A 54,112-nucleotide genomic window follows, 5' to 3' on the forward strand; every position below is an offset into this window, starting at 1 on the left:
GGCGTACACGGTGGTCAGAAGTGCCGCGATCGATCTCCACCGCAAGGACAAGCGCCGCGTGGTGGGGAAGAAGAAGCACCCCCTGACCGAAGTGCCGTGGGACGACGACAAGGGCAACCGGATACCCGACGCGTGCGAAACCGCGGAAGAAGCCGTCTTCCGCGACATGGCGCGCGAACTGTGGGCTGCGGTGGCCACGTTGGACTCCACCCAGCAGGACCTGATTCATCTGATGTATGTCGACCAGATGTCGCTGAACGCCGCACGCCATGTACTGGGGCTTGCGGGGACGACGGCCGGCAGATATCACCAAGCCGCGCTGACTCGCCTGCGCGAGATCATCGGCGACAACGCATGAAAAGGAGGCACCAGGATGCACGACGCTGAAGGGCGTCTGCGCCTGGCCGCCGAATCCCTCAACAGGGAAGCCCTCCGGTTCGACGCCGAAGCCTTCACCCAACGGGTGCTGGACAGGCTCGGTATCGAGCCCTCGCGTGAGGGCTGCGCTGGGGATTCCTCGCTCCGGGCCGGCCGCCCGCCACAGGCCGGCCCGGAACGAGGCGGAAGGCGCAGAGACGGTGACCGCCCCGGTCACGACGAGTTCTTCGACCTGGAGCTAGAGGAACTCGTGCACGACACCACTCTTCATACGCAGCCGCGGACATTGCGCAGGATCGCCGAACTCACGGAGTATCTCGGGCACGGGGCCGAGGCACGTGAGTGGTGGATCCGTGCCGCTGAGGGGGGAGATCCGCTGGCGAAGCTGACCGTTGCGGAGTGGAGGGGACCATCAGGTGGGCCCGGGAGAAGGCAAGCTCGCGGAGGATGAGACGGCGTACGGAACGCCCTCTCCGTCCACATGGTGACCGACGAGGAAAGGAGGCCGGTAAAAGGTATCGCGAGCCGTCCGGGACCACGTTCCCGGCAGCACACCGCGTGCCGGACAACGCTCCGCCGGGGTCGTATCCGGCGAGAAGTCCGTTCCCGTGGCTGAATGGTGCTCGGGGGAGCTCCGATCAGTAACGGGACCACCGGGGGGCATCACCGGAGGGATATGGGTGATGGCCTCCGCGGCCGACGGACAGGAATTGTCCGGGCACGCGTAAGGAGGGCGGTCTTCACCGACAACAGGTCGGTGAAGACCGCCTTTCCCTTTCTCACGCCTACTGACCAGGCACTGGTGAACGCCGGGATGTGCGACGTCTTCCCCAGTAGCACCCGCACATCACCGGCCGACCACCCCAGGGAGGGGACGTGCACAGCCCGCACGGCTTCCAGTTGCTCAACGAGACGGCCCCGAGCGCCGTCCTCACCGGTCACCACCTCGCCGCCCAGGGGGGCGGGGCCACCCCGGTCCTGCTGGGCCTCCTCAGCGCCCTGGTCACCATCGGCGTCGCCGTGACCGGCTGGAAACTGGCCCACCACTGGCGCCGCGTCGACAACCATCGCGCCGATCTGACGGAACTGGCGAAAACCCTGCGCCGCATCCGCGTACACGTCCAGCTCCTCGCCGACCAGGACGCGCTGCTGACGGAGGCGGACTGTCCACGGCTGCGCACGCTGATGTACGAGCTGGCCGGCGCCGACGCCGCGTCCACCTCGACCCCCGAAACGACCCAGGTCGTCACCGAAGTCGTCACCGGGCTGCACGCCCTGCTGAACACCGCGGTACCGACCGCGACAGGCGCCGGTCCCGCCACCCTGACCCAGGCACGAGCACAGGGACGCGCCGTACAGGTCGCCCTCGCCGCCATCACCCGGGCCCAGGGCTCCATCCACCGCTTGCGGGACCGCTGACGGCCGGCACGGAGCGTTCCCTCCAGGCGGGCCGTGGCGGCCGAACAACGCAAAATGCTGGTCGGGAAAATCCCGACCAGCATTCGGTGGTGTCCGAGGGGGGACTTGAACCCCCACGCCCGATAAAGGGCACTAGCACCTCAAGCTAGCGCGTCTGCCATTCCGCCACCCGGACAAGGTGTCTGCCGCTCGCTGGGCTGTTCCCCGCGGCGACATGGATAACTCTACCAGGGGTTCGAGGTGCCCTTCACCCGCATATCCCGTGGTCAGACGGCCGGGGCGGGCCGTCGCCGGGGACGCTCGGGCGACACACACGGAGCGTCCCCAGGAGTGCACCGAGGGTAGGGATAGCGTGCGGGGCGTGAGCTTCGTACCGGAACCGCGCAGACCCCGCATGTTGTCGCCGCTGCGGGAGCATCTGCGGGACACCTTCTGGTTCGCCCCGACCGCGGGGCTGGTGTGCGTGTTCGTGCTCTGGCTGGCGGCGGCCGCGGCCGATGCCGCGATCGTCGACCACCTGCGGGAGCAGCAGGCGTACGACGAGATCGCCGATCTCGCCGCGATCGCCGACGACGCCAAGACGATCGTGGTCACGGTCAGCTCCGCCATGATGACCTTCATCGGCGTCGTCTTCAGCATTTCTCTGGTGGCCCTGCAGATGGCCAGCGGTCAGCTCACCCCCCGAGTGGTACGGATCTTCGTAAGGAGCCGGATCAGCAAGCTGACGCTGTCGGTGTTCCTGTCGACGTTCCTGTTCTCGCTGCTGGTCCTGACCTCGTACGAGAGCGAGACCCGACCGGAGAGGATCACGTCCGTACCGCTGGTGCAGTCGGTGGTCACGCTGCTGCTGGTGGGGCTGAGCCTGCTGCTGTTCATCGCGTACGTGACCACCACGCTGCGTCTGATGCAGGTCGGGCCGGTGGTGGAGCAGATCACCCGGGAGGCGTTGCGGGTGCTGGCGCGGCAGCCGGCCGGAGGGCGGGAGGTGGCGGTGCTGCCGCCCGAGACCGGGCGGGTGGTGCACCGGGCACGGGCCGGGGTGCTGCGCGATGTGGACGTGGCGCGGCTGGTGCGCTGGGCGCGGCGGCACGACGTGGTGCTCCGGCTGATCCCACGCATCGGGGACCATGTGGTGCCGGGCACACCGGTGCTGGCCGTGCACGGCGGGCGGACGACGCCGGTCCCGGGTGTCCTGCGGTCGGCGGTGTCGGTGGGGGTGGAGCGGACATTCCACCAGGACGTGTCGTTCGGGCTGCGGCAGCTGGTGGACATCGCGCTGAGGGCGATGTCGTCGGCGGTGAACGATCCGACGACGGCGGTGCAGTGCCTGGACCGGATCGTGCAGTTCCTGGCGGACGTCGCGCCGCGCCCCCTCGGTACCGTGCGGCACCGCGACCGGCGGGGCGTGGTCCGGCTGGTGCAGGACGTACCGGGGTGGAGCGACCTGGTCGATCTCGCTTTCGCCGAGCTGAGACTGTGCGCGGCGGGCAGCCCGCAGGTCACCCGGCGCATGCTGGCCGGCATCGACGATCTGCTGCTGCTCGCGCCCGGGGAACGCCGGGAGCCTCTGCTGCGCCACCGCTCGCTCCTCCAGCAGGCCGTGGAGGGTACGGTGGCGCAGCCCGCCGACCGGGTGTTCGCGCTGGGCCCCGACCGGCAGGGCATCGGGTAGTGGCCCGGCCGGCGGTCCGGCGGCTCCGTCGGTCCCTGTCGCGGTCCGGCCGGTCGCCCTCGCGTCTGGCGGTCCCTCCTGGGCAGTCCTTCTCGCGTCTAGCAGTCCTTCTCGCGCAGTGAGTGGAGGTGCGCGCTCGACTTGCGGGCGAAGGTGAAGGACTCGACCGGGTTGTCGTGTTCGGCCTGCCAGTGATGGTCGCGCCGGCCGCCGTGGGTGCGGGTGACCGCCGAGATGAAGCGTTGGTAGTCGATGTCTCCGTCCCCGACGTCCACCATCCGGTAGCCGTCGCGGGCGGAGTCGTCGCGTTCACCGTCCTTGACGTGGAAGAGCGGGTAGCGGTCGGGCTGCTTCAGCACGTAGGCGAGCGGGTCGAAGGGCGCGGGCGTGCCGTCGGCGCGCCTGCCGAACCGGAACTGGCCGGCGTACGCCCAGTAGATGTCCATTTCCAGGTAGACGAGGTCGGGGTCGGTCTCGGCGAGGAGGACGTCGTAGAGGCGGACGTCGGGCCGGTCGGTGGCGAAGGAGAACTCCTCGGCGTGGTTGTGCTGGTAGAACTTCATGCCGCGCTTCTTCGCCTCGGCGCCGTAGTGGTTGAACTCCTCGGCGCAGCGCTTCCACCCGTCGACGGTGGCGCCGTAGCGCCATGGGCCGGAGGCGGTGCCGATGTGCTTGAGGCCGAGGGCCTGGGCGTCGTCGAGGACCTTCGTGAGGTTCTGGGCGAAGGTGTAGGCGCCGGGGTCGGAGGAGTAGTAGCCGACGTGGCTGCCGATGGCGCGCAGGCCGTGGTCGCGGGTGAGCCGCCTGAGCCGGTCGAGGGTGAGGGGGCCGGCGGAGCCCTGGCTGTAGCCGGCGTACTCGACCTCGTCGTAGCCGAAGCGGCGGAGCTCCTCGAAGACCTTGGCGAAGCCGAGGGTGGAGACCTTGTCGCGCAGGGAGTACAGCTGGATGCCGAGGCGGCCGGGTGGCAGGACGGGCCGTCCGTGGCCGCCGCCGCTCGTGGCGGTCTCGGTGGCCGACGCGGTGGTCGCGCCGCCGAGCAGGGCGGTGGCCGTGGCGCCGGCGGCGACGCCGAGCATGTTGCGTCTGCTGAGCCTGTGCGCGAGTTCGGGGTCGGTCGTCCTGGTCGTGCGCGGCATGTGGATAACTCCTCGTTGTCGGTGGTGTCTGCTTCACTGGAGATCGCTGGAGATCGCCGGCGATCGCTGAAGATCAGTGGAGCCCGGCGAGCCGGAGCAGCAGCGATTTCACCTCGGTGGCCGCGACGCGGTCCCGGAGTGCGCGGGGGGTGGAGCACACGATGAGCGGACCTTCGTCATCGCTCGTGGGGAGGCGGCCATGGCTGCCACGAATAGGTGAGGGATCGAGGGGCACGACCGCCAGGCGGTAGCGCATGCCCAGTTTCTTGCGGGCGATGGCCGTGGCCGCCTTGAGGCGTACATAGGGGTCGAGGGGGTCCAGGAACAGCTCGACGGGGTCGTAGCCGGGCTTGCGGTGGATCTCGACGAGCTGGGCGAAGTCGGGCGCGTGTGCGTCGTCGAGCCAGTAGTAGTACGTGAACCAGGCGTCGGGTTCGGCGAGGGCGACGAGCTCGCCCGAGCGGGGGTGGTCCAGTCCGTGGGCCTTTTTGCCCTCGTCGTCGAGGAGCGTCTCGATGCCGGGCAGGTCGGCGAGGGCGGCGCGGGCGGCAGCCATGTTCTCGGGGTTCTCGGGGTGCCGCACGTAGACGTGGGCGATCTGGTGGTCGGCGACGGCGAAGGCCCGGGAGGCCATGGGGTCGAGGTATTCCATGCCGTCCTGGGTGTGGACCTCGAGCAGCCCGGCGCGGCGCAGGGCGCGGTTGATGTCGACGTGCCGGTTCACCCGGGTGATGCCGTATTCGGACAGGGCGACGACGGTTCGGCCTTCGGCCGTCGCGTCGTCGAGGAGAGGGGCCATGGCGGCGTCCAGGTCGGTGGCGGCCCGGTGGGAGCGCGGGTCGTCGGGGCCGTATCGCTGGAGGTCGTAGTCGAGGTGCGGGAGGTAGCACAGGGCGAGGTCGGGGGTGCGGGTGCGGATGATGTGGCGGGTGGCGTCGATGATCCACCGGCTGGAGACGATGTCGGCCCCGGGGCCCCAGAAGTGGAAGAGGGGGAAGGTGCCGAACTTCTCGGTGAGTTCGTCGTGGAGGGCCGGCGGACGGGTGTAGCAGTCGGGTTCCTTGCGGCCGTCGGCGTAGTAGACGGGGCGGGGCGTGACGGTGATGTCGGTGTCGGCGCCCATGGCGTACCACCAGCAGATATTGGCGACGGTGTAGCCGGGGTGGGCGCGGCGGGCCGCGTCCCACAGTCTGTCGCCGGAGACGAGGCCGTTGTGCTGGCGCCACAGCAGGACGTCGCCGAGTTCGCGGAAGTACCAGCCGTTGCCGACGATGCCGTGTTCGGCGGGGAGGGTGCCGGTGAGGAAGGTGGACTGGGCGGCGCAGGTGACGGCGGGCAGGACGGTGCCGAGTGGGGCGTGGGAGCCGTTCCGGGCGAGCCTCTTGAGGTGGGGCATGTGGTCGAGGAGCTGGGGGGTGAGGCCGACGACGTCCAGGACCAGGAGGGGGGTGGGCCGGTTCATGGGAGTTCCTTCAGACCGAGGTCGGTGAGGAGGTCGCGGGCGAGGGTGAGTTCGGCGGCGATGCCGTCGGCGAGCCGGCCTCTGGTGCGGGGGTTCCGGCCGGGTGGGAGGGCCTGCCAGGTGTAGGTCTCGACTTCGAGGTGGCGGGTGTGCGGGGCGGGGCCGCCGACGAGCCGCGCCAGGGTCTCGCGGAGCACGGGCAGGGTGGAGGTGAGGGGCGCGGGGGGAGGGCTGTGCAGCGGGACGTGGAAGTGGGCGCGCCACGGGCCGCCGTCGGGGAGCGTCTCGCCGTCGAGGGCCTCGGGGAGGTCGTCGGTGCCGCGCAGGCCCGCGGCGGTGCTGGTGCGGGTCTGGTGGAGGAAACGCGGTTCGGCGAAGGCGGCGAGTGCCTCCCGGACTTCGGGGAGGTGGGGGTGTTCGGCGTGGAGAGCGGCGGAGAGCTGGGCCTTGGGGATGGGGATACGGGCCGCGACGAGGCCGTCGAGAGCGGTGTGCGGATCTTCGAAGGAGGTGGCGAGATGACAGGTGTCGACGCAGATGCCGATGCGGGGGCTCGATACGGCGGTGAGCGGGCCGATCGCGTCGGTGGTGGTCTCGATCACGCAGCCGGGCTCGGGTTCGAGCGCGACGCGGACGGACTTGCCGGTGAGCTCCTCCAGGGCGTCCAGGCGCTGGGCGAGGGTGGTCAGCGCGGTGCGGGCGGTGTCGGCCGCGGCGGTGTCGAAGGAGGTGCGCCAGGCGAGGGGCAGGGTGGAGACGGACCCTTCGGTGACGTCGTCGGGCAGGAGCGCGGCGAGGAGGCGGGCCAGGTCGGTGGTGTGGGCCAGGCGCTCGGGGCGGGTCCAGTCCGGCTGGTACACGCGGTACTTGACCTCGTCGGCGCCGAAGCCTTCGTAGGGGAAGCCGTTGAGGGTGACGACTTCCAGTCCGCGTCGGTCGAGTTCGGCGCGCAGTGCGCGCAGGGCGGACGGGTCGGCGGTCAGGGCGTGTGCGGCGGCTTTGGCGAGCCAGAGGCCGATGCCGAGGCGGTCGCGGCCGAGGCGTCTGCGGACCGGTTCGCAGTGGTCGCGGAGCTGGGCGAGGACTCCGTCGAGTGTTTCGGCGGGGTGGACGTTGGTGCAGTAGGCGAGGTGGATGGTGGAGCCGTCCGGGTGGCGGAAGCGCATGGCCGGGCTCCTCTCATTCCCCGCCGCGGAGGACGGAGTTGCCCTCGTGGAGGGGGTCCGGGGAGGGGAGGTCGAGGTGAAGGCGTCCGCTGAGGCCGTAGAAGGCGACGGGGTTGCGCCACAGGACCCGGTCGACGTCGTCGTCGGTGAACCCGGCGGCGAGCATGGCGTCGCCGACCTTGCGGGTCTTGAGGGGGTCGCTCTTGCCCCAGTCGGCGGCGGAGTTCACCAGGACGCGCTCGATGCCGTAGGTCTTCAGGATGGCGACCATGCGGTCTTCGTCCATCTTGGTGTCGGGGTAGATGGAGAAGCCGAGCCAGGCGCCGCTGTCCGTGGCTTCCTTCACGGTCGTCTCATTGAGGTGGTCGAGCAGGACCCGCTCCGGGGGGAGGTGGGATTCGCGGATGACGTCGATGGTGCGGCGCAGTCCGGCGAGCTTGTCCCGGTGCGGGGTGTGGACGAGTGCGGGGAGGCCGTGGTCGGCGGCGAGCTGGAGCTGGGCGGCGAGGGCGGTGTCCTCGGCGGGGGTCATGGAGTCGTAGCCGATCTCGCCGACGGCGACGACGGAGTCCTTGACGAGATAGCGGGGCAGAGCGTCGAGGACGGGGGTGCAGCGGGGGTCGTTGGCCTCCTTGGGGTTGAGCGCCAGGGTGCAGTGGTGGGCGATGCCGTACTGGGCGGCGCGGAAGGGTTCCCAGCCGAGCAGCGCGTCGAAGTAGTCGTAGAAGCTGGCGGGCGAGGTGCGGGGCTGACCGAGCCAGAAGGAGGGTTCGACGAGGGCGCGGACCCCGGCGTCGTACATCGCCCGGTAGTCGTCCGTGGTGCGGGAGGTCATGTGGATGTGCGGGTCGAAGATGCGCATCAGGACTCCTCCGGAGGGACGGTCAGGGCGAGGACGCGGTGGACATCGGCGGGGACGGCGCGGCCGGCGGCGGTGCGTTCGGCGGCGTGGTCGGCGAGCATCCGGGCCAGTTCGGTGTCACCGTGGGCCCGCCGGGGCAGCTCGGCGACGGCGTCGACGGGGACGCCCGTGAACAGGCACTTGAGGACGGCGTGACGCCAGGAGTGAGGGTCGAGGTGGGCGGCGGCGTAGGGGCCGACGGCGGCTGCGACCAGCCGGGTGTCGTTGGTGCGCAGGGCGTCCTCGACGAGGGGCAGGGCCTCCGGGCCCGGGACGAGCGAGGGGAGGGCGAGCAGGACGGCGCGGCGCTCGGCGGCGGTGCCGTGCCGGTAGAGGCGGGTGAGGGTGTCGGTGCCGGCGCGGGCCGCGTGGAGGAGGAGGGTGCGTACCGAGTCGGCGTGTTCGGGTGCGCAGTGGCGGCCGGCGGAGGCGAACCGCAGTTCCCAGGAGGCCGACACGTAGGGGCTCGTCGGCTCGGGCGGTGCGGCGGCGGCCTGCGCGGCCTCGGCGAGGGCTTCGTCCAGCCAGGCGCGGGCGGCGTCGCCGAGCCGGTCGTCCAGTTCCTTGCGGGTCGTGGTCATGGCGCCGGTGCACCCTTCGTGCCGGTCGAATCGTGGAGGAATTCGATGGACTTGCGGGCGAGTTCGGGGCCCGCGTGGGAGTGGCGGGGCAGTTCGACGACCGTGAGGCCCTGATAGCCGGTGGCGGCGAGGGCGTCGAGGACGGGCGGGAAGTCGATCTCTCCGTCGCCGAACGGGAGGTGTTCGTGGACGCCGCGTCGCATGTCCTCGATCTGGACGTGCCGCAGCCAGGGTGCGGCGTCGCGTACGCAGTCGGCCGGGGGCACGGGCTCCAGGCACTGGCAGTGGCCGATGTCGAGGGTGAGGCCGAGGAGGTCGGTCCCGGGGTCCCCGAGGGTGCGGCGGAGGTGGTGGAAGTCGGCGAGGGTGGCGAGGAGGTGACCGGGTTCCGGTTCGACGGCGAGCGGGATGCCGCTGGTGGCCGCAGCGTCCAGGACGGGGGTGAGGGACTCTTCGAGCCGCGTCCAGGCGGTGGTGGTGTCGGTGGGCGGGATGTCGTCGGGGGCGATGCCGCTGAAGCAGTGCACGGCGTGCGCGCCGAGGTCCGCGGCGACCTGGACGGCACGGACGAGGAGGCGGCTGCGGGCGGCTCGGCCGTCGGGGTCGGGGTCGAGGAGGGAGGGGCCGTGTTTGCGGCGGAGGTCGAGCACATAGCGGGCGCCGGTCTCGACGGTGACGCCCAGGCCCAGGTCGCCCAGTCGGCGGGCCACCCTCGCGGTGCGGGCGGCGAGGTCGGGGGCGAGGGGGTCGAGGTGCATATGGTCGAGGGTCAGGCCGACGCCGTCGTAGCCGAGGTCGGCGAGGAGGACGAGGACGTCGTCGAGCCGGAGGTCGGTGAGGCCGTTGGTGCCGTAGCCGAAACGGAGGGTGGTGGGAGCGGTCATGTGGGGCTCACCTTCCGGGCAAGTGCGCGGGCGAGCGGCACGAGACCCATGAGGGAGAGCCCGGCGCCGACGGCCCCGCTCCGCGCGGCGAGCGTGGCCTGGAGGGGGATCATGGCGCGGATGCCACCGCCGACTGCGCGCTGGGTGAGGGGCGGTGAGGGGTTGAGCGCCGCGTGGAGGAGGGGTACGGCGGCGGTGCGGAGGTAGGTGGCGGCGAGGGCGGCCGTGGTGACGCTCCGCGCCTCTCCCCCACTCGCCACCGCGCCCGGGCCCCGGGACCTGGTGGACGCCGGTGTCGGGTCCGTGGCCCGCGACCCCGCGCGGCCGGTGTGGGGCGCCTTGTGGGCGCGTGCCGCGAGGGCGCTCAGGGCGGCGGTGGCCACGAGGGCGGCCAGCGGAGTCGCCGTCGAACCACCGCGCGCCTCATGCCGGGAGACGGCGGTCACCGCGTAGGTGTGCGCCCCGAGCAGCGCGGCGGACGCCAGGGCCGCCGACGGGCGGACGGCGGGCGCCGACCGGGCGTCGCGGGCCGCCGACAAGCGGCGGGCGGGCGCCGACCGGGCGTTGCGGGGGCCTGACGGACGGGGCGCGGCGGACGCCAGGGCTGCCGACGGGTGGGGGGCGGGGGGCTTGGGCCGCACCGGGCTGCGTGTCGCGCGGGGCGCGGTGCCGGCCGGGGGCGTCGACGGGGCGGTGCTCGGCAGGGACACCGGGGGCGTGGCGGGTGTTGGCCGCGGGAGGCGCGAGGTGGCCGGGGAGGCATGGCGGGGGTGGTCGGTGGACGGGGTGGTGCGCCCTCGGCGCGCTCTTCCGGCCGGGGCCGGGCCGACGGCTGTGGCAGTGGCAGTGGCAGTGGCAGTGGCGCCGAGGAGGAGGTCCAGGGCGCGTGCCGTGGCCATGGCGGCGGGGGCCGCGCGGGTGTGCTTCAGGCGGAGGTCGTACGCCCAGACCGTCGTCGCCAGGGCGGTCGCCACCGTCAGCGGCGTGCGGCCCGCACGGGCGGCGAGTGCGAGGCCCGTGGCCGTGAGGAGCATCGAGGCGGCCAGGGCGGCGGGCGGCGTGACGCGGCCCGAGGGGATGGGGCGGTGCGGGCGGTCGACGGCGTCCTCGTGGCGGTCGGCCCAGTCGTTGAGCGCCATGCCCGCTTCGTACAGGCAGAGGGAGGAGCCGATGGCCAGTACCGTGCGCCGGTTGGGGCGCGCGCCCACGGCCGCGGCGCCCGCGAGGGCGTCACCCGGCACGGAGAACAGGGCGGAGACGCGCAGGAGTTCCGCCCAGGCCCGGAGGCGGGCCCGACGCGGGCGCCCGCCGACCGGCCGCCCGGCCCCATCGGCGTCCGACGGGTCCCCACCCGAGGGGTCCCCGCCCGACAGGTCCGCGCCCGACGGGTCCGCCGTGCCGCCCCGGCGCGTCATCGGGCGTCCCGGAGCCGGGCCGCGAAGGAGAGGAGCGCGGCGTACTGCTCGGAGAGGGCCGCCGGTCCGCCGTCGGGGTCCTTGAAGTAGAAGCCGAGCTCGGGAAGGGCCCCCGAGAGGCCGGCCTCGTGGGCGCGGGCGACGAGACGGGCCAGGTCCAGGACCAGGGGGGCGGCGAGGGCAGAGTCGCAGCCCTGCCAGATGGTCTGGAGAACCATCCGGGAGCCGAGGAAGCCGTCGAAGGCGATGTGGTCCCAGGCGGTCTTCCAGTCTCCGAGGGCCGGGACGTCGTCGATGTGGACGTCGCCTTGCGGCACCGTGCCCAGGGTGTCGGCGAGGACGCGTTCCTTGCCGGCGTTCTTCGCGGCGGCCGCGGCGGGGTCGGCCAGCGCCGCCCCGTCTCCGCCGCCCAGGAGATTGGTGCCGGACCATGCGCGTACGGCCAGGGCGCGTTGCACGAACATCGGGGCGAGTACGGAGCGGAGCAGTGTCTGGCCCGTCTTGCCGTCGCGGCCCGCGTGCGGGAGGCCGGAGGTGGCGACGGCGTCGGCGAGGGCCGGGGTGCGCAGCCCGGTGGAGGGGGTGAAGTTGACGTACGGGCAGCCGGCTCGCAGCGCGGCGGCCGCGTAGAAGGAGCTGGGTGCCGAACGGGGGTCGTCCGGGCCGGGCGCGGGTTCCGTGGAGGCGACGTTGATCACGACGGTACGGGCGAGACCGTGGCGGCGTGTGAAGTCGGTGATGTCGGAGGTGAAGGACGTGATGAGCTCGTCGTCGCTTCGCGTGTCCCCGGCCAGGGGCCCTCCGGGGCGGATCTCGGCGTCGGCCGCGGCGAGTTCACCGTGGACGGCCGTGGCCAGGCCGTGCGGGAGGACGCCCGCCGAGGTGAGCTCCTCCGCGCGTTTGGGCAGCGGGCACGCCACCGTGTCGTGACCGCCGAAGACGAGTGAGGAGAGGGCGGGGAGACCGGATCCGGCGAACGGCGGGGTTTCGGTGACCATGCCCGTCGGCGGGTGCAGCCCGGCGGCTACGGCCGCGCACCCCGTCATGGCGGTCGTGGCGACGGAGCCGCGCGCCCCGACGAACCAGACTCCGACGGCTCCGACGTCTCCGACACGACGTTCGTCGAACATGGCCAGCCTCCCTGGGTGTGGTGCGTTGGAGACGGCGGGCGAGGGGTACGGCGCCTCCCCGCCCGCCGCCGGCTTGTGGCGGGAGCGGCCCTACGAGGGCAGCTCCTTGAGCTGGATGTCACGGAAGGACACCTGGTCGTCGGCACCGTGGTTCTGGATGCCGATGTGGCCGTCCTTCAGGCTGCGGACCGGGTCGGTGTTGGTGAAGTCGTTGATCTTCACTCCGTTGAGGAAGACCTGGAGCCGCTCCCCCTGGACCTTGATCTCGTAACTGTTCCACTGGCCGGGGGGCCGCAGGACCTGGTCACGGGCTTTGACGTTCGCCGACTTGAAGCCGTAGACGGCCCCGGTGGTGCGATCGGCGGCGTCGGTGGCGTCGATCTGGATCTCGTAGCCCTTGTTCACGGCCGACCAGGGGTCGTCGGACGCCGGGAACCCGACGAAGACCCCGGAGTTGTCGTCGCCCGCCATCTTCCAGTCCAGCTTCAGCGAGTACGACGAGAGCTCCTTGGCCTGGTACCAGAGCATCCCCATGCCGCCCTCGGTGCGCAGCTCACCGTCCACGACGGTGAACTTCCCCGGTCCGGCCTGCTTCCAGCCCTCCAGGGTGTGGCCGTTGAAGAGGGAGCGGTAGCCCGTCCGGGGCTCGCAGTCGGCGCGGACCTGTCCGGTGGCATAGCGGAGGCCGCCCAGCAGGTGCTGCCGGAAGGCCGGCTCGGCGTAGGACGCGGCGGTGTGACCGCCTCCGGTGTAGAACGCGCGCCCGCCCTGGTACGCCTGGCACCAGGCGATCGGGTGGTCGCCCTTCATGGTGCCGCCCTGATAGGTGGTTTCGTCGAGGGTGGCGAGGACGCGGGCCTGGCCGCGCGGGTTGGTGCGGTAGTTGTACCACTCGTCGGTGCGTTCCCAGGACGGGCCGAGGTGGGCGGTGGCCGGGTGCTGGTGGTCCTCGACGCGCACGGTGGCGGGCTGGATGTGCGGGTGGGAGGCGAAGTGGGCACCGACGAGGCCGCCGTAGAACTCCCAGTCGTACTCGGTGTCGGCGGCCGCGTGGACACCGACGTAGCCGCCGCCCGTGGCGACGTAGTTCTCGAACGCCTTCTGCTGCTCGGCGTCGAGCACGTCACCGGTGGTCGACAGGAACACCACCGCGTCGTACCGGGCGAGGTTGTTGGTGGTGAACTGGGCCGCGGTCTCGGTCGCGTCGACCGTGATGTTGCTCGACGCCCCCAGTTCCTTCAGGGCGGCGATGCCGGCCGGAATGGAGTCGTGCCGGAAGCCGGCGGTCCTGGAGAAGACCAGGACCCGCTTCGCGGTCCGGTCGACGGGCGTGTTCGACAGCTCGAAGTCGTCGAGGTCGTACAGGGCGCCCGTGCCGCCCTTGAAGACCAGGAAGAGCTGTGTGGTCCGCTTGGGTACGGCCCGCAGCGGGACGTCCACGTCCTGGAAGGTTTCCCACCCGCCGGTCACGGGCACCGGGGCGGAGCCCAGCAGCGGGCCGGTCGCGGAGCCGGTGCGGACCTCCAGGAAGCCGCCCACGCCGCCCGACGAGATCCGGGCGGTCAGCTTGGTGGACCCGGTCAGGTGGTAGGGCGTGAAGGAGATCCAGTCGCCGTTGTCGATGTCACCGACGGTCTTGCCGCCATGCGCGGTGGCCTTGTCGTACGTACGGGTCCCGGTCTGTGCCGAGAAGTGTTCGGCCTGCCGGTGCCGGGGCTGGAGCTGGGCCTGGTCGTGGCTGGTCAGCGCGGCCTGTCCACCGCCTCCGCCGTCGGTGTACTCGGCGTCGAAGACCCCGAAGATGTTGGCGTTCGGATCGTGGCCGCCGTCCGCCGACGTCTTGATGGTGCCCGAGCAGCCGTTCGCCGAGGTCACCGGGTGGCCGTGGCTGTCATGGCCGAGGATGTAGGTGACCTTGACCTTGGCGCAGTCGATGGTGCCGTCCTCCGGGTCGGTGACGGTCACCTTGAACGGGATCTCGTCGCCGAAGCTGAACAGGGCGCCGTCCTTCGGCAGGTCGAGCGTCACCTTGGGCGCGGTGTTGCCGACGACCACGTGCACGCCGGCGGATCCGGTGCGGCCCGAGGTGTCGCGTGCGGTGACGGTCGCGGTGTAGGTGCCGTTCTTGCGGTAGGTGTGCGTCGGGTTCGCGGCCGTCGACGTCCCCGTGCCGTCACCGAAGTCCCAGCTGTAGGTCAGGGTGTCACCGTCGGCGTCCGTGGTGCCCGCCGACGAGAAGGCGACCCGCAGCGGGGCCGTGCCGGACGTCCTGTTCGCCGACGCCTCGGCGACCGGTGAGCGGCCTCCGGTGGCGTTCTCGATCCGGTAGAGGCCGGAGTTCTCGTCGCCGCCGAACCAGGCGGTGCCGTAGTCGAGGACGTACAGCGCCCCGTCCGGGCCGAACGCCATGTCCATCACCTGTGTGCCGGTCCACGGCACCGGGTTGACGGCCCGCACCGCCCCGTCCGGACCGTGTTCGATGCGTTTGATCCAGCGGCGCCCGAACTCGCCGGCGAAGAAGTCGCCGTCGTACGCCTCCGGGAACTTCACCGGGGAGGGGTTCGAGGCGTCGTACCGGTACGCCGGCCCGCCCATCGGCGACTCCGATCCCGAGCCGAACTCGGGCACGGATCCGCCGTCGTACGGGATCCACGCGGGCTCGGCCGGCGGGAGTTCGGTGAGGCCGGTGTTGTGGGGGGAGTCGTTCCTGGGCGCGGCGCAGTCGAAGGAGGCGCCGGAGGTCTTGGTGGCGAAGTCGTAGTCGACGTAAGGGTCGTTGTCGCCGGTGCAGAAGGGCCAGCCGAAGTTGCCCGGCTCGGTCACGCGGGCGAATTCGACCTGTCCGGCCGGGCCGCGCTGGGGGTCGGCGGCGCCCGCGTCGGGCCCGTAGTCGCCGACGTAGAGCACGCCGGTCTTCTTGTCGACGCTGAAGCGGAACGGGTTGCGGAACCCCATCGCGTAGATCTCGGGCCGTGTCTTGGCCGTGCCGGGGGCGAAGAGGTTGCCGGCGGGGACCGTGTAGGAGCCGTCGTCGGCGACCTTGATGCGGAGGATCTTGCCGCGCAGGTCGTTGGTGTTGCCGGAGGTCCGGCGGGCGTCGTAGGCGGGGTTGCGCGTCGGCCTGTCGTCGATCGGGGTGAAGCCGTCGGAGGCGAAGGGGTTGGAGTCGTCGCCCGTCGACAGGTACAGGTTGCCCTGTGCGTCGAAGTCGATGTCACCGCCGACGTGGCAGCAGATGCCGCGCGTCGCGGGGATGTCGATGACCTTCTTCTCGCTGGTGTTGTCGAGGGTCCCGTCCGGCTTGAGCGTGAAGCGGGAGAGCCGGTTGACGCCGTCGTACCGGGCGAAGTCCGCGGCCGTGCCGTCGTTGGGGGCGTCGCCGGCCGGGGTGTCGAGCGGGGGCGCGTAGTACAGGAAGAGGGCGCGGTTCTGTGCGAAGCCGGGGTCGAGGGCGACGCCCTGGAGGCCCTCCTCGTCGTGGGAGTAGACCGGGACGGTGCCGATGACCTTGGTGTTGCCCGCGGCGTCGGTACGCCGTAGTTCACCGTTCCGTGAGGTGTGCAGCACGCTGCGGTCGGGCATCACGGCGAGCGACATCGGTTCGCCGACCTCCTCGCCGCCCTTGGCGAGGGTGACCTGCTGGAACTGCTCATCGGCCGCCGCGGGTACGGGCGCCTCGGCCGCCGTGCCCGGTGGGGCTCCGAGGGCGAACGACGTCATGGCGAGGACGCCGCCGGTGAGGAGGGCGAGCGCGTTGCGTGCTCCGAGCCGTTTTCTGTGCACGAGTGTCCTCCGGAGAAAGGCCGGGGTGCGGGCTGTTGCCTCGATGGGGCGGCCCGGCGGGAAGTGGTGTCCCTGCTGAAGCCGCACCGGGATGTCCGGGGACCGGCGTGCGCCGTCACGCTGGTCGTGGGTCGGGAGTGGGTCCAAGCCTGCTGCGATGTCCTGTACACCTCACAGGGCCGTACACGGGAGGGACGTTAGCCGGGTTGGTCCGGCACCGAAAGCCCTTGTGCGGAAGAGGAGTTGTACTTTTTCCCCGCGCTGGACAAAGCCTTGGCCGGGCAGCCCGGCGCGCCCGGTGGCGGAAACCGCCACCGGGCCGTTGACCTGCCGTTCTCTCCTACTCCGAGCCGCCGAACGCCGCGTCGAAGGAGGCCGTGGGCGGCTCGAAGTCGTACCGCTTCAGCGTGGCAAGCGCTTCCGGTGCGCCGGTCAGCCGGTCCATGCCCGCGTCCTCCCACTCCACGGACACCGGCCCGTCGTACCCGATCGAGCGCAGCATTCGGAAGACGTCCTCCCACGGCACGTCACCGTGCCCGGCCGACACGAAGTCCCAGCCGCGCCGCGGATCGCCCCACGGCAGGTGCGAGCCGAGCCGGCCGTTGCGCCCGTCGAGCCGGCGCCGCGCCTCCTTGCAGTCGACGTGGTAGATCCGGTCCCGGAAGTCGTACAGGAAGCCCACCGGGTCCAGGTCCTGCCACACGAAGTGACTCGGGTCGAAGTTCAGCCCGAAGGCCGGGCGCCGGTCCACCGCCTCCAGGGCCCGCTGTGTGGTCCAGTAGTCGTAGGCGATCTCACTGGGGTGGACCTCGTGGGCGAACCGCACGCCTTCCGCGTCGAACACGTCCAGGATCGGGTTCCAGCGCTCGGCGAAGTCCTCGTATCCGCGCTCGATCATGCGCTCTGGCACCGGCGGGAACATCGCCACCAGGTGCCAGATGGACGACCCGGTGAACCCGATGACCGTGCGTACGCCGAAGGCGGCGGCCGCCCGCGCCGTGTCGGCGAGCTCCCTCGCGGCCCGCCGCCGTACGCCCTCATGGTCGCCGTCGCCCCAGATCCGCGCCGGCACGATGGCCTGGTGCCGCTCGTCGATGGGATGGTCGCAGACCGCCTGGCCGACCAGGTGGTTGGAGATCGCCCAGCACTTCAGGCCGTACTTGTCGAGCAGCGCCCGCCTCCCGTCCAGGTACGAGGGGTCGGCCAGCGCCTTGTCGACCTCGAAGTGGTCGCCCCAGCAGGCGAGTTCGAGGCCGTCGTAACCGAAGTCGCGGGCGAGGCGGCAGACCTCCTCCAGCGGCAGATCGGCCCACTGGCCGGTGAAGAGGGTGAAGGGACGTGGCACGCGGACCTCCTACAGCGACACGGGGGTGTAGACGGCGTTCTTCTCGGCGCTCTCCTCCACGGCCGCCAGTACGCGCTGCACCTGCAGCCCGTCCGCGAAGGACGGCGCCGGCTCGGCGCCCGAGGCGATGGCGTGGACCAGGTCACGCGCCTGGTGGGCGAAGGTGTGCTCGTAGCCGAGGGCGTGGCCGGGCGGCCACCACGCCTCCAGGTACGGGTGGTCGGGCTCGGTGACGAGGATCCGCCGGAAGCCGGCCGATTCGGCCGGGTCACTCCCGTCGTAGAACGAGAGCTCGTTCAGCCGTTCCAGGTCGAAGGCGAGTGAGCCGCGCTGCCCGTTGAGCTCCAGCCGCAGCGCGTTCTTGCGGCCCGCCGCCATCCGCGTCGCCTCGAAGGACACGAGTGTCCCCGACGTCAGCCGCCCCGTGAACACCGCCGCGTCGTCCACCGTCACCGTTCCGCGCTCGGCGCCCCCCGACGCCGAGAGCCCGGCCGACGCCCCGGCAAGCAGCGGCCGCTCGCGCACGAAGGTCTCGGTGAGCGCCGACACCCCCACGAGCGGCTCCCCCGCCAGGTACTGCGCGAGGTCCACGATGTGGGCGCCCAGGTCGCCGAGCGCGCCGGATCCGGCGTGCTTGCGTTCCAGCCGCCAGGTCAGCGGGAAGTCCGGGTCGACGAGCCAGTCCTGGAGGTACGTCACCCGTACGTGGCGCAGCGCGCCCAGCCGCCCGTCGGCGACGAGCTCCCGCGCGTACGCCATGGCGGGCACGCGCCGGTAGTTGAATCCGACCATGGCGGCCTGCCCCCGCGCCCGGCCCCGTTCGGCGGCCGCGGCCATGGCCTCCGCCTCGGCGACCGTGTTCGCGAGGGGCTTCTCGCACAGGACGTGCTTCCCGGCCTCCAGGGCGGCGATGGCGATCTCGGCGTGGCTGTCGCCCGGGGTGCAGATGTCCACCACGTCCACGTCGTCGCGTGCGACGAGGTCACGCCAGTCGGTCTCCGCGTCCGCCCAGCCGTGTCTGTCCGCGGCCGCCCGCACGGCGGCGGCGTCGCGTCCGCAGACGGCGGCGAGCACCGGCCGCAGCGGCAGGTCGAAGACACGGCCCACGGTGCGCCAGCCCTGTGAGTGGGCGGCGCCCATGAACGCGTACCCGACCATGCCGATCCCGATTGTCCGTCCCTGCTGCGCCTGCGCCATACGGGTTCCTCCTCGTCGGTTGCTCGGTAGGGGCGGGCAGAGCCGGTCAGCTGAAGCCCGTCGGCAGGTACTCGTCGACGTTCTCCTTGCTCACCACGGCCGAGTACAGGGTGATCGACGCCGGGATCTCCAGCTCCGACATGCCGCTGACGCCCTTCTTCTGGCCCAGCGCGCGGGCCAGGTCGATGGCGGAGGCGGCCATGGTCGGCGGGTAGAGCACGGTGGCCTTGAGGACGCCGTTGCCGGCCTTGATGGCGTCCATCGCCGACTTGGCGCCCGCCCCGCCGACCATCAGGAAGTCGTCCCGTCCCGCCTGCTGGATGGCGCGCAGGGCGCCCACGCCCTGGTCGTCGTCGTGGTTCCACAGGGCGTCGAACTGCTGCTGGGCCTGGAGAAGCTGGGCCATCTTGGCCTGGCCGGACTCGACGGTGAATTCGGCGGCCTGGCGGGCCACCTTCTTGATGTTGGGGTAGTTCTTCAGGGCGTCGTCGAATCCCTGGGTGCGTTGTTTGGTCAGCTCCAGGTTGTCCATGCCCGCCAGTTCGACGACCTTGGCGTTCGGCTTGTCCTTGAGCTGCTCGCCGATGTAGCGGCCGGCGTTGAGCCCCATGCCGTAGTTGTCACCGCCGATCCAGCAGCGGTACGCCTGCGGCGAGGCGAAGATCCGGTCGAGGTTGATCACCGGGATGCCGGCCCTCATGGCCTGGAGCCCGACCTGGGTGAGGGCCTTGCCGTCGGCCGGGAGGACCACCAGGACGTCGACCTTCTTGTTGATCAGGGTTTGGATCTGGCCGATCTGGGCGGCGGTGTCGTTGGATCCCTCGGTGATCTCCAGGGTCACCTCGGAGTACTTCTCCGCCCGCCGCTTGGCGTTCTCGTTGATGGCGTTGAGCCAGCCGTGGTCGGCCTGCGGTCCGGCGAAGCCGATGGTCACGGGGGTGCCGGGCTTGTCGTCGGCGGCGGGGACGTTGTTGGTGGCGGGGGCCGCGTTCTTGGGTTCGTTGCTGGTGCAGGCGGTCAGCAGGGCGCCGGCGGAGGCGGCGGCGGTGAGGGACAGCAGCCCTCTGCGGCTGGTTCGTGGCATGGCGGTGAAACCCTTCCGGTAGGGCGGTTCTGCGGGATGGCGGAGGTGTTCAGGCCTCGCCGGAGCCGCGGGCCGTGCGGCGCTGGACCAGGACTGCGGCGACGATGATCGCGCCCTTGGCGATCTGCTGGACATCGCTCTGGAGGTTGTTGAGGGCGAAGATGTTGGTGATCGTGGTGAACACCAGGACGCCCAGTACCGATCCGACGATGGTGCCGCGACCGCCGCTCAGCAGTGTGCCGCCGATGATCGCCGCGGCGATCGCGTCGAGTTCGTACAGGTTGCCGTTGGTGTTCTGGCCGGAACCCGCCAGGACGATCAGCAGGAAGGCCGCGATCCCGCAGCACAGTCCGGACAGCAGGTAGAGGTAGAGGCGCTGGCGGCGTACGTCGATCCCGGCGAGCCGGGCCGCCTCCGCGTTGCCGCCGACGGCGACGGTGCGCCGGCCGAAGGTGGTGCGGTTCAGCAGCAGCCAGCCGATGACGGTGACGGCGGCGAAGACGAGGACGAGCGGCGGTATGCCGAGGACGTAGGAGTCGGGCACGCCGAGGTCGAGGACGGACGGAACGGTGACGATCTGGGTCTTGCCGTCGGTGATCTGCAGGGCCAGGCCCCGCGCCGAGGCGAGCATGGCCAGTGTCGCGATGAAGGGGACCACCCCTCCGTACGCGATGAGCACTCCGTTCACGAATCCGCAGCCCAGTCCGACCACCACGGCCGTGAACAAGATGCCCACGAAGCCGTACTCCTGGGTGGCGACCGTGGTCGCCCACACGGACGCCAGGGCGACGATCGCGCCGACCGACAGGTCGATGCCGCCGCTGGTGATGACGAACGTCATCCCGACGGTGACGACCCCGATGACGGACGCCTGGGTGAGCACCAGTTGCAGGTTGGAGGTGTCGAGGAACTGGTCGGGCTTGGTGATGCCGCCGACCGCGATCAGTACGGCGAGCACACCGAGCAGGGAGAGGTTGCGGACGTCGGCCCGCAGCCCCAGGGGCGGACGGCCACCGGCCTTGCCGACGGGTGGTTCGGCGGTCGTGACCGGAGCGGGCTGCGTCATGACGTCGGGCTCCCTTCCATCACCAGGTCGAGTACGCGGTGTTCGTCGAGTTCTTGGGCGGGTGCCGTGTGCACGACATGGCCCTCCCGCAGCACCAGCACGCGGTCGGCGAGGCCCAGCACCTCGGGGACCTCGCTGGAGACGAGGAGCACGGCGAGCCCGTCGTCGGCGAGCCGCCGGATCACGGCGTACAGCTCGGCACGGGCGCCGACGTCGACGCCACGGGTCGGCTCGTCGAGGAGGAGGACTCGGCAGCCGCGCAGCAGCCAGCGTGCGAGGACGGCTTTCTGCTGGTTCCCGCCGGAGAGGGTGCGGACGCGGGCGTCGGGGTTGTCGGGGCGCAGCGACAGTTCGCGGGTGGCGTCGCGGGCAGCCGCGCGCTCGGCCGTGCGGTCGATCCAGCCGGCCCGGGAGAAGCGGGACAGGGACGACACGGAGACGTTGCGGGTGACGGATTCGAGCATCAGCAGGCCCTGCGCCTTGCGTTCCTCGGGGGCGAGCCCGAGCCCGGCGCGGACGGCGGCGCGGACGCTGCCGGGGCGCAGGGGGCGGCCGTCGACGAGGACGCGTCCGGCGGTGGGGCGGCGGGCGCCGTAGATCGTCTCCAGGATCTCGGAGCGTCCGGAGCCGACGAGCCCGGCGAGGCCGACGATCTCGCCGGGCCGCAGTTCCAGGTCGACCGGCGCGAACTCTCCCTGTCTCGCGAGTCCTTCGGCCTTCAGTACGGGGGGCCTGGAGGCGGTGACCGGCCGCTCGGGGCGCTCGGGGAAGACGTACTCGACATTCCGTCCGGTCATCATGGCAACGATGTCGCGCGTCGGTGTGTCCTGGGCGGACAGCCCCCCGGCCACGGCCCGTCCGTCCTTCAGTACGGTCACACGGTCGCCGATGCGGCGGATCTCCTCCAGGCGGTGGGAGATGTACACGACGGCCACCCCGTCGGCGGTGAGGTCGCCGACGATCCGGAACAGGTTGGCGGTCTCGTCGGGGTCGAGGGCGGCGGACGGCTCGTCCATCACGATGAGGCGTACGTCGTGGGAGAGCGCGCGGGCCATGGAGACGATCTGCTGCTGGGCGGCGGACAGGTCGCCGACCGGCCGGGCCGGGTCGATCTCCGGGTGGCCGAGGCGGCGCAGCAGGGCGGCGGTGTCGGCCCGGGCACTGCGGCCGCGTACGACGAAGCCGGCGGTGGTGGGTTCGTGGCCGAGGAAGACGTTCTCGGCCACGGACAGGCCCTCCACCAGGTCCAGTTCCTGGTAGATGGTGGCGATCCCGAGGCGCATGGCGGCGATGGGCGACTTCAGCGTGACCTGTGCCCCGCGCCAGGTGATCGTGCCGTCGTCGGGCTGGTGGGCGCCAGCGAGGACCTTGATGAGGGTGGACTTTCCGGCGCCGTTCTGGCCGAGGAGGCAGTGGACTTCGCCGGACCGGACCTCCAGGTCCACGCCGTCGAGGGCGCGGACGCCGGGGAACGACTTGGTGATGCCGGACATGGTGAGCAGCGGTGGATCGGGTGTTGCCATGACGAATCCCCTCGGCGGGCGCGGTGCGTGCGGTGCGTGCCGTGCGGTGCATGGTGCGTGTGGATGTGCGTGGGTGGGGCGGGCGGGCGGGTGCGTGCCGTGCGTGTGGGTGTGCGGGGCGGGGCGGGCGGGTGCGTGCCGTGCGTGTGGGTGTGCGGGGCGGGGCGAGCGGGTGCGTGCCGTGCGGGTGCAGTGCCGGTGGGCGGGCGCGGCGGGTTGCCGGGTGCGCGTGGTGTGCGGGTGTGCGGGGTGGTGCTGGTCCCGGCCGGCGGGGGGTCAGGCCGGGGAGAACAGGTGGTCGCTGATGAGCCGGGCGGCGCCGATGACTCCGGCGGTCGCGCCCAACTCCCCCAGGACGATGGGGAGGTTGCCGGTGGCCAGGGGCAGGGACGTGCGGTAGACCTGGGTGCGGACGGCCGCGAGCAGGTTGTGGCCGAGGCCGGTCACGCCGCCGCCGATCACGACCAGGCCGGGGTTGAAGAAGCTGACGAGGCCCGCGATGACCTGGCCGACGTGGTTGCCGCCCTCGCGGATCAGGGCGAGCGAGGTGGCGTCACCGGCGGCCGCGCCGGCGGCGACGTCCACGGCGGTGAGCCTCCCGGCCGCGTCCAGGCGCCGGGCGAGCTCGTCGGACTGGCCCGCGCGCGCCGCGTCCTCGGCGTCCCGGGCGAGCGCGGCGCCGCTGAAGTGGGCCTCCAGGCAGCCCCGGTTGCCGCACGCGCAGGCGCGGCCCTCGGGAACGACCTGGATGTGGCCGATGTCGCCGGCGCTGCCGGTCGTACCGCGGTAGACCTCGCCGCCGACGACGATGCCGCAGCCGATGCCGGTACCGATCTTGACGCAGAGGTAGTCGCGCGCGGAGCGGGCGACGCCCGCGTGCTGCTCCCCCATCGCCATCAGGTTCACGTCGTTGTCGACCATGACCGGGCAGCCGAGCTCCTGGCTGAGCGCCTCGCGGACGGGGAAGCCGTCCCAGCCGGGCATGATCGGCGGTGCGACCGGTACGCCCTCGGGGAAGCGAACCGGACCCGGTACGCCTATCCCGGCACCGTCGAAGCCCTCGGCGAGGCCGGACGCCCTGAGCTTGGCCGCCATGGCGAGCACCTGCTCGAACACGGCGACGGGGCCCTCGCGTACGTCCATGGGTTGGTTGAGGTGGCCCAGCACCTCCAGTTCGGCGTTGGTGACGGCCACGTCGATCGAGGTGGCGCCGATGTCGACGCCGAGGAAGCGCAGGCCGGGAGCGAGCCGGATGTTGTGCGACCGCCGCCCGCCCCGGGAGGCGGCGAGCCCGTCGGCCACCACGAGTCCGGTCTCCAGGAGCCGGTCCACCTCGACGGCCAGCTTGGAGCGGGAGAGGTCGACCTGATCGCCGAGCTGCGCCCGGGAGTTGGGCCCGCCGTCGCGCAGCAGCCGCAGCAACCGGGCCTGGTGCGCGTTGGCGGGTCGAGCCGTCATACGTCTCACGCGCCCCTCCCCGCCGTCGGTGTCCGGCCTTGGTGTGCTGCTTTCGAGGGGAACGTAGCAGCGCTTTGCCGCGGGGGGAAGAAGTTGCGCGGCAATCCGTGCCAACTTTCTCCACAGCCAGGACAAAGCCGGTGACGGTGTCCCAACTGGCCTGGGTGGTACGGGCGGTAGGGGCGGTACGGTGCCGGGGAACGGAAGAGAGGGGAGGTACGGGTGAGCCGGCTGATGCGGGCGTTCGGCATCGGGGTACTGGTCCTGGGCGGCGCCGGATACGGAGCGACCGCGTACATCAACAGCACCACCCACGCGGCCACGCCACCCGGCCCCTATGCGTCCGAGCCCCCGCCGGCGGACTGCGCCCGGCCGGGGAGGCACCCCGTCGACTGCCCGCCCCGGGGCGACGGCTGCCCCCCGTCCTCAGACCGCGACGCGCGAGCGGAGGGCCGGGGGCACCCGACGTGGCCGCCCGTTCCCGCGGCGGGCCCGACGGGGCTGTCGTCCGCGCACTCCGGCGACTTCCGGGCGGAGGTCCGTTTGTGCGCCGTGTACGTCCCGGACGACCGGGAGGGGGACTGAGCGGGGAGCCCGGGCGTCAGGGGACGCGGACGACCTGACCGGCGTACGAGAGGTTCCCGCCGAAGCCGAAGAGCAGCGCGGGGGCACCGGAGGCGACCTCGCCCCGCTCGACCAGCTTGCTGAGCGCCATCGGGATGGAGGCGGCCGAGGTGTTGCCGGACTCGGTGACATCGCGGGCGATCACCGCGTTGACCGCCCCGATCTTCTGCGCGACCGGCTCGATGATGCGCAGGTTCGCCTGGTGCAGCACGACCGCCGCCAGGTCCTCGGGCGCGATGCCCGCGCGCTCGCACACCTTGCGGGCGATGGGCGGCAACTGCGTGGTGGCCCACCGGTAGACGGTCTGGCCCTCCTGGGCGAAACGCGGTGGGGTGCCCTCGATGCGGACGGCGTGGCCCATCTCCGGGACGGAGCCCCACAGGACCGGTCCGATACCGGCGTCCGGGGCGGCTTCGACGACCGCCGCGCCGGCGCCGTCGCCGACCAGGACGCAGGTGGTCCGGTCGGTCCAGTCGGTGATCCCGGTCATCTTGTCGGCGCCGATGACCAGGGCGCGGCTCGCCGACCCCGCCCGTACGGCGTGGTCGGCGGTGGCCAGCGCGTGGGTGAAGCCGGCGCACACGACGTTGAGGTCCATGGTGGCGGGCGCCCCCATGCCCAGCCGGGCGGCGACCCGGGCGGCGGTGTTGGGGGACCGGTCGATCGCCGTGGAGGTGGCGACGAGGACCAGGTCCACGTCGGCCGGGGTGAGCCCGGCGGCGGCGAGCGCCTTGGCTCCCGCGTGGGCGGCCATCTCGTCGACGGGCTCGTCGGGGCCGGCGACGTGCCGGGTCCTGATGCCGACCCGGCTGGTGATCCACTCGTCGCTGGTGTCGACCAGTGCGGTCAGGTCGGCGTTGGTGAGGACCTTGGCGGGCTGGTAGTGCCCGAGCGCGGCGATACGAGTGCCCGTCATGCTCGGGACCCCCTTGGCTGGCGATGTACAGGAGCTCCCCAGTCTCGTCAGCAACTGACGAGTAACCGGTCGGGTGACCCGACAGGATTCACGCCCGCCTCTTGGAGAGTCCGTAACATCACCGGTTCCGGACGGGCTTCTGCGCACCTTCCTGCGCCCTCTCCCCCGCTTGTCGCGTCGACCACAGGGGTGCCCCGCGACGCCGGGTCCGCACGTACAGGACAATGAGAGCGCCGAGGTCACCTCGCCGCACCACACCCCGGTGACCACGGCGACCTCTGCATCGACCTTCAGAAGCGGGACTGATCAGCATGGGACGGGTCACCGAGCGCCGCCGCGTCATCCGCATCCGGGACGGAGCCGTCTCGACCCGTCCCGACACCCTGGTCGCCGAGGAGCCGCTCGAGATCCGGCTCAACGGCAGGCCGCTCGCCATCACCATGCGCACACCGGGTGACGACTTCGCGCTGGCGGCCGGCTTCCTCGTCAGCGAGGGCGTGCTGGGCGCGGCGGCCGACGTGCGGAACATCGTGTACTGCGCCGGCGCCAAGGACGACGGGACGAACACGTACAACGTGGTGGACGTACAGCTGGCGCCCGGCGTGGCCGTGCCGGACATCACGCTGGAGCGGAACGTCTACACGACGTCGTCGTGCGGCCTGTGCGGCAAGGCCAGCCTGGACGCCGTACGCACCACCGCCCGCTTCCCGATCGCCGACAGCCCACCGGTCCGGGTCGATCCGGAGCTGCTCGCCGCCCTTCCCGATCGGCTGCGGGCGGCGCAGCGGGTCTTCGACCGGACCGGTGGGCTGCACGCGGCCGCGCTGTTCTCGGAGGGCGGTGAGCTGCTCGACGTGCGGGAGGACGTGGGCCGGCACAACGCGGTGGACAAACTGGTCGGCCGGGCGCTGCGGGAGGACCTGCTGCCGCTGGACCGGGCGATCCTGCTGGTGTCGGGACGGGCGTCGTTCGAGCTGGCGCAGAAGGCGGTGATGGCGGGCATCCCGGTGCTGGCGGCGGTGTCGGCGCCGTCGTCGCTGGCCGTGGACCTGGCCGCCGAGACGGGCCTGACCCTGGTCGGCTTCCTGCGCGGCCGGAACATGAACGTGTACGCGGGTGAGGACCGGATCGCCCTCACGGCGGCCTCCCGGGGCTGACGCCCGGCTCCGTCCGGTGTACGGGCCGGGTCGGCCGGGGGTGGGGCACGCCCCGCGCCGGCCGGTTCCGCGCCCTACTTCTTGTTCGGCGGGTCGATCATCTGCAGCGTGAGCGTGGCCGGGGGTTCCGCGACCCCGGGCCCGCCCGCGTCGACCCACGCGAGGATGTCGTCCAGGCAGTCGTCGTCGAGCGCCCAGCCGATCCAGGCGGCACGGGCGCCCCGCCGCCGGGCCTCGGTGGAGGGCTGGACGACCACGACGTTGGCCTGCCCGCACGGCCCGAGGCAGTCGCTGGTACGGACGGCGAGCCGGCCGCCGGAGGCCGCCGCCGCCTCACGCAACCGGGCCAATTGACCGGCGTGGTCGGTGCCGGGGTGCTTGCGGGCGTCGCCGCAGCAGCAGCCTCGGCAGACGACGAGGGAACAGGGGCGTTGGGCGCCGGGGCGTATCCAGGTGCGGCCGGTCAGGGGTGCGGGCATGGGCGCCACGTTATCGCCGGTGTCGATCATCACCGGTGCCTGGGGGGACGATGCGCCGGGGGCGAGGTGGCCCTGGCCCCGTGACGGGAGCCGTCAGCGGCGTGCGGCCCGAGCCGGTCGCGGTTCCCCCGCGGGCGGCAGCTTCCGCACCGGGTCGTCCGCACGGCGCCTGGCGATGACCGCGCAGACCATCAGCTGCATCTGGTGGAACAGCATCAGCGGGAGCACCGCGAGCGAGGCGTGCGCGCCGAACAGCACGCTCGCCATCGGCAGGCCCGCGGCAAGGCTCTTCTTGGACCCGGCGAACTGGATCGCGATGCGGTCCTCCCGCCCGAAGCCGAGCCGCCCCGCCCCGTACCAGGTGAGCGCCAGCATCACGGTGAGCAGCACCGCCTCGACCCCCAGCAGCGCCGCCAGCCGCACGGGGGTGACCTGGTGCCAGACGCCCTGGACCATGCCCTCGCCGAACGCGGTGTAGACGACGAGCAGGATCGAGCCCCGGTCGACGTACCCGAGCGTCTTCTTGTGCCGGGTGAGGAAGCCGGCCACCCAGCGGCGCAGTAGCTGCCCCGCCACGAACGGCACCAGCAACTGCGCGACGATCTTCACCAGCGAGTCTGCCGAGAAGCCGCCGCCGCCTCCCAGCAGCAGGGCGGCCAGCAGCGGTGTGAGGACGATCCCGGCCAGCGACGAGAAGGAGCCGGCGCAGATCGCGGCGGGCACATTGCCCCGGGCCATCGACGTGAAGGCGATCGACGACTGGATGGTGGACGGCACCAGGCACAGGAACAGCAGCCCGCCGTACAGGGCGGGCGTCAGCACGACCGGGACGAGCCCCTTCGCGGCGAGGCCCAGCAGCGGGAACACCACGAACGTGGCCGCCAGCACGGTCACGTGCAGCCGCCAGTGCCTCAGCCCGTCCAGCGCCTCGCGGGTGGACAGCCGCGCCCCGTACAGGAAGAACAGCAGGGCGATCGCTCCGGTGGAGAGCCCGCCGACCGCCTCGGCGGCCGTGCCGGACGCCGGGAGCAGCGCCGCGAGGGCCACCGTCGCGAGCAGCGCCAGGATGTAGGGGTCGATCGGCGGGCGCGGGGCCAGGGTTCGGCGGCGGCTCATGTGCTCCACGTGCTCTCAGGTTCAGGTCGTGCCCTCTCCATCGTGCCCGCGGACGGGCCGATCGGGAATTCCGTACACCGCTCTGACTGTCATCACGTATCGCGATGACCGCGCTAGCCTTGGAACGGTGTACGAGCCGACCCAGCTGCGCACCTTCCTGGCCGTCGCGCAGACCCTGAGCTTCACCCAGGCCGCCCGCCGCCTCGGGCTGCGCCAGTCGACGGTCAGCCAGCACGTGCGGCGGCTGGAGGAGGCGGTGGGGCGTGCGCTGTTCACCCGGGACACCCACAGCGTGGAGCTCACCGAGGACGGCGAGGCGATGCTCGGCTTCGCGCGGACGATCCTGGCCGCGCACGAGCGGGCGGCGGCGTTCTTCACCGGTACGCGGCTGCGCGGGCGGCTGCGTTTCGGGGTGTCGGAGGACTTCGTGCTCACCCGGCTGCCCGAGGTCCTGGAGTCGTTCCGCCGCGAGCACCCCGAGGTCGACCTGGAGCTGACGGTCGGTCTGTCCGGCACCCTTCACGAGAAACTGGCGGCCGGGCGGCTGGACCTGGTGCTCGCCAAGCGGCGCGGCGGCGACGTCCAGGGCCGGCTGGTATGGCACTCCACCCTGACCTGGATCGGCGCGCCCCGGCTACGGCTGGACCCGGACCGTCCGGTGCCGCTGATCGTCTTCCCGCCGCCGGGCATCACCCGGGCGCGGGCCCTGGAGGCTCTGGAGGCACACGGCCGCCCGTGGCGGATCGTCTGCACGAGTACGAGCCTGAGCGGCCTGATCGCGGCCGCCCGTGCCGGTCTGGGCGTCATGGCCCACACCCGTGGCCTGATCCCCCCGGGCCTCACACCGGTCCCGGCGCGCGCGGGCCTGCCCGAGCTGGGTGACGTGGACTTCGTCCTCCTCCACGGCCGCCCGAAGGGCCCCGCCCAGGAGGCGGCGGACGCCCTGGCTGCGGCCATCCTCGCGGGCGGGGACCGGCTGCACGCCACGGCGGTCAGTCGGTGACGATGCCGCCGGCGAGCTCGATCGCGCGGAGGACGTGCGGTTCGAGGCCGCAGGTGCGGGAGAAGCGGGCGCCGGTGATGTTCTCGTTGACGCTGGTGATCGCGAGCACCTCGCCGGTCGCCGCGTCCCGGCAGGACAGCGGGGCGTGAGTGCGGCGTACAGATTCCGTGGAGATTCCGGCACCCGCTACTGACCGCCGGGTAAGTAGCGTGCGCGTGCCCACCCCCGTGGCCGGGCACTTAGCTTCTGACCTGTGGCGATGCCGTACGGACAGGGTTGACGAAGGCCCTCCCGCGCGGGTCCGGGGTGGGGTACCGTCACCCTCCGCCGTGCGGAGCATCCCCCAAGGAGCAGGCCATTGCGCGAGTTCACTGTCCCCCCCGTGGCGACGGCTCCCCCGGTCGGCGGACTCGCCGATTCCGTATTCGAGCACGCCGTGGACGATCCGGACCGCGTCGTGCTCGGGCGCAAGGACGCGGACGGGCAGTGGGCCGACGTGACGGCGGAGCGGTTCCGGGACGAGGTGCTGGCGCTCGCCAAGGGGCTGCTCGCGGACGGCGTACGGTTCGGGGACCGGGTCGCCATCATGGCGCGCACACGCTACGAGTGGACGCTGTTCGACTTCGCGCTGTGGACGGTCGGTGCCCAGTCCGTGCCCGTCTACCCCACTTCCTCCGCCGATCAGGTCCACTGGATGCTGCACGACGCCGAGGTGACGGCGTGTGTGGTGGAGCACGAGGACCACGCCATGACCATCGGCTCGGTGGTCGACCGGCTGCCCCGGCTGAAACGGCTGTGGCAGCTGGACGCCGGGGCGGTCACCGAACTGATGGAGGCGGGTACGCGCATCGACGAGGAGGTCGTGCAGCGGCACCGGCGGGCGGTGACGCCCGAGTCGATCGCCACGGTGATCTACACGTCGGGGACGACGGGCCGTCCCAAGGGATGCGTGCTGACCCACGCGAACTTCATGTTCGAAGCGGACACCCTGGTCAGCCGCTGGGAGCAGGTCTTCCACTCCAAGCCGGGCGACGAGGCGTCGACGCTGCTCTTCCTGCCGCTGGCGCACGTCTTCGGGCGGATGGTGGAGGTCGCGGCGATCCGCAAGCGGGTCAAGCTCGGTCACCAGCCGCAGCTCGCGGCCGGCCCGCTGCTGGCCGATCTGGCCTCGTTCCGGCCGACGTTCGTGCTGGCCGTCCCGTACATCTTCGAGAAGGTGTTCCAGGCGGCGCGGCGGCGGGCGGAGGCGGAGGGGAGGGCCGGGCCCTTCGACAAGGCCGTCGAGGTGGCGGTGCGGTACGCGGAGGCGCTGGAGACGAAGGCGTTCGGGCTGGGCCCCGGCCCGTCGGCGGCGCTGCGGGTGCAGCACCAGTTCTTCGACAAGCTGGTCTACGGGAAGGTGCGCGAGGCGCTGGGCGGGCGCGTTCGGCACGCGATGTCGGGAGGGTCGGGGATGGCCCGGCGGCTCGGGCTGTTCTTCGAGGGCGCGGGCGTCACCGTGTACGAGGGGTACGGGCTGACGGAGTCGGCGGCGGCGGCCACCGCCAATCCGCCGGAGCGGACCAGGTACGGCACGGTCGGCCCGCCGATCCCGGGGACGACCGTGCACATCGCGGAGGACGGCGAGGTGTGGCTGCGCGGGCCGCACGTCTTCGCCGGCTACCTGGGGGACCACGCCGCCACCGCGGCCGTGCTCCGCGACGGCTGGCTGGCGACCGGCGACCTCGGAGCGCTCGACGAGGACGGCTACCTGACGATCACGGGGCGGAAGAAGGAGATCCTGGTGACGTCGGGCGGCAAGAGCGTGCCGCCGGCCGGCCTGGAGGAGCGGGTACGGTCCCATCCGCTGGTCGCGCAGTGCATCGTGGTCGGCAACGACCGCCCGTACATCGCCGCGCTGGTGACCCTCGACCAGGAGGCGGTCGAGCACTGGCTGGCCATGCAGAACAGGCCGCCCCTGCCGCCCGCCGAGCTGGTGCGGGACCCGGCGCTGGAGACGGAGATACGGAGAGCGGTGGTGGCGGCGAACACCCTGGTGTCGCAGGCGGAGTCGATCCGTACGTTCCGGATACTGGCCCACCCGTTCACGGAGGAACACGGGCTGCTGACGCCGTCGCTGAAGCTGAAGCGGAAGGCGATCGAGGCGGCGTACGCGGCGGAGGTCGAGGCCCTGTACCGGTGACGACGGTCATCGGCGCGCCGGACGGTCCGGGCGGGGGAACACGTCTCAGGATGTGATCGTTGAGCCTGGAGTACCGACCGACCGACGTAAGGATCGACCGCTCGTGAGCATGGTCCCCTCCCTCGCCCTCAACAACGGTGTCTCCATGCCGCAGCTCGGCTTCGGCGTCTGGCAGGTGCCGGACGCCGAGGCGGCGAAGACGGTGGGCACGGCCCTGGAGGCCGGATACCGCAGTATCGACACCGCAGCGATCTACGGGAACGAGCAGGGCACCGGCGAGGCCATCGCCGCCTCCGGGATCCCCCGTGACGAGCTCTTCGTCACCACCAAGCTGTGGAACAGCGCGTCCGTGGCGTGGACGCGCGACGCCGTTCTGCGCGAGTTCGACGCCTCCCTCGACAGGCTCGGCCTGGAGTACGCCGACCTGTACCTGATCCACTGGCCCCGGCCGATGCGGGACGACTTCCTCACCATCTACCGGACGTTCGAGGAGATCGCGGAGTCGGGGCGCGCGAAGGCGATCGGCGTGTCCAACTTCCTGCCCGAGCACCTGAAGCGTCTGCTCGACGAGACGGCCGTGGTCCCGGCGGTGAACCAGATCGAGCTGCACCCGCGGCTCCAGCAGGCGGAGTCCCGGACGTTCCACGCCCAGGCCGGCATCGCCACCGAGGCGTGGTCGCCGCTGGGGCAGGGCAGGGGCCTGCTGGACGTGCCCACGATCGTCGCGATCGCCCGCAAGCACGGCCGCACCCCGGCCCAGGTGGTGCTGCGCTGGCACCTCCAGCTCGGCAACGTGGTGATCCCGAAGTCCGCGACGCCGTCACGGATCCGCGAGAACATCGACGCGTTCGGCTTCGAGCTGGACGCCGACGACATGGCTGCCTTCGCGGCCCTCGACGAGGGCCGGCGCCTGGGCCCGGACCCGGCGACCTACGACGAGAGCTGACGCCTGCGGCGGGACGCGAGGCCGCGCCGCGCGGAGAGCGGCGTGGCCGTCGTCGTGGGACGGCCGCGCCGTTCCTGGGGGTCAGGTGGTGAGCAGCCGGTTGAAGAAGGACCGGTACTGGCGGAGTGCCTTGCGGAGGTCCTCGGTGTCCACCTCCTCACCGCGGTTCCACTGACCCTCCAGGTCCTTCTTGTGGTCGGCGAACGTCGAGGCGAGCTGCCGCATGACGTCCGCGACGAGGGCGTCGGCCTTGTGCACGGCCTCGCGCGGGTCGTCGACGAACTGGGTCTGGATGTCCTGCCAGCGGTTCCGGAAGCCTTCCTCGTCCTCTTCGGCCAGGAGCTGCGGTGACTCGTCCGGGGCCGGGACGGCGACTTCCGGGGCCGGTTCGGGAGCCGGTTCGGCCGGCTCCGCTCCGGGGGTGCTCGCGACGGTGCTCTCGACGGGGAAGGCGGGGGCTTCGGGCCGCTCGCCGGTCGCTCCGCCCGTGCTGCCCGGCTGGGCGATGTCCTCGGTGGACAGGCCGCTCTCGCCGGGTACGGGTATGTCCTCGCGTTGCATGGTCTCCTCCTCCACCGTGGTCCGGTTCCCCGTGTCCGGGGGCCCGGCCGGACGGGTCAGGCCGAGGCGCGGTGGGACTGGCCGCCGTCGGACAGCAGCTCGTCGAAGAGGGCGCGGTAGTGCACCATCGCTCCGCGGAGCTGCTCGGTCGTGGCCTGGTGTTTCATGCTGAGCCTGTTGACCTCGTGGGCGGCGCGGTAGTGCTCGACGGTGCGGCCGTGTTCGACCGAGAGGTCCTTCAGCCGCTGGTCGAGGTCCTCGGTCGGGTAGCCGCGCTCCCGCATCAGTGAGGTCACCAGGAGGTCGGCGTCCTGCACGGCGTCCTCCGGGCGGTCCACGAACTCTCCCTGGACGTCGGTCCAGTTCCGGGTGTAGCGGTCCCGGACCTCGCCCGGCAGTGGCCGGATGTCCAAAGTGTCGTGACGTTTCTCGCGGGCGCTGAGGTCGCGCTCGGCCGCGCGCCGGCTTCCGGTGTCCTGGACGGTCCTCTCGTACTCCGGTCCGAACCGCTCACGCAGGCGCCGGCTGCGGAGGCCGAGGAAGGCGACCACGGCCAGGGCGGCAAGGATCACCGCGACGGGAATGACGATCGCCAGGAGGGTTCCAGTCGACATGGCCCGACCCCCTCATTCGAGTCCGATATGCCCCATTCAGGGTATCGCTCGCCCGACTGCCGGGAAACGCCGGGACCCGGAGGTGAGAGGAGGGTGAAATGATTGTCATTCGCTGCTGCGGCTAGGGTGTGGCCCCATGAACCGAGCCGCATCCGCGCGGGAGCGTCCCCCCGGCGCGATACCGCCGTCCGTCGCCCTCACCGGAGCCGTATCGCTTCTGCTCGTCGTCGGCCTGGCGCTGCCCGTGCTGGACCACCCCGGCTTCCGGGCATGGCAGACCGTCTGCGTGGCGCTCACCGTGCAGGCGCTGCCCTTCCTGCTGTTCGGCACCGTCGTCTCCGGAGCGGTCAACGCCTTCGTACCGGCACGGGTGTTCAGCAAGGCGCTCCCGCGCAACCCGGCGCTCGCCGTGCCCGTCGCCGGTGCCGCCGGTGTGGTGCTGCCCGGCTGCGAGTGCGCTTCCGTGCCGGTCGCGGGGAGCCTGATCCGGCGCGGGGTCACCCCCGCCGCGGCGTTCGCGTTCCTGCTCTCCGCCCCCGCGGTCAACCCCGTCGTGCTGGTCTCGACCGCGGTCGCCTTCCCCGGACAGCCGGGCATGGTCGCCGCCCGGCTCGTCGCCTCGCTTGCGACGGCGGCCACCATGGGCTGGCTGTGGCTGAAGTGGGGCCGGGCGGAGTGGCTGAAGATGCCTGCGCGGCACACCGGCCACCGGGCCGGACACAGCCGCTGGGAGGAGTTCCGGCTCGGGTTCCAGCACGACTTCCTGCACGCGGGCGGCTTCCTGGTGGTCGGCGCGATGGCGGCGGCCACCTTCAACGTCCTCGTCCCGCGCTCGGTGCTGGACGTCTTCGCCGACTCCCCCTGGCTGTCGGTGCTGTTCCTCGCCGCGCTCGCCGTCGTGCTCGCCGTCTGCTCCGAGGCCGACGCCTTCGTCGCCGCCTCGCTCACCGGCTTCTCCCCCACCGCGCGGCTGACGTTCATGGTGGTGGGCCCGATGGTCGACGTGAAGCTGATCGCCCTTCAGGCCGGTACGTTCGGCCGGGCCTTCGCCGTGCGCTTCTCGGCGGCGACCGCGGTGGTCGCCGTGACATGCGCCTGCCTGACCGGGTGGTGGCTGCTGTGAGACGGCACGTCCAGGCGGCCCTGCTGCTGCTCCTCGGCTCCGCCGTGCTGCACATCTCCCTGCTGAGCCAGGTCTACCTGCGGTACGTGAAGGAGGGCTTGCGGCCCTTCCTCGTCGCGTCCGCCGTGCTCCTGCTCGCGCTGGGGCTGATCGGCGCCGTACGGGACGGGCTGCCGTTCGCACCCCGGCGCGGCACGGACGGGGAGGCGGACGAGAAGGCGGACGACGGCCACGGACACGACGGCGGGCCGCGCGTCGCCTGGGTGCTGTTCCTGCCCGTCCTCGCCCTTCTGCTGTACGCCCCTCCCGCACTCGGCTCCTACACGGCGGCGCGGGAGACCGACAACACGGTCGCCGAGGTGTCGGAGTTCGACGCGCTGCCGGACACCGACCCGGCCCCGCTCGCCCTGTCCGGGTTCATCGCGCGGGTCCAGCAGGACCGCGACCGGAGCCTCGCCGGGCGCACGGTCCTGATGACCGGGTTCGTCACGCCCGCGCGGGACCGGTCCGGCACCTGGTACCTCACCCGGCTGGTCGTGAGCTGCTGCGCCGCCGACTCCAGGTCGCTGCGCGTCCGTGTGTACGGCAGGCCCGCGCCCCCCGCCGACACCTGGGTGACCGTGACGGGCACCTGGCACCCAGGCGGTGGCGGTGCGCTGGGGACGGCGACGGCCGCGGTGGCGCTCGACGCCCGGACGGTGGAGCGGGTGCCCGAGCCGGTCAACCCGTACCAGGACACCACGCCCCTGCTGCCCTGACGGCCCCGGCGGCTCAGCCGCGGCGGGCCGTGTACACCGTGCGGGCGGTCAGCATGAACAGGTCCGGGCGGTGGTGCAGGCCCCGCGGCTCGGCCGGGTCCAGCAGCCGGTCCAGCGTGGCCCGGTCCTCGGCCGCGAGACGCTCGCCGAGTGCCTCGCGGTGCCGGGCGAACCCGGCCACGATCTGCCGGCGCACGGCGTCGGTGACGGGCGCCGGCACGTCATGGAGGAAGGAGCGCGTCCCGCTCGGCACCAGGCCCGCGTCGGAGAGCAGGGACCGCCAGTCGTCGGTGTCCTCCTTAGCGCCGGGCAGCTCCGCCCGCATCTCGGTGAACCACTCGGCGTGCACGGCGTCCATCCGGGTCTCCAGCCCCGGGCGCCCGATGCCGATGTCCCGGGGCAGACGCCGGGTCGGCAGCCCGCCCTCCACCACGGCCAGCAGACCGCCCGGGCGCAGCAGGCCCGCCAGGTCGGCCACGGCCGCACGCTGATCGCCCAGGTGGTGGAGGAAGTCGGCCGCCCAGATGAGGTCGGCTCCGCCGAGCGCGGCGATCCCGTCCGGCAGTTCGGCGTGGCGCGTGGTGACCCGGTCCCCGAGGTGCGCGGCACGGGCACGCTCGCGGGCGCGTTCCAGGAGCTCGGGCGTGGCGTCGACGGCGACGACCTCCGCGTACGGGAACGCCTCGGCGAGCAGGCACGACAGCACCCCCGGGCCGCTGCCGACGTCAAGGATCCGGCGCACTCCGGCCGTGGGCACCAGTTCGCCGAGCCAGGCCGCGGCCTGCCGGTACAGCGGGCTCTGGAGTTCCGCGCCGTTCTCCAGCAGCGGCAGCATCTCGGTCCAGTCCATCTGGGTGTGGTCGTGGTGACCGTGGTGGTGTTGGCTCATGCCGCCAGGGTGGCGGTGGAGGTGCTGTCAGGGCGAGCTTTGTTGCTGCTTCGGCAAAGTCCCCCGGTCCCGCGTGCGGTGTTCCCGGGGGCTTGTGCCCCGTACCCGTTTGAAGGCCGCGCTCAGGGCGAACGAGCCGCTGTAGCCGACCTGCCTGGCCACCGCTTCGACGGTGGCGTCCGTCCCGCGCAGCAGGTCGGCGGCGAGGGCGAGCCGCCAGCCCGTCAGGTACGTCATCGGCGGCTCCCCCACCAGTTCGGTGAAGCGGCGCGCCAGCCCGGCCCGTGACACACCGGTCTCGGCGGCGAGCGAGGCGACCGTCCAGGGGCGGGCCGGGTCGTTGTGCATCAGCCGCAGCACCGAGCCGACCACCGGATCGCCCATCGCCCGGTACCAGCCCGGTGCCGCTGCCTCGGGGCGGGAGAACCAGGACCGGAGTACGGCGATCAGCAGCAGGTCGAGGATCCGGTCGAGGACGACGCTCTGGCCGGGCTCGTCCCGGGCGATCTCCTCCTCCATGAGCGGCAGGACGGGGCAGTTCCACTGTCCGGCGGCCAGGTGCAGCACCGGCGGCAGGGCGTCCAGGAGGCGGCGGCCGACCTCGCCTTCCATGCTGTACGTGCCGATCAGCAGGGTGTTCCGGCCGTCGGGCGCGTTGCCCCAGGTGCGTACGCCCAGGCGCATGGCCTGCTCCAGCGGCTCGCCCCGGAGGGTGTGGCAGGTGCCGCCCGGGCCGATGCGGGCGAGCGGGGTGGTGCCGGGAGCGTCGGCGACGGTGTAGGGGTCGGGGCCCCGGGCGATCGCGACGTCGCCGGGACGCAGGCACATGGGCTCGCCCCGGCCGCTGTCCGGGACGATCCACGCCTCGCCCTCGCTGACGCACATCAGGCACAGGGGCGCGCGGTCCTCGATGCGTACGGACCACGGCGGGTCCATGACCATCCTGAGGAGGAAGGCCCCACGTGCCCGTGGCCCGTCGAGCAGTCCGGCGAGTGCGTCCATGGGGTGAGCGTAGACGCGGACACGGGCTGGACGTACGCGTATGCGATTGAGGCTTTCACGCATGGGAAGTCCAGGCGCGGCCCGGGAACCTTGAGGCATGACAAAGGACTTGAGCGAGGTACTGGTGACGGCGGCGACCGGCAAGACCGGCCGCCGGGTGGTGGAGCGGCTCGTGGCACGCGGGCTGCGGGTGCGGGCGGGTTCCCGTACGGGGGCGGCCGGCGCGACGCTCTTCGACTGGGCGGAGCCGGGGACGTGGGCGGACGCGCTGCGCGGTGTGGACGCCGCGTACGTGGCGTACTACCCGGACCTGGCGGCGCCCGGCGCGGTGGAGGCTATGGGTGACTTCGGGCGGCTCGCGGCAGAGGCGGGCGTGCGGCGGACGGTGCTGCTGTCGGGGCGCGGGGAACCGGAGGCCGTCCGCGCGGAGGACGCGCTGCGCAAGGGGTGGGGCGGTGAACTCACGGTGGTACGAGCGTCGTTCTTCGCGCAGAACTTCAGCGAGGGCGCCCTGGCCGAGGGCGTGGCGGCCGGGGTGGTCGCCTTCCCGGCGGGTGGGACGGCCGAGCCGTTCATCGACGCCGACGACCTCGCGGACGTGATCGTCGCGACGCTGACGGAGGAGGGGCACATGGGGCGGGTGCACGAGGTGACGGGTCCCGCGCCGCTGACCTTCACGGAGGTGGCGGCCGAGATTTCCCGCGCGGCGGGGCGCGAGGTGCGCTATGTGCCGGTGACGGAGGAGGAGTACGCGGGGATGCTGAGGGAGTACGGGTTGCCGGCCCCGGAAGCGGCCTGGGTGGCGGGGTTGTTCGCGACCCTGCTGGACGGGCACAACGCGTCGGCGACGGACGGGGTCGAGCGATTGCTGGGGCGTGCGCCGCGGGACTTCGCCGGGTTCGCCCGGGAGGCGTTCGCCGGCTAGGGCGTGCCGGCCGGTGTCGCGCCGGTCGCCGTGGGCCCCTCCGGGGGGCGGGCCGTGGGACGGCGCGCCCCGCGGAGGGGGGAGGGGGGTCACCCCGCCGGCAGGGAAAGGTTCCAGAAGGCGGCGTAGCGGCGGCCGCGGCGCAGCAGTTCGTCGTGGCGGCCCTCCTCGACGACGCGCCCGGCGTCGAGGAAGACGATGCGGTCGGCGTGCTGGACGGTTCGCATCCGGTGGGCCACCATCACGACGGTGCGGCCCGCCATCAGGCGTTCGATGCCGGCGTGGACGGCGGCCTCGTTGACGGGGTCCAGTGCGGAGGTGACCTCGTCCAGCAGCACGATCGGCGCGTCCTTCAGCAGTGCCCGGGCGATCGAGACGCGCTGGCGCTCGCCGCCCGACAGGCGTGCGCCGCCCTCGCCGACGTGGGTCGCCCAGCCGTCGGGCAGGCGCTCGACCACCTCGTCCAGTCGCGCCGCGGCCGCGGCCGCCCGTACCTCGGCCGCGGTGGCGTCGGGGCGGCCCAGGCGTACGTTGTCCTCGATGGTGCCGTCGAAGAGGTAGACGTCCTGGAAGACGATGGCGAACTGCGCCATCAGTGTCGCCGTGCCGATCGCGCGTACGTCGGCGCCGCCGACGCGCACCGCGCCCGCGTCCACGTCGTGGAACCGTGCGAGCAGGTGCAGCAGGGTGCTCTTGCCCGCGCCCGACGGCCCCACCACCGCCAGCCTCTGCCCCTGGGGAACGGACAGCGACAGGCCGTCGAAGACCGTGCGCCCGCCGTGCCGGAAGGTGACCGAAGCGAACTCCACTCCGTGGCCGCCCGGTTCGACCGGATCAGGGGCCTGTGGCAGCGGCTCCGTACGCAGCACCGCGTCGATCCTGCCCAGTTCACCGCGCGCGGCGCGCAGTTTGCCACCGAGGTCGGCCAGCGACAGCAGCGGGTCCGCGCAGCGGGCGGCCAGCACCAGGATCGTCAGCAGCTCCGCGGCCCCGACGCGCCCGCCGAGCGCGAGGTACGCCCCCAGGACCAGCATGGCGGTGAACACCGCCTGCACCGTCAGCGTCAGCCCCAGCGCGCCGGGCAGCGCGGACAGCGTGGAGCGGCGGGAGGCACGCTGGACCTGCCGCAGGGCGTCGTCCAGCAGCCGGAAGCGTTCGGTGGTCCGGCCGCCGGCGCGCAGCACCGGCTGAGCCCGGAGGTATTCGACGACCCTGGCGGTGGCCTCGCGGTCGCGTGCGGCGCGCTCCGCGTCCTCGGTGGCCGTCGAACGTCCGGTCAGGATCTGGATCGCCATCACGACGGGCGCGGCGGCCAGCGCGGCCAGGCCGAGCTGCCAGTCGAGGGCGAGGATCACGGCGACGATCGTCAGCGGTGTCACGGCGGCGGAGACGAACGGTGCCAGCAGGTGCGCGATCACGCTCATCGCCCGCAGGACGCCCTGACCGGCCAGGACGGACACCTCTCCCACCCGGGCGGCGCCGTACCAGCCGAGCGGCAGCCGGGCCAGGTGGTCGCCGAGGCGGTGGTACACACCGCGCAGCAGCGCGGTCCCGACACGGAACCCCGACAGGTCGCTGAGGTAGCGCAGCACCGCGTAGGCCAGCACGGCGGCCCCGAACGCGCCCAGCCAGGGCCGGGCGTCGCCGGGCGCGCCCCCGAGCAGCGCCCGCAGCACGGGAACCAGCAGGGCGTAGGACAGGCCCTCGACGACCGCGGTCGTCGTCATCAGGGCGAGGGTGCGGCGCATCGGGGTCGCGTACTGGTGGCCCAGCACACGCAGCAGCATGCGGATCATCGTGGGTCGTCTCCTTGCCGTGTGCCGTCGGCCGGACGGGGGCCCGCCGCGTTCCGGGACCGCCACAGCGCGGCGAACCGTCCGTCCGCGTCCAGCAGTTCGGAGGGGCGGCCCCGCTCGACGATCACTCCGTCCTCCAGGACCGCGACGGTGTCGGCGCCGGTGACGGTTTCCAGGCGGTGGGCGATGACCAGGACCGTCCGGTCGGCCCGCCGCGTCTCCAGGGCGCGGCGCACCGCCCGCTCGGTGTGCGGGTCGGCGAAGGAGGTCGCCTCGTCGAGCACCAGGACGGGGGTGTCGGCCAGCAGCGCGCGGGCGAGCGCGATCCGTTGGGCCTCACCGCCGGACAGCCGGGCGTCCTCGCCGATCACCGTGTCGTATCCGCGCGGGAGTTCGAGGACGCGGTCGTGGATGTTCGCCAGCCGGGCGGCGCGCATCACCTCCTCCGGGCCGGCGTCCGGGACCGCCAGCGCGATGTTGTCCGCGACCGAGGCGCGCAGCAGGCGGACGTCCTGGAAGACGAAGGAGACCCGCCGGTACAGCTCCCGGCTGCCCAGCTCGCGCAGGTCGACGCCGCCGAGGCGGACGGAGCCGCTCGTCGGGTCGACGAACCGCGGCAGCAGCCGGACCAGCGTGGACTTGCCGCTTCCCGACGGTCCGACCAGTGCGGTGACCGTGCCCGGCTCCAGTACCAGGTCGATGCCGCGCAGTACGTCGCGGCCGGGTTCGTAGCCGAAGCGGACGCCGCGCAGCTCCACCCGGTGGCCGTGCGGCGCGACCGGGTGCGCCGGCTCCGGCAGCGGCGGCACGGCGAGCACGTCGCGGATCCGGCCGGCCGCGCGGCGTGCGGCCTGCAGCTCGTCGAAGCCGTGCCCGAGCGCCGCCACCGGGGCGGTGAGTCCCAGTCCCAGCAGCAGGAACGGCAGGAGATCGGCCGGGGCCATTCCGCCGCCGGTGATCAGCGCCGTGCCGCCGGTCAGTACGACCAGCAGCACGAACGGGGGTGACAGCGCCAGCTGCATCCCCGCGGCGATCGGGGAGATTCCGTGGACCCAGCGGCGGAAGGTGGCGACGAAGTCGTCGGCCGCGGTGCGGAATTCGCGGTGGGCGCGCTCGCCCCCGCCGAAGGCCTTGACCACGGCGATGCCCTGGACGAACTCGACGACGGAACTCGCGATGCGGGTCATCGCCGTGTCGAAGTCGGCCTGCTCGCGCAGCCGGGCGGGCGTCATCATCAGCGGGACCAGCGCCACCGCCGCGCCCACCGGGATCAGGGTGATCAGTGTCAGGCGCCAGTCGACGGTGAAGAGGTAGGCCAGTGACACGAGCGGCACGACGAAGGCGGAGGCCAGCTCGCCGGGGGTGTGCGCGATGAATGGATGCACGGCGCCGACGTCGTCGCCCACCAGCTTGGCCAGTTCGCCACTGCGGCGGCGGGAGAGCCAGCCGAGCGGCACCCGCCCCAGCCGCGCGGCCAGCCGCCGCCGGAGAGCCAACTGCACCCGCCCGTCGAGCAGGTGACCGATCCCGGCCGCGGCGGCGGTGAACAGCAGCCGGACGAACAGCCCGGCCGCGCCCGCGAGCACGATGAACCGGACGTGGCCGGGGTCGGCCGGGCCGGGCGCGAGAAGCGTACGGCCCAGTTCGACGACCGCCAGCAGCGGCGCCAGGCCCGCCATCGAGCCGAGTGTCTGCAGAACGATCACGGCGGCGAAGCCCCCCGCGTACGGACGCAGCAGCCCGGCCGTGCCGCGCCCTTCCGAGGAGACTTCCGGCGCGGGCCCGGCGTCGTCGGGCGGCCGGGGGGTCGGTGTCCTCGTCCCGTCGAGTTCTCTGGTGGTCATCGCCCTCTCGTTCTCGTCGGTCCCCCGCTCACACCGGGGGATTCTTACGATGTAAGGCTGGAGCTCGACGCTATACTTACGCCGTAAGAATGGTCAACCGGTCATGGGGCGGCCGGCACGGAAGGAGAGGCACCATGGGGGCCAACAGGGCCCGCGGGCAGCGCGCGGGGCTCACGCGGCAGGCCGTCCTGGAGGCGGCCGTCCGGCTCGTCGACCGGGAGGGGCTCAAGGCCCTCTCGATGCGCCGGCTCGGTGCCGAACTGGGCGTGGAGGCGATGACCCTCTACCACCATGTCCCCAGCAAGACCGCCCTGCTGGACGGGATGATCGAGCAGGTCGTCGCCGAGGCCGTACCCCCCGCGTTCGGCGCCGCCACCTGGCGGGAGGACCTGCGCGCCTACGCCCACGCCCTCATGGCGGCGCTCGGCTCCCATCCGCACGCCGTGCCGCTGCTGCTGTCCCGGCCCGCCCTGACGCCCCGCAACCTGCGGACGCTGGAGGCGGTGGTGGGAATGCTGTACGAGGCGGGCTTCCCCCTGCCCAGGACGCTGGACGTCCTCTACTCCCTGACCAGTTTCGTCGTCGGTCACGCCGCCGCGCTGGCGGGCAATGTCGACGGCGGGGCCGACGGCCTGGCCACGCTGGACGCGGACGCCTACCCGCTGCTGGTCCGCGCCGCCCGGGAGGCGGGCGAGGACGCGGCCGAGGCACGCTTCGACTTCGCGCTCGACGCCCTGCTGTCCGGCTTCGCCAGGGAACTCGCGGACACCTGACGGCTCATGTACCGCCGTCGGCGTACCGGTCCGCCAGCGTGCGGACCGTCTCGGCCAGGCGGGTACGCAGCTCGGGCGGGGCGAGCACCTCCACGTCCGCGCCCAGCGCCAGGAACTGGTCATGGGCGCGGTCCGGCGACTCGACGGGCAGCCGGGCGCGCGTCCAGCCGCCGGGTTCGGGGGCGCCGGTGGCGGCGGCCCGGGCGGCGGCGCCCGTGAGCCGGGCGACACCGCGCGGCGAGAGGCGGACGAGGGCCTCGCCCTGGTGCAGGCGGGCGTGGAAGTCCCGCTGGTACGCCTGCCAGTACGCGGCCAGGTCGAAGTCCTCCGGCACGTCGAACTCGTCCCCGGTGACCGTGAGCCGGAGGATCTGGTCGACCCGGTACGTACGTGGCCCCGACCCGCCGGGGCGCGCCGCCACGACGTACCAGCGGCCCGCCTTGAGAACCAGCCCGTACGGCTCCAGACGGCGGTCGACGTCGGTCGGCTCGGTCCAGCGGCGGTAGCGGACGGCGAGGACCCTGCCGCGCCACACCGCGTCGGCGACGGCGGGCAGGAACGGTACGTCGTCGTCCGGCGCGTACCAGCCGGGCGCGTCCAGGTGGAACCGGCGGCTCATCCGGTCGGCCTGCGCCCGCAGTTCGGGCGACAGGGCGGCACGCAGCTTCAGCCTGGCGGCCGCGAGCGCCGGGCCGAGCCCGAGGTCGGCGGCCGGGCCGGGGAGCGCGGTCAGGAACAGGGCCTCGGCCTCACCCACGGACAGGCCGGTCAGACGGGTCCGGTAGCCGGCGAGCAGCTCGTAGCCACCACGGTGTCCGGCGTCCCCGTACAGCGGGACGCCCGCCGTGTGCAGGGCCTCGACGTCCCGGTAGACGGTGCGGACCGACACCTCCAGTTCGGCGGCGAGCTGGGCGGCGGTCATCCGGCCCCGGGTCTGGAGCAGGAGCAGTATCGACAGGAGCCGGCTGGACTTCACCGACGCAGGGTGCCAGCGAAGCGCTCGTACGGTCCAGCCACGGCCCGCCCGCCGTGCGGTGGGGCCGGGGCACGCGCGCGTGAACGGCTTCGGCTCCCTCGACGGACGCCGGGGCGCCACCGCCACGCGCGCGTGGGCCGTCAGTTCGCGCCGTGGGAGGGCGCGATCTCCTCGACGCGGGCGGCGAGGGAGAAGTCCTTCTCCGTGATCGCACCACCCGCGTCATGGGTGTTCACCGTGAGGCCGACCGTGTTGTAGCCGAGGGTGAGGTCGGAGTGGTGGTTCAGCTCCTCCTGGATCTGGGCGACGTGCACGACCATCGCGGTCGCGGCGAAGTGCGTGCCGAGGCGGTAGGTGCGGGCGATGCGGTCGCCCTCCTGGGACCAGCCGGGAAGTTCGCGCAGCCGGTCCTCGATCTCCTTCTGCGACAACGGCTCAGTGGGCATGTCCCGTGCTCCCCTTCGGGTCGGTGCGGACGATGACGACGTGACCGTGACGATACGGTCCGACGGCCCGGGTCGGCGGTCAACACGTGGGTTACCGTCTGCGGTATGACAACTGTCGCGTCCGGTACCGGAGTAGGGCCCCTGCTGCGCGGCTGGCGCGAGCGGCGACGGCTGAGCCAGCTGGAGCTGGCGCTGCGCGCCGACTCGTCGGCCCGGCACATCTCGTTCGTCGAGACGGGCCGGTCCCGCCCCAGCGAGGAGATGATCCTGCGCCTGGCCGAGCACCTGGAGGTGCCGGTACGGGAACGCAACGCCCTGCTGCTGGCCGCGGGTTACGCCCCTCGGTACGCCGAGACGTCGCTGGGCGACCCGTCGCTGGACACACTGCGGGCGGGCATCGAGCAACTGCTGACCGGGTACGACCCGTATCCGGCGCTCGTCGTCGACGGCTCGTACACGGTGGTGGCGGCGAACCGGGGCATCACCACACTGCTGGACGGACTGCCCGAGCACCTGCTGACGCCGCCGCTGAACGCCATGCGGATCACCCTGCACCCGGAGGGCCTGGCCCCGAGGATCCGCAACCTGCCGGAGTGGCGCGGGCACCTGCTGGCACAGATGGAGCGCCAGATCGCGCTGGCACGCTCGGAGCCGCTGCGGCGGCTGTACGAGGAGGTCGCCGCCTACCCGCTGCCCGAGTCGGCGAGCGCGGACCCGGAGGACCGGCGGGACCCGGATCCTCACCCGTACTTCGCGCTGCCGCTGCGGATCGAGCACGACGGGCACGTGTTGTCCTTCGTGTCGTCGATCTCGACGTTCAACACCCCCATGGACGTGACGGTCGCCGAGCTGGCCATCGAGACGCTCCTCCCGGCCGACCCGGCGACGGTCAAGTACCTCCGGTCCCTCTAGCGGCCCACCGCCCGCAGGGCGGACCACTGCAGGGCGGCGAAGCCGGCGACGGTGGTGGCCTGTGCCGGGATCCACAGGGTCCCGGCCGTGCTGGGCGACAGCCAGGCGACGAGCGCGACGACACTGAGCACCGCCCAGATCACATTGGCGTCGACGACCAGCCTGACGGCCGTGGCCGGCGGCTCCGCCCGGGAGGCGAGGTGGCCCACACCGGCGGCGAACGCGGTCAGGAACAGGCCCAGTTCGAGCAGGAGCGTGGCGTCGACCCCGAGCAGCCGCCCGAGGGGCCCGGAGGCGAGTACGTACGCCAGCCCGTTGGCACCGGTCACAACGGCGTCCAGGGCGAGGAAGCGGCGCAGCATGGTCTGCGGCTCGGTGGTGCGGGCGATGCCTGCGAGCAGGGCCTGGGACATGGCGATCAGCCTCCGTCGAAGTCGTAGGGTCCCGGAGCCCGGCCGGAGTGCGAGACCGCCCGGGATCCGGTACCGCAACCATGCCGGGGCGGGCCGGTGACGGTCGATTACCGCAGGGGTAATGCGGGAGTCGGCGGGGGGCCACTGAGGGCTGTCTGCCGTGCAAGGCGGGGGCGGTTGTTGTCCGTGTCCGTCCACCGTGGGCCGGCAGGTGCTGCCCCGGGTGGCTCCCCGTTTGGCTCCCCAGCCGGGGGCGTACAGGCTCTCGCGCACAGCTCCGGAGGGCTTGTGCTGCACACGCTCTGACAGGTACGCGGCTTAGACGATTCCTGCCTTTAGGCTATGGCGGCGGTACGGTCGGCGGCATCCTGTGCAGACGGGGTCAGCCGACAACCCTCCAGACGAACATCAAGCCACGACCACGCACACGCCGAAGAGGCACAATCCATACAGGGCGATGACAAGGTGCAGAATCACCCACAGTCTATGAAGGCGAATCCGATGCAGCCGAGGAAAACGACGGTAATGATCGGCTCTCGCGCGTACCAGCCCTTCATCGGAGCCCAGCACACCTAGCTCCATCAGGTCCTTGGTCAAGGCCCGCGCCTGAGAGAGGTGGTAGGAAGCCCGTTCGAAGTACTTGGAGACTGCCACCGCCCCGTATCCTCCGATAATCGCCACGAAAAGACACAGAGGCATGACGTACGTCGAGAACTTCTGCTGGACAATGAGAGCACTCAAGGCAGCCGTGATGACGAGCAGGAGGTTGGTCAGCGCCGAGCGCTGTGTCTCACACTGTCGTAGCTGCTCCCGGTGTTCCTTCCAGTAGGCGCGTATCGCCTCTTCTGAGACATCAGCCATGAAGAAACCCCCGCATCGCAGGCACTCACCGGTCATCCGGTTCGTTTCAACGAACCCCTCAGCAGTGGAGACACCATAGCGTGAGAATCTTCATCAGCAGCGTCCGCAAGGGACTGGAAGAGGAGCGCGATGCGCTGCCTGGTCTCATCCGTGCGCTGGGGCACACCCCGGTCCTGTTCGAGGACTTCACCGCGCAGACCACGCCCAGCCGACAGGCGTGTCTCTCAGCTCTCGACTCTGCGGATGTCTGCGTCTTCCTGCTCGGACCTTCCTACGGTCACGTGTTCCCCGAGACAGGGCAGTCGGCAACACACGACGAGTGGGTCGCGGCCAAAACAGCGGGCAAGCCACGCTTGGTCTATCGCAAGCTGGGCGTCACATTCGAGGACACTCAGCAGGATTTCGCCCGGACTGTCGAGGCCTACGCCACCGGGGTGTTCCGTGACTCCTTCCAAGACACCGCCGAGCTGATGACCAAAGTGGTGCGCAAGGTGAAGGAACTGGAGTCAGGCCTGTCCCCACTGTCCTTCGCGCCCCTGGCGCAGCCCGCTCCGCTACGTTGGAGCCTCGACGAGACTTCCGTCGAAGGCGGCGTCAACCTCCCTCTACTGGAACTACATGTTTTTCCGGTGGGGTTCACCGGCTACTCGGCTAGGGAACTGGAGGAGGTCGGCACCTCGCTGGCAGACCGGATCCGTCGGACCAGGGAAGTCAGAAACGATGTTGCCCTGCTGTCGTCCAGTTCCCACGAGCATGCAATCGTTAGCATCCCCGTCAGCCAGCCCCCTTCGTGGGATGCGCCTCGGCCTGGGGAACTGGTGGAAGTCCGTTTGCACAAATCGGGGCAGGTCTCCTTGCGGGCCACACTCCCCCGAGACAGCATGGGCTCCATCCTCGATCACGATGCGCTGCCTCAGCAAGTCACCTCCTTGTTGAGGTTCAGCGGCGCACTGGATTTGATCCAGCATGAACGGATCGTCGTGGCGATCGGCGTGTCAGACCCCACACTGACCCAAGTCGACAGATTCAATCCGAATCACTCACGTACGCGTGCCGAACTCGGCGCCTATATGCGCACGTTCACACTGCGAACTGAGCCGGATGAGTCCACCAGCCTGGCCGCGCTGGACGCGGGTGCCGAGGAAGTCGCTGGCATCCTGTCGCGAGCCCTGATCAAACAACACCCCTCAGCCTCCTAAAAATTCATCTCATTTAGTTCGGGAAGCTTTGCTCCAGCCACTGGCGAACAGCAGCAACGGTTGTACGGCCGTCCTGGCGCAGCGCTTCGATGATGTCCCGACCACCGACGAGCACGATCGGATGACCATCCTCATGGACCTCTTCTTGGACCTGCTTGTGGAAGTAGGACGTGGTCACCAGGACGCCGAAGTTGCGGTGCCTGATCCGGGAAATCAGGCGCGAGACTTCTCGGACGCCCACGGAGCTGCCTGACCCGTAGCACTTTGCTTCGAGGGCGAAGTCGATCGCAATGCGGCTGGAGGCCGGGCCGAGACCATACGTCCCCACAGCATCACGTCCCCCATCACGGCTGGGGCGCGTGACGTCTACCGGCCCGGTGTTCCGCGCGATCAGTCGCCAGATAGCCACCGCACAGCTCTCGAAATCATGCTCCCGGCCCCGAAAGTACTCCCTGATCTCTTCCAGCATGGCCGTTCCCGCGGCGTCGGCCGGGAGCTGATCCGCCTTGGATCGAATGACCGTAGTCACCGGAGCCAGCAGCGGGCGGTACACGCGGCCTTCCACCCAAGCTCGCCACGCTTCAGGACACTCACCGTCCAGCGGATCACCACCAGCAAGGAGGTGCTGGATCCACGCGCGCGGGACTCTGTCGTGGTCGAGGACGGTGAAGTGGGACCGGTAGTTCTGGAACCGGAGCCCTGCTGTCGCGCGCCAGATAGCAGCGAGTTCGTCGTCCGACGTGAGGGTGGGACCACCCGGTGCCAAAAGCCCGCGGAAGCGCACGGCCCGTCCTGAGGATCCTGCCTTCTCGAACAGCAAGAACGGAGGAACCTTCGCCCGGTCACGGGCGGTGCCGTGGGATGCGGCGAAGACGTCCCGTAGCAGGACGTTGCCAGCTCGCGGGGTGTCGTGGAGACCCTGACCCGGCTTCTTGTTGTCGCCGTAGTACGTGAAGGTGCCCGTTTCAATGTCTAGGTGGTCGGGCCAGTCGACGTCGCTGCCGCTCGTGTAGAGCACGGCCAGCTTCACGGTTCCCTTGGCTGGTGAACCGGAGTACCGGAAGCCGCCCTGGTTGCCAACCCCCCTTATGAGCTTCGAGATGGGGTCGTCGCTGGTGTTGCCACTGGAGCCTCCGGCGTAGAGGGCATCGACGATGAGATCGGCGGAGCCTAGGTCTGCGAACGCGACGTGGGGCTGAGAATCGACAGGGAGGGTCATGAGCACAAGATCTACCAGCAGGCACTGACACACAGGGGCGATCAAGGGGGCTGGCCCCGCCTCCGCGGGCGTGCAGGTGGGTGAGTGTCAGTGGTGCCGCATAGGATCCGCTCCACTGGCGTGAGTGATCTCGGGGGAGTGCTGATGGAGCCGCTGCGTGTAATGGATCTCTTCGCTGGCTGCGGAGGCTTCGCTGAAGGCTTCCGCTCCTACGCTTACAACAGCACCGCTGTCGCCTCCGCGTTCGAAAGCGTCGCGGCGGTGGACATCGATCGCGCCGCTCTTGCTACGTTCGAGGCCAACCATCCGTCAGCCGATGCTATGTGTCTCGACATCGAACAGTTCGACCCCACGCTCTTCGCGGGCCGCGTTGATGTCATCACCGGTGGACCGCCCTGCCAGGGATTCTCAGGGTTGAACAAGAGGCACTGGGATGACCCCCGCAACTCTCTCTGGCGGGAGTACACCCGCGTCGTCAGCACAGTGCAGCCGAGGGTCTTCGTCATGGAGAACGTTGACCGCTTCCAGAAGTCATTCGAGTACGCCGGCCTGTTGGAGGCGGCAGAGCCGGGCGGATGCCTGTCCGATTACACCCTCACCGCGGGAGTGCTCAACGCGGCCGACTACGGGGTAGCACAGGCTCGGAAGCGGACGATCTTGATCGGCACACACCGAGATCTCGGGACACCCGTGCCGCTGCCCACGCCAACGCACACACGGGATGCGAGCCGGTCGCCTCAGGGCTTGGTGCTGTTTGACCAAGATCCAATCTTGCAGCCCTGGGTCCCCGTCGATACAGTCTTCGACTGCTCTGCTCGGCTGCCGATCGAGGGGACAGAGCTCCCCAGAAGATTCAGCGCCGCTGGAGTGCCCGGCCCCTACCGTACGAGTGAACTGCACACCGGCCGGACGCCTACTGCGTTGTCGCTCGCTCGGTACCGGGCGATCCCACCAGGGGGCAATCGGAAGGACCTACGCGGGAAGTGGGTACAGATCGGCGGCAGTAAGCATTACCTCAGCACTGAAAGCTGGGATAAGCACCAGACTGGGTCGGCAGACGTCATGGGGCGCCTCTGGCTCGGTCGCCCCTCCGTCACCATACGCACAGAGTTCTTCAAGCCGGAAAAGGGCCGCTATCTGCATCCCGTAGAGCATCGACCGATCACTCATTACGAGGCCGCACTCATCCAGGGGTTCCCTGAGGACTACCTGTGGCACGGTACGAAGATCGAGATCGCGAAGCAGATCGGTAATGCCGTTCCCATCGGCCTCGCACGGGCGATAGCCGGTGTCGTTCACGAGAAACTTGAACTTGGAACCGGAGATCTCGCTCGGGAAGCGGCTCGCTAGCTGGCACTTAAGCCTTCCCAATGCACCACGAGCTTGGTAATCAACGGACTTCTGCGTCCTGCCCGGCCCCTATCAGCACTAACAGGTGGCAGGGTGAACTGGGGCTTCTGCTGGCACCCGCTGTTGACTGTGGCTTACCGACCCGTCGGGCACGGATCCGGCACGCCCTGCGCATCGTCTACTCCGCACCCGCAGTTGCGCTGCCTCCCTCATCGGTGGGACTGTCGGCATGCCTATTGCGGCCCTCGCCCCAGCGACCGGGCGAGTACCAAAACTCCTTGAGTGCGTCCACCGTTTCCAGCCCGAATTTACTGGCTACGCACGAGTCGAAGTATCCAACGATTTTCATCGCGTTCTTCGTGGCGCTGAGGTAGTCCTCTCGCGATACGGTGTAGAGATCTCCCTTTTTAAGGGTCTGGTCTCCAACTTGCCGCTTGAATCGCTCATCAATGATTCCGCGGCGGTGCACCACTAGATTTCTGATGGCTACGGCCCTCTGTAGGTGACCCCAGGACAATTCATCATCACAGAGCTTCAGGCCTAGGCGCTTCTCAAAGTACTGACCTATCTCATCCAAACCCTTATACGAAAGGCGGAGCACGCGCTGCTCTGCTGCCCACTGGGCGAATTCTGTCAGAGACTGATGACGTAGCACGTCTTCGAGAGTCACCTGCTCCTGACTTTTTAGAAGTTCTGGGCGGGCGACGAGTGCCTCGGTTAGGACGTCGGAGATGTAAGTCAAGTAGCTGTCAATACTCCGTGTGAGTCCGAACTCCCAGCGTACAGGAATGGTGTCGTCAATCATTTTTCTTACATTGCGGCGATCTCGGTAAAACTCAGGAAACATACCCTCCCCGCCCCCAGGGGAAAGGTGGCCGAAGGTTTCTCCTAGCGCATCTATGAGGTGTGCGTACTTTTTAAAGATAACTTCGGCCGATGCGATATGCGCTAGGTCTCTGGCCTGCTGAGCATAGAACCTGGCGGCAGATCTCGTCGTCCGCTTAGGAGTCCAAGTCAAGTGATCCTTTGTCAAGGCGTGCCCCTTGCGTGTGACGCTGGTTATCCCACTAAAAGGCTATCGGCGATTAAATGGTGCTGCATCAGTTTTCGGGACGTTGGCCCGCAGAGGTCGGTGGAGCGGGTTTGGCCGGTGGCCTGCCCGGTTCGGGGCTGAGCATGATCAGGGGGCCGTACGCAACTCGGCCAGGCTTTGGACCTGCCCGTAATGAGCACGAGTGGCCCCCTGGTCATGCTCGGCGCGGGACCCGGACCGGGGAGGTGACTAAAGCCGTGGAGCCGACCGCCCCAGCCACAGCGGCTTTCTCCCGCCAGCCACCCTGAGCAGACCGGCGTGCGGCCGGCGGCCGGGCCGGAGCGGGGCCTAGACAGGAGCGTCGGCCCGGGCGACGGGCCGCGCGCGCCGCGCTGTGCGCGGCGGGTGCCTTGATGAGGTAAGGAAGGTTCTGCCGCGGGAGTCGGCCCCGGTCAAGGCTGTGGAGCCCGGTGGAAGCATGCGAGGCTAGACCGCGACGACCACTCAGAAAGGGGAGAGCGAGTGTCGCAGCCGGCCAGTCCTCGGGGGACCTTTCTCAAGATCGCCGACGCGCTGAAGGTAGAGATCGACTCCAACCCCGCCATGTCGGAGTTGCCCTCGGCCGCCGAGCTGATGCGAGACCACGGGGTATCGCGGGGTGTCGCTCTGCGTGTCTTTGGGGTGCTGGAACGGGAGGGTCATGCGGAGTCCGTACCCGGCGGCCGGTGGCGTGTGGTCCGCGAAGGTCAAGAACGGGATCGGCGGCCTTTGACTGAGCAGATCGCCGAAGTGATCAGGGCCGATGGGCTCGAAGTGGGTGCGAAGTTTCCCAGCACAGGTTCTCTGGCCGAGCGCTTCGGCGTCTCGCGGCCGACCGTCGCAAAGGCACTCGACAAGCTCGAAGCCGCCGGGCTTCTGTCTGCAAGCCAGCAGGGGAAGCAGCGGACTGTACTGGCCCTTCCGGGCCGAGAGGAGCGTTCCTAGCGTGACCACCATGGGACTGACCGAGTGGGCTTACCCGCTCGCCGAGTCACTGCTGGCCGAGCCACTGCCGCGCCGTTGGGCACACTCGCAGGGGGTCGCCGAACGAGCGCGGGTCATCGCCCCCATTCTCGGCCACGACGCCGAGTTGCTGGAGGCAGCGGCGGTGCTCCATGACATCGGATACTCCCCCGACCTGGCCAAGACCGGCTTCCACCCACTCGACGGGGCTCGGTATCTGCGGGACGTCGCCGACGCGGACGAGCGGGTCATTCGGCTCGTCGCACATCACTCGTGCGCATGGATGGAAGCTGAGGCGCGTGGCCTCCGCGACGAGCTGGAGAGCGAGTTCCCCAAGGAGCAGGCTCACCTGAACGACGCGCTCTGCTTCTGCGACATGAACACCACCCCCGACGGGACGCCCACGAACCCCGTCGACCGCGTGAACGAGATCGCTGGGCGGTACGGTCCCGACAGCCTGATTGGCATGTTCATCCGCCGGGCAGAACCGGAGATCCTGGCCTGTACGGCTCGCGTCCTGGAGCGCCTCGCTGCCGTGAAGCGTCAGCCGATGTAGGGCGTGACCCGCGTGCGGTCCATCGCGTGATCGATGCGCAGCCGCATCGTCTGGTGGATATCCAGCTCGGCCAGGTCCGCAGGGGCGACCCAGCGGACCTGAGTCGTTTCGTCGCTCGTACGAACCTCACCGCCGACCGGTCGGGCACGGAAGCAGATGGAGAACTGCTGCCTCGCCTCGCCGTCGTCGTACAGCATCACGTGTCCGGGGTCTGTGTAGATCCCGGACATGTCGATGACCTCGGCTTTGATTCCGGTCTCTTCCCAGACCTCCCGCACCACGGTGTCGCTGATGGACTCGCCGACATCGTGGCCACCGCCAGGAAGTGCCCACCGGCCGTTGTCGGACCGCTGAATCATCAGGACACGCCCTGAGTCGTCCTGGACGAACGCAACGACAGAAGGCACGACCGAGTTGGCCGGCGGAGCGTCGGGGTCGTGCAGGTAGTCGATGCGTCCCATGCTCAGTCTCCCGTGAGGTCGTGTTTCGTCACCTGGCGCGCGCCTCCCCAGGTCTGTTCGATGCTATTCGCGTACGTGTCGAAGAGACCGCCGCCCGGCAGACGGCGCAGGTGGAGGACCGGGGCCAAGTAGGCGCCGATGCCGTACACGTGGGTGTTCACCAGCATCTCGTCGTCCGCCCGGAACAGCGAGTTGTACAGCGTCGAGTCGTGGAGCCTGAACCCGATGTCGGGGTGACTTGTGAAGAGCGGCCGGTAGTTCATCAGTGCGTTCCGGATCTTGCCATCCATGATCCGATGACCTTCGTCTATGCCGCGCTGCTTCACCGCAGGGCAATCCGGGTCGCCCAGCAGGATGCGAACTTGGATGCTGCTGGACTTCGCCCTGAGAATGTCCAGGAACGCAGGGTCTTCCGACAGCCACAAGCCGGAGTACACGAGCACATCGAGGCGCCGTTCCGCTCGCGCGTACAGCTGGCGCCACAGCCCGGCCGGGACCATGTGCCGGTGTGGGTAGACGGTCAGAATCTCCGCCTTGCTCAGGTCAGCCGCGCTCTCCACTGCGCGTGAGTCGTTCCAGAGCGTTGTCACGTCCACCTGGAGGAAAGACGCTGCGGCGTACTGATGACGCCGGTACGGGATCTTCCCCTGAGTGATCCAGCGCTCGACCGTCTTCGGGTTGACCTCGATGGCGTCTGCCAAGTCCTGAACAGTCGCTCCCCGCGCTAAGAGAGCCGACCGCAGACGCTCGTTGGACATCTCCACCCCCGTTGGGACGTCTTGGGAGCTCTTGACGGTAGCGAGATGGCCCCCAGCTGTCCATGGATGAGGTAACCAACGCCCCTCACCTGGGGCGATTCTGATTGTGCGCCAGGAAGTCCCTGGCGAGAGCCAGGAAGCTCCGCGAGCAGGCTTGACGCAGCCCAATGCAGTACCTGTAATAGAGGTACTGCATTGGCTTCGCAGCCCACAACGGCGGAGCCGATCGGCCGGGGCGCCCGTACGGGCTGCTTCGAACGCCCGGAGGGCTCCGCATAGGCGGGTCGGCTCGAAGGAAGCGACTGCTCATTGACAACTGAATGGGGATAACGCCGCCTCTCCTCGGCCAAGTAGGCGGCCACGCGGACTCCGCGTGATGTACAGCGCGACCCCGACCACTCCGCGGTGCTGATGTGCTGCGGCCGGTTGCCTCCTCTGTCCGTCCGGCCGGTTGGCCGTACGGGCGGGGCCGAGGGGAGCCGGATTCCTGGTTCCGACGGCGCGCCCCCGGTGCTCGAACACCGGGGGCGCTGTTCGGGCCGTTCCCACCTGTGAGAGGAACACGACCCAATGAGCCACATCGTCACTGTTCAGGAGGCTGTTACCGCGTTCGCC

The 54,112-nt window shown here is 71.0% G+C and carries 52 protein-coding genes and 1 tRNA gene (2 of these 53 cut by a window edge); 19 read left to right on the forward strand and 34 right to left on the reverse strand.

The annotated features are described in order from the left end of the window. The 3 genes from ACZ6C1_RS07180 to ACZ6C1_RS07190 form a co-directional block, all read left to right on the forward strand. Positions 1 to 358 carry the 3' portion of an RNA polymerase sigma factor gene (locus ACZ6C1_RS07180; protein WP_469238653.1) on the forward strand. It extends 182 nt beyond the left edge of the window, so 358 of the gene's 540 nt are visible here — the last part of the coding sequence; the start codon falls outside the window, past its left edge; the stop codon is at positions 356 to 358. 15 nt (positions 359 to 373) lie between these two features. After that, positions 374 to 829 (forward strand): hypothetical protein, encoded by a 456-nt coding sequence (locus ACZ6C1_RS07185; RefSeq protein WP_469238655.1) that lies wholly within the window; start codon positions 374 to 376, stop codon positions 827 to 829. Between the two features lie 425 nt (positions 830 to 1,254). Further along, positions 1,255 to 1,797 carry a hypothetical protein gene (locus tag ACZ6C1_RS07190; protein ID WP_469238657.1) on the forward strand — a complete coding sequence of 181 codons (543 nt, stop codon included), beginning with the start codon at positions 1,255 to 1,257 and terminating at the stop codon, positions 1,795 to 1,797. 87 nt (positions 1,798 to 1,884) lie between these two features. Here ACZ6C1_RS07190 and ACZ6C1_RS07195 read toward each other — a convergent pair. After that, positions 1,885 to 1,972 (reverse strand) — tRNA-Leu (locus tag ACZ6C1_RS07195). Between the two features lie 219 nt (positions 1,973 to 2,191). On the opposite strand from ACZ6C1_RS07195, the gene ACZ6C1_RS07200 reads away from it, so the two are divergent. Beyond that, positions 2,192 to 3,469, forward strand: a complete 1,278-nt coding sequence (locus tag ACZ6C1_RS07200; RefSeq protein WP_469239076.1) for a DUF2254 domain-containing protein — start codon at positions 2,192 to 2,194, stop codon at positions 3,467 to 3,469. 98 nt (positions 3,470 to 3,567) lie between these two features. Here the strand turns inward: ACZ6C1_RS07200 and ACZ6C1_RS07205 are convergent, their stop codons facing one another. The 15 genes from ACZ6C1_RS07205 to ACZ6C1_RS07275 form a co-directional block, all read right to left on the reverse strand. Then, the gene (locus tag ACZ6C1_RS07205; protein WP_469238659.1) at positions 3,568 to 4,608 is read right to left on the reverse strand and encodes a sugar phosphate isomerase/epimerase family protein; all 1,041 of its coding nucleotides are present in this window, start codon (positions 4,606 to 4,608) and stop codon (positions 3,568 to 3,570) included. A gap of 73 nt (positions 4,609 to 4,681) precedes the next feature. After that, entirely contained in the window at positions 4,682 to 6,070 is a 1,389-nt protein-coding gene (locus tag ACZ6C1_RS07210; RefSeq protein WP_469238661.1) for a nucleotide pyrophosphatase/phosphodiesterase family protein, read from the reverse strand. Beyond that, entirely contained in the window at positions 6,067 to 7,236 is a 1,170-nt protein-coding gene (gene eboE / locus ACZ6C1_RS07215) for a metabolite traffic protein EboE (protein ID WP_469238663.1), read from the reverse strand. The genes ACZ6C1_RS07210 and eboE overlap by 4 nt, the downstream gene beginning before the upstream one ends. Before the next feature lie 13 nt (positions 7,237 to 7,249). Then, entirely contained in the window at positions 7,250 to 8,098 is an 849-nt protein-coding gene (locus ACZ6C1_RS07220) for a TatD family hydrolase (RefSeq protein ID WP_469238665.1), read from the reverse strand. Then, complete coding sequence (locus tag ACZ6C1_RS07225) at positions 8,098 to 8,718, reverse strand: EboA domain-containing protein (RefSeq protein WP_469238667.1); 621 nt, start codon at positions 8,716 to 8,718, stop codon at positions 8,098 to 8,100. The genes ACZ6C1_RS07220 and ACZ6C1_RS07225 overlap by 1 nt, the downstream gene beginning before the upstream one ends. Then, complete coding sequence (locus ACZ6C1_RS07230; RefSeq protein WP_469238669.1) at positions 8,715 to 9,602, reverse strand: sugar phosphate isomerase/epimerase family protein; 888 nt, start codon at positions 9,600 to 9,602, stop codon at positions 8,715 to 8,717. Before ACZ6C1_RS07230 ends, ACZ6C1_RS07225 begins: the two co-directional genes overlap by 4 nt. After that, positions 9,599 to 11,017: a UbiA family prenyltransferase gene (locus ACZ6C1_RS07235; RefSeq protein WP_469238670.1), complete on the reverse strand. Its 1,419-nt coding sequence runs from the start codon at positions 11,015 to 11,017 to the stop codon at positions 9,599 to 9,601. The genes ACZ6C1_RS07230 and ACZ6C1_RS07235 overlap by 4 nt, the downstream gene beginning before the upstream one ends. Next, the gene (locus ACZ6C1_RS07240; RefSeq protein WP_469238672.1) at positions 11,014 to 12,147 is read right to left on the reverse strand and encodes an inositol-3-phosphate synthase; all 1,134 of its coding nucleotides are present in this window, start codon (positions 12,145 to 12,147) and stop codon (positions 11,014 to 11,016) included. Before ACZ6C1_RS07240 ends, ACZ6C1_RS07235 begins: the two co-directional genes overlap by 4 nt. 90 nt (positions 12,148 to 12,237) lie before the next feature. Beyond that, the gene (locus tag ACZ6C1_RS07245) at positions 12,238 to 15,930 is read right to left on the reverse strand and encodes a ThuA domain-containing protein (protein ID WP_469238674.1); all 3,693 of its coding nucleotides are present in this window, start codon (positions 15,928 to 15,930) and stop codon (positions 12,238 to 12,240) included. Between the two features lie 340 nt (positions 15,931 to 16,270). After that, positions 16,271 to 17,275, reverse strand: coding sequence for a sugar phosphate isomerase/epimerase family protein (locus tag ACZ6C1_RS07250; RefSeq protein WP_469238676.1), 1,005 nt, complete (start codon positions 17,273 to 17,275; stop codon positions 16,271 to 16,273). Positions 17,276 to 17,284: 9 nt separating this feature from the next. Further along, positions 17,285 to 18,472, reverse strand: coding sequence for a Gfo/Idh/MocA family protein (locus ACZ6C1_RS07255; RefSeq protein WP_469238678.1), 1,188 nt, complete (start codon positions 18,470 to 18,472; stop codon positions 17,285 to 17,287). Between the two features lie 46 nt (positions 18,473 to 18,518). Next, positions 18,519 to 19,556 (reverse strand): substrate-binding domain-containing protein, encoded by a 1,038-nt coding sequence (locus tag ACZ6C1_RS07260; RefSeq protein WP_469238679.1) that lies wholly within the window; start codon positions 19,554 to 19,556, stop codon positions 18,519 to 18,521. A 49-nt stretch (positions 19,557 to 19,605) separates the two neighbouring features. Beyond that, positions 19,606 to 20,622 (reverse strand): ABC transporter permease, encoded by a 1,017-nt coding sequence (locus tag ACZ6C1_RS07265; protein WP_469238680.1) that lies wholly within the window; start codon positions 20,620 to 20,622, stop codon positions 19,606 to 19,608. Further along, positions 20,619 to 22,145, reverse strand: coding sequence for a sugar ABC transporter ATP-binding protein (locus tag ACZ6C1_RS07270; protein ID WP_469238681.1), 1,527 nt, complete (start codon positions 22,143 to 22,145; stop codon positions 20,619 to 20,621). The genes ACZ6C1_RS07265 and ACZ6C1_RS07270 overlap by 4 nt, the downstream gene beginning before the upstream one ends. A 276-nt stretch (positions 22,146 to 22,421) precedes the next feature. Further along, a complete protein-coding gene (locus ACZ6C1_RS07275) occupies positions 22,422 to 23,603 on the reverse strand; it encodes an ROK family transcriptional regulator (RefSeq protein WP_469238682.1) in 1,182 nt (393 codons plus the stop codon). A gap of 222 nt (positions 23,604 to 23,825) precedes the next feature. On the opposite strand from ACZ6C1_RS07275, the gene ACZ6C1_RS07280 reads away from it, so the two are divergent. Next, entirely contained in the window at positions 23,826 to 24,188 is a 363-nt protein-coding gene (locus tag ACZ6C1_RS07280; protein ID WP_469238684.1) for a hypothetical protein, read from the forward strand. Positions 24,189 to 24,204: 16 nt separating this feature from the next. Here the strand turns inward: ACZ6C1_RS07280 and ACZ6C1_RS07285 are convergent, their stop codons facing one another. Further along, positions 24,205 to 25,143, reverse strand: a complete 939-nt coding sequence (locus tag ACZ6C1_RS07285) for a beta-ketoacyl-ACP synthase III (protein ID WP_469238686.1) — start codon at positions 25,141 to 25,143, stop codon at positions 24,205 to 24,207. 311 nt (positions 25,144 to 25,454) lie between these two features. Here ACZ6C1_RS07285 and fdhD point away from each other — a divergent pair, with 311 nt between their 5' ends. Further along, positions 25,455 to 26,300, forward strand: coding sequence for a formate dehydrogenase accessory sulfurtransferase FdhD (gene fdhD / locus ACZ6C1_RS07290; RefSeq protein ID WP_469238688.1), 846 nt, complete (start codon positions 25,455 to 25,457; stop codon positions 26,298 to 26,300). A 74-nt stretch (positions 26,301 to 26,374) separates the two neighbouring features. On the opposite strand, the gene ACZ6C1_RS07295 is transcribed toward fdhD, so the two are convergent. Beyond that, positions 26,375 to 26,779, reverse strand: coding sequence for a (2Fe-2S) ferredoxin domain-containing protein (locus ACZ6C1_RS07295; protein ID WP_469238690.1), 405 nt, complete (start codon positions 26,777 to 26,779; stop codon positions 26,375 to 26,377). Between the two features lie 93 nt (positions 26,780 to 26,872). Next, positions 26,873 to 27,895: a bile acid:sodium symporter family protein gene (locus ACZ6C1_RS07300; RefSeq protein ID WP_469238692.1), complete on the reverse strand. Its 1,023-nt coding sequence runs from the start codon at positions 27,893 to 27,895 to the stop codon at positions 26,873 to 26,875. Positions 27,896 to 28,022: 127 nt separating this feature from the next. Here ACZ6C1_RS07300 and ACZ6C1_RS07305 point away from each other — a divergent pair, with 127 nt between their 5' ends. Then, positions 28,023 to 28,898 (forward strand): LysR substrate-binding domain-containing protein, encoded by an 876-nt coding sequence (locus tag ACZ6C1_RS07305; protein ID WP_469238694.1) that lies wholly within the window; start codon positions 28,023 to 28,025, stop codon positions 28,896 to 28,898. Here ACZ6C1_RS07305 and ACZ6C1_RS07310 read toward each other — a convergent pair. Further along, entirely contained in the window at positions 28,888 to 29,121 is a 234-nt protein-coding gene (locus ACZ6C1_RS07310; protein ID WP_469238695.1) for a hypothetical protein, read from the reverse strand. The two genes, ACZ6C1_RS07305 and ACZ6C1_RS07310, sit on opposite strands and share 11 nt — an antisense overlap. Before the next feature lie 159 nt (positions 29,122 to 29,280). Here ACZ6C1_RS07310 and ACZ6C1_RS07315 point away from each other — a divergent pair, with 159 nt between their 5' ends. Together ACZ6C1_RS07315 and ACZ6C1_RS07320 are read left to right on the forward strand one after the other, a co-directional pair. Further along, positions 29,281 to 31,080, forward strand: coding sequence for an AMP-dependent synthetase/ligase (locus ACZ6C1_RS07315; protein WP_469238696.1), 1,800 nt, complete (start codon positions 29,281 to 29,283; stop codon positions 31,078 to 31,080). A gap of 103 nt (positions 31,081 to 31,183) precedes the next feature. Further along, positions 31,184 to 32,026, forward strand: coding sequence for an aldo/keto reductase (locus ACZ6C1_RS07320; RefSeq protein WP_469238698.1), 843 nt, complete (start codon positions 31,184 to 31,186; stop codon positions 32,024 to 32,026). A gap of 81 nt (positions 32,027 to 32,107) precedes the next feature. On the opposite strand, the gene ACZ6C1_RS07325 is transcribed toward ACZ6C1_RS07320, so the two are convergent. Further along, positions 32,108 to 32,587 carry a hypothetical protein gene (locus tag ACZ6C1_RS07325; protein WP_469238699.1) on the reverse strand — a complete coding sequence of 160 codons (480 nt, stop codon included), beginning with the start codon at positions 32,585 to 32,587 and terminating at the stop codon, positions 32,108 to 32,110. Positions 32,588 to 32,643: 56 nt separating this feature from the next. Next, the gene (locus ACZ6C1_RS07330; protein ID WP_469238700.1) at positions 32,644 to 33,201 is read right to left on the reverse strand and encodes a hypothetical protein; all 558 of its coding nucleotides are present in this window, start codon (positions 33,199 to 33,201) and stop codon (positions 32,644 to 32,646) included. Between the two features lie 136 nt (positions 33,202 to 33,337). Here ACZ6C1_RS07330 and ACZ6C1_RS07335 point away from each other — a divergent pair, with 136 nt between their 5' ends. After that, the gene (locus ACZ6C1_RS07335) at positions 33,338 to 34,324 is read left to right on the forward strand and encodes a permease (protein WP_469238702.1); all 987 of its coding nucleotides are present in this window, start codon (positions 33,338 to 33,340) and stop codon (positions 34,322 to 34,324) included. Beyond that, positions 34,321 to 35,082: a TIGR03943 family putative permease subunit gene (locus tag ACZ6C1_RS07340; protein WP_469238704.1), complete on the forward strand. Its 762-nt coding sequence runs from the start codon at positions 34,321 to 34,323 to the stop codon at positions 35,080 to 35,082. Before ACZ6C1_RS07335 ends, ACZ6C1_RS07340 begins: the two co-directional genes overlap by 4 nt. Positions 35,083 to 35,095: 13 nt before the next feature. Here the strand turns inward: ACZ6C1_RS07340 and ACZ6C1_RS07345 are convergent, their stop codons facing one another. Together ACZ6C1_RS07345 and ACZ6C1_RS07350 are read right to left on the reverse strand one after the other, a co-directional pair. Next, positions 35,096 to 35,971, reverse strand: a complete 876-nt coding sequence (locus ACZ6C1_RS07345) for a class I SAM-dependent methyltransferase (RefSeq protein WP_469238705.1) — start codon at positions 35,969 to 35,971, stop codon at positions 35,096 to 35,098. A gap of 27 nt (positions 35,972 to 35,998) precedes the next feature. Further along, positions 35,999 to 36,973, reverse strand: coding sequence for an AraC family transcriptional regulator (locus tag ACZ6C1_RS07350; RefSeq protein WP_469238707.1), 975 nt, complete (start codon positions 36,971 to 36,973; stop codon positions 35,999 to 36,001). Between the two features lie 97 nt (positions 36,974 to 37,070). Here ACZ6C1_RS07350 and ACZ6C1_RS07355 point away from each other — a divergent pair, with 97 nt between their 5' ends. After that, on the forward strand, positions 37,071 to 37,898 hold the full coding sequence (locus tag ACZ6C1_RS07355; RefSeq protein ID WP_469238709.1) for an NmrA family NAD(P)-binding protein: 828 nt from the start codon (positions 37,071 to 37,073) through the stop codon (positions 37,896 to 37,898). An 89-nt stretch (positions 37,899 to 37,987) separates the two neighbouring features. Here the strand turns inward: ACZ6C1_RS07355 and ACZ6C1_RS07360 are convergent, their stop codons facing one another. Beyond that, complete coding sequence (locus ACZ6C1_RS07360) at positions 37,988 to 39,694, reverse strand: ABC transporter ATP-binding protein (protein ID WP_469238710.1); 1,707 nt, start codon at positions 39,692 to 39,694, stop codon at positions 37,988 to 37,990. Next, positions 39,691 to 41,538: an ABC transporter ATP-binding protein gene (locus ACZ6C1_RS07365; protein ID WP_469238711.1), complete on the reverse strand. Its 1,848-nt coding sequence runs from the start codon at positions 41,536 to 41,538 to the stop codon at positions 39,691 to 39,693. Before ACZ6C1_RS07365 ends, ACZ6C1_RS07360 begins: the two co-directional genes overlap by 4 nt. Before the next feature lie 134 nt (positions 41,539 to 41,672). On the opposite strand from ACZ6C1_RS07365, the gene ACZ6C1_RS07370 reads away from it, so the two are divergent. Further along, positions 41,673 to 42,311, forward strand: coding sequence for a TetR/AcrR family transcriptional regulator C-terminal domain-containing protein (locus ACZ6C1_RS07370; RefSeq protein WP_469238713.1), 639 nt, complete (start codon positions 41,673 to 41,675; stop codon positions 42,309 to 42,311). Between the two features lie 4 nt (positions 42,312 to 42,315). Here ACZ6C1_RS07370 and ACZ6C1_RS07375 read toward each other — a convergent pair whose 3' ends face one another. Then, positions 42,316 to 43,287, reverse strand: a complete 972-nt coding sequence (locus ACZ6C1_RS07375; protein ID WP_469238714.1) for a helix-turn-helix transcriptional regulator — start codon at positions 43,285 to 43,287, stop codon at positions 42,316 to 42,318. Between the two features lie 140 nt (positions 43,288 to 43,427). Beyond that, on the reverse strand, positions 43,428 to 43,733 hold the full coding sequence (locus tag ACZ6C1_RS07380; protein ID WP_469238715.1) for a 4a-hydroxytetrahydrobiopterin dehydratase: 306 nt from the start codon (positions 43,731 to 43,733) through the stop codon (positions 43,428 to 43,430). A gap of 105 nt (positions 43,734 to 43,838) precedes the next feature. Here ACZ6C1_RS07380 and ACZ6C1_RS07385 point away from each other — a divergent pair, with 105 nt between their 5' ends. Beyond that, the gene (locus tag ACZ6C1_RS07385; protein WP_469238717.1) at positions 43,839 to 44,645 is read left to right on the forward strand and encodes a helix-turn-helix domain-containing protein; all 807 of its coding nucleotides are present in this window, start codon (positions 43,839 to 43,841) and stop codon (positions 44,643 to 44,645) included. Here the strand turns inward: ACZ6C1_RS07385 and ACZ6C1_RS07390 are convergent. Further along, on the reverse strand, positions 44,642 to 45,058 hold the full coding sequence (locus ACZ6C1_RS07390; RefSeq protein ID WP_469238719.1) for a hypothetical protein: 417 nt from the start codon (positions 45,056 to 45,058) through the stop codon (positions 44,642 to 44,644). The genes ACZ6C1_RS07385 and ACZ6C1_RS07390 overlap by 4 nt on opposite strands. A gap of 408 nt (positions 45,059 to 45,466) precedes the next feature. Further along, the gene (locus ACZ6C1_RS07395; protein ID WP_469238720.1) at positions 45,467 to 45,919 is read right to left on the reverse strand and encodes a hypothetical protein; all 453 of its coding nucleotides are present in this window, start codon (positions 45,917 to 45,919) and stop codon (positions 45,467 to 45,469) included. Between the two features lie 80 nt (positions 45,920 to 45,999). Here ACZ6C1_RS07395 and ACZ6C1_RS07400 point away from each other — a divergent pair, with 80 nt between their 5' ends. Further along, the gene (locus ACZ6C1_RS07400) at positions 46,000 to 47,118 is read left to right on the forward strand and encodes a DUF4062 domain-containing protein (protein ID WP_469238722.1); all 1,119 of its coding nucleotides are present in this window, start codon (positions 46,000 to 46,002) and stop codon (positions 47,116 to 47,118) included. Positions 47,119 to 47,131: 13 nt separating this feature from the next. Here the strand turns inward: ACZ6C1_RS07400 and ACZ6C1_RS07405 are convergent, their stop codons facing one another. After that, positions 47,132 to 48,337, reverse strand: a complete 1,206-nt coding sequence (locus tag ACZ6C1_RS07405) for a restriction endonuclease (protein WP_469238724.1) — start codon at positions 48,335 to 48,337, stop codon at positions 47,132 to 47,134. Positions 48,338 to 48,481: 144 nt separating this feature from the next. Between ACZ6C1_RS07405 and ACZ6C1_RS07410 the strand changes: the two genes are divergently transcribed. Next, positions 48,482 to 49,687, forward strand: coding sequence for a DNA cytosine methyltransferase (locus tag ACZ6C1_RS07410; RefSeq protein WP_469238726.1), 1,206 nt, complete (start codon positions 48,482 to 48,484; stop codon positions 49,685 to 49,687). Between the two features lie 178 nt (positions 49,688 to 49,865). Here ACZ6C1_RS07410 and ACZ6C1_RS07415 read toward each other — a convergent pair whose 3' ends face one another. Then, on the reverse strand, positions 49,866 to 50,492 hold the full coding sequence (locus ACZ6C1_RS07415; RefSeq protein ID WP_469238727.1) for a hypothetical protein: 627 nt from the start codon (positions 50,490 to 50,492) through the stop codon (positions 49,866 to 49,868). Between the two features lie 750 nt (positions 50,493 to 51,242). Between ACZ6C1_RS07415 and ACZ6C1_RS07420 the strand changes: the two genes are divergently transcribed. Together ACZ6C1_RS07420 and ACZ6C1_RS07425 are read left to right on the forward strand one after the other, a co-directional pair. Continuing rightward, positions 51,243 to 51,704 carry a GntR family transcriptional regulator gene (locus ACZ6C1_RS07420; RefSeq protein ID WP_469238729.1) on the forward strand — a complete coding sequence of 154 codons (462 nt, stop codon included), beginning with the start codon at positions 51,243 to 51,245 and terminating at the stop codon, positions 51,702 to 51,704. Positions 51,705 to 51,714: 10 nt separating this feature from the next. Then, positions 51,715 to 52,278, forward strand: coding sequence for an HD domain-containing protein (locus ACZ6C1_RS07425; RefSeq protein WP_469239078.1), 564 nt, complete (start codon positions 51,715 to 51,717; stop codon positions 52,276 to 52,278). On the opposite strand, the gene ACZ6C1_RS07430 is transcribed toward ACZ6C1_RS07425, so the two are convergent. Both ACZ6C1_RS07430 and ACZ6C1_RS07435 read right to left on the reverse strand, forming a co-directional pair. Then, positions 52,266 to 52,739, reverse strand: coding sequence for an NUDIX domain-containing protein (locus tag ACZ6C1_RS07430; protein ID WP_469238731.1), 474 nt, complete (start codon positions 52,737 to 52,739; stop codon positions 52,266 to 52,268). The genes ACZ6C1_RS07425 and ACZ6C1_RS07430 overlap by 13 nt on opposite strands. Before the next feature lie 2 nt (positions 52,740 to 52,741). After that, positions 52,742 to 53,497 (reverse strand): XRE family transcriptional regulator, encoded by a 756-nt coding sequence (locus ACZ6C1_RS07435; protein WP_469238733.1) that lies wholly within the window; start codon positions 53,495 to 53,497, stop codon positions 52,742 to 52,744. Between the two features lie 570 nt (positions 53,498 to 54,067). On the opposite strand from ACZ6C1_RS07435, the gene ACZ6C1_RS07440 reads away from it, so the two are divergent. Next, positions 54,068 to 54,112 carry the 5' portion of a DUF6284 family protein gene (locus ACZ6C1_RS07440; RefSeq protein WP_469238735.1) on the forward strand. The gene runs 222 nt beyond the window's last position, so the window shows 45 of its 267 coding nt (coding positions 1-45); its start codon is at positions 54,068 to 54,070; its stop codon lies beyond the right edge, outside the window.

This window comes from Streptomyces sp. NPDC041796 (assembly GCF_055590785.1).

Coding starts and splice junctions, on each gene's coding strand:
- ACZ6C1_RS07185 (WP_469238655.1), top strand. CDS start 374: ATGCACGACGCTGAAGGGCGTCTGCGCCTGGCCGCCGAATCCCTCAAC.
- ACZ6C1_RS07200 (WP_469239076.1), top strand. CDS start 2,192: ATGTTGTCGCCGCTGCGGGAGCATCTGCGGGACACCTTCTGGTTCGCC.
- ACZ6C1_RS07205 (WP_469238659.1), bottom strand. CDS start 4,608: ATGCCGCGCACGACCAGGACGACCGACCCCGAACTCGCGCACAGGCTC.
- ACZ6C1_RS07210 (WP_469238661.1), bottom strand. CDS start 6,070: ATGAACCGGCCCACCCCCCTCCTGGTCCTGGACGTCGTCGGCCTCACC.
- eboE (WP_469238663.1), bottom strand. CDS start 7,236: ATGCGCTTCCGCCACCCGGACGGCTCCACCATCCACCTCGCCTACTGC.
- ACZ6C1_RS07220 (WP_469238665.1), bottom strand. CDS start 8,098: ATGCGCATCTTCGACCCGCACATCCACATGACCTCCCGCACCACGGAC.
- ACZ6C1_RS07225 (WP_469238667.1), bottom strand. CDS start 8,718: ATGACCACGACCCGCAAGGAACTGGACGACCGGCTCGGCGACGCCGCC.
- ACZ6C1_RS07230 (WP_469238669.1), bottom strand. CDS start 9,602: ATGACCGCTCCCACCACCCTCCGTTTCGGCTACGGCACCAACGGCCTC.
- ACZ6C1_RS07235 (WP_469238670.1), bottom strand. CDS start 11,017: ATGACGCGCCGGGGCGGCACGGCGGACCCGTCGGGCGCGGACCTGTCG.
- ACZ6C1_RS07240 (WP_469238672.1), bottom strand. CDS start 12,147: ATGTTCGACGAACGTCGTGTCGGAGACGTCGGAGCCGTCGGAGTCTGG.
- ACZ6C1_RS07255 (WP_469238678.1), bottom strand. CDS start 18,472: ATGGCGCAGGCGCAGCAGGGACGGACAATCGGGATCGGCATGGTCGGG.
- ACZ6C1_RS07260 (WP_469238679.1), bottom strand. CDS start 19,556: ATGCCACGAACCAGCCGCAGAGGGCTGCTGTCCCTCACCGCCGCCGCC.
- ACZ6C1_RS07265 (WP_469238680.1), bottom strand. CDS start 20,622: ATGACGCAGCCCGCTCCGGTCACGACCGCCGAACCACCCGTCGGCAAG.
- ACZ6C1_RS07270 (WP_469238681.1), bottom strand. CDS start 22,145: ATGGCAACACCCGATCCACCGCTGCTCACCATGTCCGGCATCACCAAG.
- ACZ6C1_RS07275 (WP_469238682.1), bottom strand. CDS start 23,603: ATGACGGCTCGACCCGCCAACGCGCACCAGGCCCGGTTGCTGCGGCTG.
- ACZ6C1_RS07285 (WP_469238686.1), bottom strand. CDS start 25,143: ATGACGGGCACTCGTATCGCCGCGCTCGGGCACTACCAGCCCGCCAAG.
- fdhD (WP_469238688.1), top strand. CDS start 25,455: ATGGGACGGGTCACCGAGCGCCGCCGCGTCATCCGCATCCGGGACGGA.
- ACZ6C1_RS07295 (WP_469238690.1), bottom strand. CDS start 26,779: ATGCCCGCACCCCTGACCGGCCGCACCTGGATACGCCCCGGCGCCCAA.
- ACZ6C1_RS07300 (WP_469238692.1), bottom strand. CDS start 27,895: ATGAGCCGCCGCCGAACCCTGGCCCCGCGCCCGCCGATCGACCCCTAC.
- ACZ6C1_RS07325 (WP_469238699.1), bottom strand. CDS start 32,587: ATGCAACGCGAGGACATACCCGTACCCGGCGAGAGCGGCCTGTCCACC.
- ACZ6C1_RS07330 (WP_469238700.1), bottom strand. CDS start 33,201: ATGTCGACTGGAACCCTCCTGGCGATCGTCATTCCCGTCGCGGTGATC.
- ACZ6C1_RS07335 (WP_469238702.1), top strand. CDS start 33,338: ATGAACCGAGCCGCATCCGCGCGGGAGCGTCCCCCCGGCGCGATACCG.
- ACZ6C1_RS07345 (WP_469238705.1), bottom strand. CDS start 35,971: ATGAGCCAACACCACCACGGTCACCACGACCACACCCAGATGGACTGG.
- ACZ6C1_RS07350 (WP_469238707.1), bottom strand. CDS start 36,973: ATGGACGCACTCGCCGGACTGCTCGACGGGCCACGGGCACGTGGGGCC.
- ACZ6C1_RS07355 (WP_469238709.1), top strand. CDS start 37,071: ATGACAAAGGACTTGAGCGAGGTACTGGTGACGGCGGCGACCGGCAAG.
- ACZ6C1_RS07360 (WP_469238710.1), bottom strand. CDS start 39,694: ATGATCCGCATGCTGCTGCGTGTGCTGGGCCACCAGTACGCGACCCCG.
- ACZ6C1_RS07365 (WP_469238711.1), bottom strand. CDS start 41,538: ATGACCACCAGAGAACTCGACGGGACGAGGACACCGACCCCCCGGCCG.
- ACZ6C1_RS07370 (WP_469238713.1), top strand. CDS start 41,673: ATGGGGGCCAACAGGGCCCGCGGGCAGCGCGCGGGGCTCACGCGGCAG.
- ACZ6C1_RS07380 (WP_469238715.1), bottom strand. CDS start 43,733: ATGCCCACTGAGCCGTTGTCGCAGAAGGAGATCGAGGACCGGCTGCGC.
- ACZ6C1_RS07385 (WP_469238717.1), top strand. CDS start 43,839: ATGACAACTGTCGCGTCCGGTACCGGAGTAGGGCCCCTGCTGCGCGGC.
- ACZ6C1_RS07390 (WP_469238719.1), bottom strand. CDS start 45,058: ATGTCCCAGGCCCTGCTCGCAGGCATCGCCCGCACCACCGAGCCGCAG.
- ACZ6C1_RS07395 (WP_469238720.1), bottom strand. CDS start 45,919: ATGGCTGATGTCTCAGAAGAGGCGATACGCGCCTACTGGAAGGAACAC.
- ACZ6C1_RS07405 (WP_469238724.1), bottom strand. CDS start 48,337: ATGACCCTCCCTGTCGATTCTCAGCCCCACGTCGCGTTCGCAGACCTA.
- ACZ6C1_RS07410 (WP_469238726.1), top strand. CDS start 48,482: ATGGAGCCGCTGCGTGTAATGGATCTCTTCGCTGGCTGCGGAGGCTTC.
- ACZ6C1_RS07415 (WP_469238727.1), bottom strand. CDS start 50,492: ATGATTGACGACACCATTCCTGTACGCTGGGAGTTCGGACTCACACGG.
- ACZ6C1_RS07425 (WP_469239078.1), top strand. CDS start 51,715: ATGGGACTGACCGAGTGGGCTTACCCGCTCGCCGAGTCACTGCTGGCC.
- ACZ6C1_RS07430 (WP_469238731.1), bottom strand. CDS start 52,739: ATGGGACGCATCGACTACCTGCACGACCCCGACGCTCCGCCGGCCAAC.
- ACZ6C1_RS07435 (WP_469238733.1), bottom strand. CDS start 53,497: ATGTCCAACGAGCGTCTGCGGTCGGCTCTCTTAGCGCGGGGAGCGACT.